The 57671-nt window shown below is 51.3% G+C and carries 50 protein-coding genes, 1 pseudogene and 1 other annotated feature; of the genes and pseudogenes, 22 read left to right on the plus strand and 29 right to left on the minus strand.

What is annotated here, in order from left to right; genetic code table 11:
- From ACMHLI_RS13095 to thrS, 6 genes and pseudogenes are all read right to left on the minus strand, one after another.
- Window positions 1–369: pseudogene (locus tag ACMHLI_RS13095) on the minus strand (phenylalanine--tRNA ligase subunit alpha); the annotation flags it as partial.
- A 99-nt stretch (window positions 370–468) separates the two neighbouring features.
- Window positions 469–593: a sequence feature (Phe leader region), on the minus strand.
- A complete protein-coding gene (gene pheM / locus ACMHLI_RS13100) occupies window positions 544–588 on the minus strand; it encodes a pheST operon leader peptide PheM (RefSeq protein ID WP_106120997.1) in 45 nt (14 codons plus the stop codon). It overlaps the preceding feature by 45 nt.
- A gap of 124 nt (window positions 594–717) precedes the next feature.
- A complete protein-coding gene (rplT, locus tag ACMHLI_RS13105) occupies window positions 718–1074 on the minus strand; it encodes a 50S ribosomal protein L20 (RefSeq protein WP_056773451.1) in 357 nt (118 codons plus the stop codon).
- A 42-nt stretch (window positions 1075–1116) separates the two neighbouring features.
- Window positions 1117–1314: a 50S ribosomal protein L35 gene (rpmI, locus tag ACMHLI_RS13110; protein WP_056773448.1), complete on the minus strand. Its 198-nt coding sequence runs from the start codon at window positions 1312–1314 to the stop codon at window positions 1117–1119.
- 95 nt (window positions 1315–1409) lie between these two features.
- On the minus strand, window positions 1410–1961 hold the full coding sequence (gene infC, locus ACMHLI_RS13115) for a translation initiation factor IF-3 (RefSeq protein WP_013576136.1): 552 nt from the start codon (window positions 1959–1961) through the stop codon (window positions 1410–1412).
- 3 nt (window positions 1962–1964) lie between these two features.
- Window positions 1965–3893 carry a threonine--tRNA ligase gene (thrS, locus tag ACMHLI_RS13120; RefSeq protein WP_413529861.1) on the minus strand — a complete coding sequence of 643 codons (1929 nt, stop codon included), beginning with the start codon at window positions 3891–3893 and terminating at the stop codon, window positions 1965–1967.
- A 290-nt stretch (window positions 3894–4183) separates the two neighbouring features.
- Here thrS and ACMHLI_RS13125 point away from each other — a divergent pair, with 290 nt between their 5' ends.
- Window positions 4184–4867 carry a MarC family NAAT transporter gene (locus ACMHLI_RS13125; RefSeq protein ID WP_413529862.1) on the plus strand — a complete coding sequence of 228 codons (684 nt, stop codon included), beginning with the start codon at window positions 4184–4186 and terminating at the stop codon, window positions 4865–4867.
- Window positions 4868–4892: 25 nt separating this feature from the next.
- Here the strand turns inward: ACMHLI_RS13125 and ACMHLI_RS13130 are convergent, their stop codons facing one another.
- A complete protein-coding gene (locus ACMHLI_RS13130; protein ID WP_413529911.1) occupies window positions 4893–5528 on the minus strand; it encodes a transglycosylase SLT domain-containing protein in 636 nt (211 codons plus the stop codon).
- 322 nt (window positions 5529–5850) lie between these two features.
- Here ACMHLI_RS13130 and ACMHLI_RS13135 point away from each other — a divergent pair, with 322 nt between their 5' ends.
- The gene (locus ACMHLI_RS13135; protein ID WP_413529863.1) at window positions 5851–6720 is read left to right on the plus strand and encodes a fructosamine kinase family protein; all 870 of its coding nucleotides are present in this window, start codon (window positions 5851–5853) and stop codon (window positions 6718–6720) included.
- 106 nt (window positions 6721–6826) lie between these two features.
- On the opposite strand, the gene ACMHLI_RS13140 is transcribed toward ACMHLI_RS13135, so the two are convergent.
- The gene (locus ACMHLI_RS13140) at window positions 6827–7375 is read right to left on the minus strand and encodes a YniB family protein (protein ID WP_413529864.1); all 549 of its coding nucleotides are present in this window, start codon (window positions 7373–7375) and stop codon (window positions 6827–6829) included.
- A 192-nt stretch (window positions 7376–7567) separates the two neighbouring features.
- On the opposite strand from ACMHLI_RS13140, the gene hxpB reads away from it, so the two are divergent.
- From hxpB to ACMHLI_RS13165, 5 genes are all read left to right on the plus strand, one after another.
- Window positions 7568–8233 (plus strand): hexitol phosphatase HxpB, encoded by a 666-nt coding sequence (hxpB, locus tag ACMHLI_RS13145; RefSeq protein ID WP_413529865.1) that lies wholly within the window; start codon window positions 7568–7570, stop codon window positions 8231–8233.
- A 298-nt stretch (window positions 8234–8531) separates the two neighbouring features.
- On the plus strand, window positions 8532–9368 hold the full coding sequence (kduI, locus tag ACMHLI_RS13150; RefSeq protein WP_413529866.1) for a 5-dehydro-4-deoxy-D-glucuronate isomerase: 837 nt from the start codon (window positions 8532–8534) through the stop codon (window positions 9366–9368).
- 77 nt (window positions 9369–9445) lie between these two features.
- Window positions 9446–10207, plus strand: coding sequence for a 2-dehydro-3-deoxy-D-gluconate 5-dehydrogenase KduD (kduD, locus tag ACMHLI_RS13155; RefSeq protein ID WP_413529867.1), 762 nt, complete (start codon window positions 9446–9448; stop codon window positions 10205–10207).
- Between the two features lie 150 nt (window positions 10208–10357).
- The gene (locus ACMHLI_RS13160; RefSeq protein ID WP_413529868.1) at window positions 10358–10915 is read left to right on the plus strand and encodes a metal-dependent hydrolase; all 558 of its coding nucleotides are present in this window, start codon (window positions 10358–10360) and stop codon (window positions 10913–10915) included.
- A gap of 186 nt (window positions 10916–11101) precedes the next feature.
- Window positions 11102–12493: an L-cystine transporter gene (locus tag ACMHLI_RS13165; protein WP_413529869.1), complete on the plus strand. Its 1392-nt coding sequence runs from the start codon at window positions 11102–11104 to the stop codon at window positions 12491–12493.
- A gap of 82 nt (window positions 12494–12575) precedes the next feature.
- Here the strand turns inward: ACMHLI_RS13165 and kdgR are convergent, their stop codons facing one another.
- The gene (gene kdgR / locus ACMHLI_RS13170; RefSeq protein ID WP_413529870.1) at window positions 12576–13367 is read right to left on the minus strand and encodes a DNA-binding transcriptional regulator KdgR; all 792 of its coding nucleotides are present in this window, start codon (window positions 13365–13367) and stop codon (window positions 12576–12578) included.
- 237 nt (window positions 13368–13604) lie between these two features.
- Between kdgR and ACMHLI_RS13175 the strand changes: the two genes are divergently transcribed.
- Window positions 13605–15008, plus strand: coding sequence for an MFS transporter (locus ACMHLI_RS13175; protein WP_413529871.1), 1404 nt, complete (start codon window positions 13605–13607; stop codon window positions 15006–15008).
- 64 nt (window positions 15009–15072) lie between these two features.
- On the opposite strand, the gene htpX is transcribed toward ACMHLI_RS13175, so the two are convergent.
- The 4 genes from htpX to ACMHLI_RS13195 form a co-directional block, all read right to left on the minus strand.
- Window positions 15073–15954 carry a protease HtpX gene (htpX, locus tag ACMHLI_RS13180; RefSeq protein WP_413529872.1) on the minus strand — a complete coding sequence of 294 codons (882 nt, stop codon included), beginning with the start codon at window positions 15952–15954 and terminating at the stop codon, window positions 15073–15075.
- A 290-nt stretch (window positions 15955–16244) separates the two neighbouring features.
- Entirely contained in the window at window positions 16245–18323 is a 2079-nt protein-coding gene (gene prc, locus ACMHLI_RS13185; RefSeq protein WP_413529873.1) for a carboxy terminal-processing peptidase, read from the minus strand.
- A 19-nt stretch (window positions 18324–18342) separates the two neighbouring features.
- Entirely contained in the window at window positions 18343–19032 is a 690-nt protein-coding gene (gene proQ / locus ACMHLI_RS13190) for an RNA chaperone ProQ (protein WP_056773403.1), read from the minus strand.
- A 95-nt stretch (window positions 19033–19127) separates the two neighbouring features.
- Window positions 19128–19625, minus strand: coding sequence for a GAF domain-containing protein (locus tag ACMHLI_RS13195; RefSeq protein ID WP_413529874.1), 498 nt, complete (start codon window positions 19623–19625; stop codon window positions 19128–19130).
- Between the two features lie 257 nt (window positions 19626–19882).
- On the opposite strand from ACMHLI_RS13195, the gene yebS reads away from it, so the two are divergent.
- From yebS to ACMHLI_RS13220, 5 genes are all read left to right on the plus strand, one after another.
- Window positions 19883–21130: a membrane integrity lipid transport subunit YebS gene (yebS, locus tag ACMHLI_RS13200; protein ID WP_413529875.1), complete on the plus strand. Its 1248-nt coding sequence runs from the start codon at window positions 19883–19885 to the stop codon at window positions 21128–21130.
- On the plus strand, window positions 21099–23729 hold the full coding sequence (locus ACMHLI_RS13205; protein ID WP_413529876.1) for an MlaD family protein: 2631 nt from the start codon (window positions 21099–21101) through the stop codon (window positions 23727–23729). Before yebS ends, ACMHLI_RS13205 begins: the two co-directional genes overlap by 32 nt.
- A gap of 128 nt (window positions 23730–23857) precedes the next feature.
- Window positions 23858–25327: a 16S rRNA (cytosine(1407)-C(5))-methyltransferase RsmF gene (rsmF, locus tag ACMHLI_RS13210; protein ID WP_413529877.1), complete on the plus strand. Its 1470-nt coding sequence runs from the start codon at window positions 23858–23860 to the stop codon at window positions 25325–25327.
- 368 nt (window positions 25328–25695) lie between these two features.
- Entirely contained in the window at window positions 25696–27417 is a 1722-nt protein-coding gene (locus tag ACMHLI_RS13215) for a diguanylate cyclase (RefSeq protein ID WP_413529878.1), read from the plus strand.
- Between the two features lie 185 nt (window positions 27418–27602).
- Window positions 27603–27845 carry a DUF1480 family protein gene (locus ACMHLI_RS13220; protein ID WP_112168825.1) on the plus strand — a complete coding sequence of 81 codons (243 nt, stop codon included), beginning with the start codon at window positions 27603–27605 and terminating at the stop codon, window positions 27843–27845.
- Window positions 27846–27889: 44 nt separating this feature from the next.
- Here the strand turns inward: ACMHLI_RS13220 and ACMHLI_RS13225 are convergent, their stop codons facing one another.
- The 4 genes from ACMHLI_RS13225 to ACMHLI_RS13240 all read right to left on the minus strand — a co-directional run bounded on the left by ACMHLI_RS13225 (window position 27890) and on the right by ACMHLI_RS13240 (window position 34792).
- Complete coding sequence (locus tag ACMHLI_RS13225; RefSeq protein ID WP_413529879.1) at window positions 27890–28540, minus strand: hypothetical protein; 651 nt, start codon at window positions 28538–28540, stop codon at window positions 27890–27892.
- Between the two features lie 144 nt (window positions 28541–28684).
- On the minus strand, window positions 28685–29077 hold the full coding sequence (locus ACMHLI_RS13230; RefSeq protein ID WP_413529880.1) for an ASCH domain-containing protein: 393 nt from the start codon (window positions 29075–29077) through the stop codon (window positions 28685–28687).
- A gap of 97 nt (window positions 29078–29174) precedes the next feature.
- A complete protein-coding gene (locus ACMHLI_RS13235) occupies window positions 29175–32015 on the minus strand; it encodes a WG repeat-containing protein (RefSeq protein WP_413529881.1) in 2841 nt (946 codons plus the stop codon).
- The gene (locus tag ACMHLI_RS13240; RefSeq protein WP_413529882.1) at window positions 32015–34792 is read right to left on the minus strand and encodes a WG repeat-containing protein; all 2778 of its coding nucleotides are present in this window, start codon (window positions 34790–34792) and stop codon (window positions 32015–32017) included. The genes ACMHLI_RS13235 and ACMHLI_RS13240 overlap by 1 nt, the downstream gene beginning before the upstream one ends.
- 516 nt (window positions 34793–35308) lie before the next feature.
- Between ACMHLI_RS13240 and ACMHLI_RS13245 the strand changes: the two genes are divergently transcribed.
- Window positions 35309–35566 (plus strand): hypothetical protein, encoded by a 258-nt coding sequence (locus ACMHLI_RS13245; RefSeq protein ID WP_413529883.1) that lies wholly within the window; start codon window positions 35309–35311, stop codon window positions 35564–35566.
- Window positions 35567–35840: 274 nt separating this feature from the next.
- Window positions 35841–37019 (plus strand): M20 aminoacylase family protein, encoded by a 1179-nt coding sequence (locus tag ACMHLI_RS13250; protein WP_413529884.1) that lies wholly within the window; start codon window positions 35841–35843, stop codon window positions 37017–37019.
- A 4-nt stretch (window positions 37020–37023) separates the two neighbouring features.
- On the opposite strand, the gene ACMHLI_RS13255 is transcribed toward ACMHLI_RS13250, so the two are convergent.
- The 6 genes from ACMHLI_RS13255 to ftnA all read right to left on the minus strand — a co-directional run bounded on the left by ACMHLI_RS13255 (window position 37024) and on the right by ftnA (window position 40861).
- Complete coding sequence (locus ACMHLI_RS13255; RefSeq protein ID WP_413529885.1) at window positions 37024–37722, minus strand: extensin family protein; 699 nt, start codon at window positions 37720–37722, stop codon at window positions 37024–37026.
- A 318-nt stretch (window positions 37723–38040) separates the two neighbouring features.
- On the minus strand, window positions 38041–38259 hold the full coding sequence (locus tag ACMHLI_RS13260; protein ID WP_413529886.1) for a hypothetical protein: 219 nt from the start codon (window positions 38257–38259) through the stop codon (window positions 38041–38043).
- A gap of 299 nt (window positions 38260–38558) precedes the next feature.
- The gene (locus ACMHLI_RS13265) at window positions 38559–38894 is read right to left on the minus strand and encodes a YebY family protein (protein ID WP_112168779.1); all 336 of its coding nucleotides are present in this window, start codon (window positions 38892–38894) and stop codon (window positions 38559–38561) included.
- A 49-nt stretch (window positions 38895–38943) separates the two neighbouring features.
- On the minus strand, window positions 38944–39828 hold the full coding sequence (gene copD, locus ACMHLI_RS13270; RefSeq protein WP_413529887.1) for a copper homeostasis membrane protein CopD: 885 nt from the start codon (window positions 39826–39828) through the stop codon (window positions 38944–38946).
- Window positions 39829–39831: 3 nt separating this feature from the next.
- The gene (gene copC, locus ACMHLI_RS13275) at window positions 39832–40218 is read right to left on the minus strand and encodes a copper homeostasis periplasmic binding protein CopC (RefSeq protein ID WP_413529912.1); all 387 of its coding nucleotides are present in this window, start codon (window positions 40216–40218) and stop codon (window positions 39832–39834) included.
- A 136-nt stretch (window positions 40219–40354) separates the two neighbouring features.
- Window positions 40355–40861 carry a non-heme ferritin gene (gene ftnA / locus ACMHLI_RS13280; protein ID WP_413529888.1) on the minus strand — a complete coding sequence of 169 codons (507 nt, stop codon included), beginning with the start codon at window positions 40859–40861 and terminating at the stop codon, window positions 40355–40357.
- 406 nt (window positions 40862–41267) lie between these two features.
- Here ftnA and ACMHLI_RS13285 point away from each other — a divergent pair, with 406 nt between their 5' ends.
- A complete protein-coding gene (locus ACMHLI_RS13285) occupies window positions 41268–41498 on the plus strand; it encodes a DNA polymerase III subunit theta (RefSeq protein WP_112168775.1) in 231 nt (76 codons plus the stop codon).
- Between the two features lie 34 nt (window positions 41499–41532).
- Here ACMHLI_RS13285 and pip read toward each other — a convergent pair whose 3' ends face one another.
- The 4 genes from pip to dbpA form a co-directional block, all read right to left on the minus strand.
- Window positions 41533–42489, minus strand: coding sequence for a prolyl aminopeptidase (gene pip / locus ACMHLI_RS13290; RefSeq protein WP_413529889.1), 957 nt, complete (start codon window positions 42487–42489; stop codon window positions 41533–41535).
- 442 nt (window positions 42490–42931) lie between these two features.
- Entirely contained in the window at window positions 42932–44971 is a 2040-nt protein-coding gene (locus ACMHLI_RS13295) for a S9 family peptidase (RefSeq protein ID WP_413529890.1), read from the minus strand.
- Between the two features lie 119 nt (window positions 44972–45090).
- On the minus strand, window positions 45091–45456 hold the full coding sequence (yebF, locus tag ACMHLI_RS13300) for a protein YebF (protein ID WP_413529891.1): 366 nt from the start codon (window positions 45454–45456) through the stop codon (window positions 45091–45093).
- A 151-nt stretch (window positions 45457–45607) separates the two neighbouring features.
- The gene (dbpA, locus tag ACMHLI_RS13305) at window positions 45608–46996 is read right to left on the minus strand and encodes an ATP-dependent RNA helicase DbpA (RefSeq protein WP_413529913.1); all 1389 of its coding nucleotides are present in this window, start codon (window positions 46994–46996) and stop codon (window positions 45608–45610) included.
- Between the two features lie 254 nt (window positions 46997–47250).
- Between dbpA and purT the strand changes: the two genes are divergently transcribed.
- Window positions 47251–48429, plus strand: coding sequence for a formate-dependent phosphoribosylglycinamide formyltransferase (purT, locus tag ACMHLI_RS13310; protein ID WP_413529892.1), 1179 nt, complete (start codon window positions 47251–47253; stop codon window positions 48427–48429).
- 97 nt (window positions 48430–48526) lie between these two features.
- Here purT and ACMHLI_RS13315 read toward each other — a convergent pair whose 3' ends face one another.
- A complete protein-coding gene (locus tag ACMHLI_RS13315) occupies window positions 48527–48706 on the minus strand; it encodes a YoaH family protein (RefSeq protein WP_056778924.1) in 180 nt (59 codons plus the stop codon).
- Between the two features lie 179 nt (window positions 48707–48885).
- On the opposite strand from ACMHLI_RS13315, the gene pabB reads away from it, so the two are divergent.
- The 4 genes from pabB (at window position 48886) to ACMHLI_RS13335 (ending at window position 54408) form a co-directional block, all read left to right on the plus strand.
- Window positions 48886–50262 (plus strand): aminodeoxychorismate synthase component 1, encoded by a 1377-nt coding sequence (pabB, locus tag ACMHLI_RS13320; RefSeq protein WP_413529893.1) that lies wholly within the window; start codon window positions 48886–48888, stop codon window positions 50260–50262.
- The gene (locus ACMHLI_RS13325; RefSeq protein WP_413529894.1) at window positions 50259–50861 is read left to right on the plus strand and encodes a CoA pyrophosphatase; all 603 of its coding nucleotides are present in this window, start codon (window positions 50259–50261) and stop codon (window positions 50859–50861) included. Before pabB ends, ACMHLI_RS13325 begins: the two co-directional genes overlap by 4 nt.
- Window positions 50862–51028: 167 nt before the next feature.
- Entirely contained in the window at window positions 51029–52393 is a 1365-nt protein-coding gene (locus ACMHLI_RS13330) for an L-serine ammonia-lyase (RefSeq protein WP_413529895.1), read from the plus strand.
- Window positions 52394–52827: 434 nt separating this feature from the next.
- The gene (locus ACMHLI_RS13335; protein WP_413529896.1) at window positions 52828–54408 is read left to right on the plus strand and encodes an EAL domain-containing protein; all 1581 of its coding nucleotides are present in this window, start codon (window positions 52828–52830) and stop codon (window positions 54406–54408) included.
- Between the two features lie 67 nt (window positions 54409–54475).
- Here the strand turns inward: ACMHLI_RS13335 and ACMHLI_RS13340 are convergent, their stop codons facing one another.
- The gene (locus tag ACMHLI_RS13340; protein ID WP_413529897.1) at window positions 54476–56035 is read right to left on the minus strand and encodes a TerC family protein; all 1560 of its coding nucleotides are present in this window, start codon (window positions 56033–56035) and stop codon (window positions 54476–54478) included.
- 605 nt (window positions 56036–56640) lie between these two features.
- Here ACMHLI_RS13340 and manX point away from each other — a divergent pair.
- Window positions 56641–57603, plus strand: coding sequence for a PTS mannose transporter subunit IIAB (gene manX / locus ACMHLI_RS13345; RefSeq protein WP_413529898.1), 963 nt, complete (start codon window positions 56641–56643; stop codon window positions 57601–57603).
- Window positions 57604–57671: the final 68 nt, after the last annotated feature.

Genomic DNA, 57671 nt, shown 5'->3' on the forward strand with positions numbered 1-57671 from the left:
TAATTCACCGAAGAAGGTTTCAATGCGGTCGATAGTACGGGTCACCGGATGCAAACCACCGTTTTCTATACGGCGGCCTGGCAGGGAAACGTCAATCGTCTCTTCGGCCAGACGGGCATTCAGTACTGCGGACTCCAGCGTATTTTTACGCGCATTCAAAGCTTCCTGAACTTGCGTTTTCGCTTCGTTGATCACGGCGCCCGCTGCTGGGCGTTCATCCGCTGGTAAGTCACGGAGGGTCGTCATCTGGAGTGTCAGGTGGCCTTTCTTACCCAGATATTCGACACGCACGTTATCCAGCGTGGCGATATCCTGAGCACTCTCTACGGCTGCCTTGGCGTTGGCAACCAGCTCTGCGAGATGTGGCATTGCTTTCCTCTTCTTCTGGCCAATATGGCCCGATGTAAAATAACCGTGATTAATCAGGGGCGCGATTTTGACCCTGAACCTTAGTGTATAAAGCACAGATACAAAAAAGCCTCCACGAGGGAGGCTTAGGCGCTACTTTTCGTTTCTTCTCTTACGCGCGAAAGCCTTCCTGAATCAGGCGCTAAAGTAAAAAAAGAAACGGAAAATAGCAGCATTCATGCTTGCGTTACCTTGTTGATGAAACTCTTGAACCGGAATTTAAACAACGTTGTCGATAGTACACAACGAATTAGGTTGTTTTCAAACACAAAATATAAAAGAGGGAGCAAGCTCCCTCTTTCACCTGACTTACGCCAGTGCTGCTTTCGCTTTCTCAACCAGAGCGGCAAATACCACTTTGTCGAAGACTGCGATGTCAGCCAAAATCTTACGGTCAATTTCAATAGAAGCTTTTTTCAAGCCGTTAATGAATTTGCTGTAAGACATGTCGTTCTGACGAGCTGCTGCGTTGATACGCGCGATCCACAGCTGACGGAACTGACGTTTCTTTTGACGACGGTCACGGTAAGCGTATTGACCAGCTTTGATAACAGCCTGGAATGCAACACGATATACGCGCGAACGGGCACCGTAGTAACCTTTCGCCTGCTTTAAAATTTTCTTGTGACGTGCACGTGCAATCACACCACGTTTTACGCGAGCCATATGCTCTCCTGAGTTTTATATTCTAGATGAAAAAAAGTGTATTTATGCGTACGGCAGACATGCAGAGACAAGGCCCAAATCGTTCTTGGATACCATGCCTTTTGGACGCAAGTGACGTTTACGCTTAGTAGCTTTTTTGGTCAGAATATGACGCAGGTTAGCGTGCTTACGCTTAAAACCACCGTTGGCGGTTTTTTTGAAGCGTTTAGCGGCGCCGCGTACTGTTTTGATCTTTGGCATTTTACATTCCACTTCGCATTGTTATTAACATGAATCAGAAAGGCGAATCCAGCATACGCGGTGCGAACACCGCGCAGCAGGATTACTTGGAAGCCTTACTGTTTCTTCTTAGGTGCGAGCACCATGATCATCTGACGACCTTCGATCTTCGTAGGGAAGGATTCGACAACGGCCAGTTCAGAATCTTCACACAGGTCTTTACGGACGCGGTTAAGCACTTCCATACCGATCTGTTGGTGCGCCATTTCACGCCCACGGAACCGCAGGGTGATTTTGGCTTTATCGCCATCTTCCAGAAAGCGAATCAGGTTGCGTAGTTTGACCTGATAGTCGCCATCATCGGTACCAGGTCGGAATTTGATTTCCTTAACCTGAATAACTTTTTGTTTCTTCTTCTGCTCTTTAGTCGACTTGCTCTTCTCGTAGAGGAATTTGCCGTAATCCATGATTCGACAAACTGGCGGCTCGGCATTCGGACTGATTTCTACTAAATCGACGCCCGCTTCCTCAGCTTTTTCAAGAGCTTCATTCAGACTGACAATACCAATCTGCTCGCCATCGACGCCTGTGAGGCGAACTTCTTGCGCGCGAATCTCTTTGTTAATGCGATTAGGACGCGCCGGTTGAACTCGTTTTCCGCCTTTAATACTTTATTCCTCCAGTTGATGAAGACTTCTGCTGCGGATTTCCGCCAGCAGTTTGTCAACGACTTCGCTAACATCCATGCTTCCTAAGTCTTTGCCGCGGCGAGTACGAACAGCAACTTTGCCTGCTTCGACCTCTTTATCGCCACAAACTAACATGTAAGGAACACGGCGTAGCGTGTGTTCGCGAATTTTAAAGCCAATCTTCTCATTTCTCAAGTCGGCTTTAACGCGAATGCCTGCATCTTGCAGTTTTTTAGTTAATTCTTCGACATAGGTAGCTTGTGTATCAGTAATATTCATGATCACTACCTGAACCGGAGCCATCCATGTTGGGAAGAAGCCTGCATATTCTTCAGTCAGAATACCAATGAAGCGCTCCATTGAACCCAGGATAGCACGGTGAATCATTACTGGTACCTGACGGTCGTTGCTTTCGCCAATATACGACGCGTTCAAACGACCAGGTAATGAAAAGTCGAGCTGCACGGTACCACACTGCCACGCACGATCCAAACAATCGTACAAGGTAAATTCAATTTTTGGACCGTAGAACGCACCTTCACCCGGCTGATAATCGAACGGAATGTCGTTTTCAGTCAGTGCTGCCGCGAGATCATCCTCAGCACGAGTCCACATTTCGTCAGTACCGATGCGCTTCTCAGGACGGGTGGATAATTTCACCACAATCTTCTGGAAACCAAAAGTGCTGTACATGTCATAGACCATGCGGATACAGCTGTTCACTTCATCACGCACCTGCTCTTCGGTACAGAAGATATGGGCATCATCCTGAGTGAAACCACGAACGCGCATCAGGCCATGCAACGCACCTGATGGCTCGTTACGGTGGCAGCTGCCGAACTCAGCCATACGCAGCGGCAGGTCACGGTAAGATTTCAGACCTTGATTAAAAATCTGAACATGGCCCGGGCAGTTCATCGGTTTGATGCAATATTCACGGTTTTCAGAAGACGTGGTGAACATTGCTTCTTTGTAGTTTTCCCAGTGACCTGTTTTTTCCCATAGTACGCGGTCCATCATGAACGGACCTTTCACTTCCTGATAGTCGTAAGACTTCAGTTTCATGCGTACGAAGGCCTCCAGCTCACGGAAAATTGTCCAGCCGTCATTGTGCCAGAACACCATGCCAGGTGCTTCTTCCTGCATGTGGTACAGGTCAAGTTGCTTACCAATTTTACGGTGATCGCGCTTGCCAGCTTCTTCCAGACGTTGCAGGTAGGCATTCAGTTGTTTTTTCTCAGCCCATGCTGTGCCGTAAATACGTTGCAGCATTTTGTTGTCGCTGTTGCCACGCCAGTACGCACCGGACGTTTTCTGCAATTTGAAATGATGGCAGAAACGCATGTTCGGAACGTGAGGACCACGGCACATATCGACGTATTCTTCGTGGTGATACAAACCAGGACGATCATCATGGCTGATGTTCTCATCCAGAATCGCCACTTTGTATTCTTCGCCACGGCTTGCAAAGGTGTCACGTGCTTCCTGCCAGCTGACTTTCTTTTTGATAACGTCGTAATTCTTTTCAGCCAGTTCGTGCATGCGCTTTTCAAGCAGTTCGATGTCTTCCTGAGTCAACGTGCGATCTAAATCAACGTCGTAGTAGAAGCCATTATCGATAACCGGGCCGATAGCCATTTTGGTGTCTGGCCACAGTTGCTTGATGGCATGACCCAAAAGGTGCGCACAGGAGTGGCGCAGAATTTCAAGACCGGCTTCGTCTTTAGTGGTAATGATCGCCAGTTGTGCATCAGCCTCGATAAGGTCGGTAGCATCCACCAGTTCGCCATTTACGCGGCCAGCAATACAGGCTTTCGCCAGACCAGGACCGATATCAAGGGCAACATCAAGAGGAGAAACGGGACGATCAAAAACGCGCTGGCTTCCATCAGGAAGAGTAATAACAGGCATGTTAATTCCTTAATCTACAGTGGTGCCCCACACGACAGAGCACATCTAGAAAAATATTTGAGTTTGAATTCGTATAGTTATTCACGCTATTCAACTTTACCTTGCCGAATATAAGCACCCTGAATACATCACAGTGTCGTATCGGGATGCGACGTAAAAACAGACAGGGAGTTTACCACCCGTAAAGTGCGCATTTCCAGCAACCTGTGTTGCTTAGTGTGGATATTTTTCGTGTAATCACTCCCGGAGCAGCTAAGGTAAATGAAAGACGCACACAAAAAGGGAAATTTATGACAGAAGTCGGCCAGTTATTTAAGGCAATCGGACTAGGTCTGGTGGTAATTCTTCCACTCGCTAACCCGTTAACAACGGTAGCACTACTACTCGGCCTTTCAGGAAACATGACCGCGCAGGAGAGAAACCAGCAATCGCTGATGGCGTCGGTCTATGTCTTCATCATTATGATGGTGGCCTTTTATGCCGGACAGGTAGTGATGAATACCTTTGGTATCTCCATACCAGGCCTGCGTATCGCTGGCGGTCTTATCGTGACATTTATCGGTTTCCGGATGCTTTTCCCACAGCAACACGTGGAAGAAAAAGTGCTGATGGAAAACAAGACTGAGGAAATGAAAAGACAGGATTCACCTAACATTGCATTTGTACCGCTGGCAATGCCAAGCACTGCAGGACCGGGTACGATTGCGATGATTATCAGCAGCGCATCGACCATCAATGACGGCGTCGATTTCCCGCACTGGGTGATCCTGATAGCGCCGGTAATTATTTTCTTCCTGGTAAGCCTGATTTTATGGCTGACACTGCGCAGCTCTGGCGCGATCATGCGTCTGGTAGGAAAAAGTGGGATTGAAGCGATTTCGAGACTGATGGGTTTCTTACTGGTGTGCATGGGCGTGCAGTTCGTGATTAACGGTATCAGTGAGATTATCACTCACTTTCCGCCAGCGGCCTGAGCTGCTGGCAGAAGATGCGATACGCTTAGCGCATAGCCAGATAGGCGTTATTTACTTTCCACAAATAACGCGGAGCCTGTGGCGCCGGGTGTTTTTTCTGCACGTGCTGATAAAACTCGGTCGGCGACATCTGATTAATTTGAGCAATCGCGAAGGTCTTATCTTTCGCGAATGTTCTCAGCAACGCCCCTGCTCCATTTACGTACGCTACGGTCGTCGCATATCGACGCGTCTCAGGATTGTTTATCCCGGCCAGCTGTTGCTGCAAAATGCTCAGATAAGCCGTGCCTAAGTCGATATTTACCGCCGGATCTTTAAGATCACGCGGTGAAGGCTGACCATAACGTCCCTTCATCCGGTAGGCATCGCGTCCTGCCGTTGAGGCCTTTAGCTGCATTAACCCAATCGCATTCGATTTACTGACAACGGTTGGGTTATATCCAGATTCGACCTGAATGATGGCTTTTACCAATGTTTCATCTACGCCGTAAGTGCTTGCCGCCTGACGAATAACTTCGCCGTAAGGTCCCTGATGCATTAATGAAGTATCAGCCCGCGAAGGCGGTGTTGGTTTCAAAAAATGCGTCGTCTGAACCGGCGTTTCTTTAGCGCAACCCGCCAGTAATAGCGCGGCCATCAAATAAAGAATGTTTGGTTTCACATTATCTCTCTCGCGACTTGGACGAGATGTAGCATATACATCTTCTTCCCACACCTGAATATATTTTTAGTCTATTATTAATATTGTTTTGTTAAACAAGGGGGTTAGAGGCATGTCGATAAGACAATTCTGCTAATAAAACCTGTTTCACTTCACATATTCTTAAATTGTCTTTTTCATTACCTTAAAGCTCAATTTCGCCGACGCTTACATTGCGTAAATTAAAGTCTTATTCTGATTCAGCCGTGCGCAGGATCAGGTTTTTGAGGCAAAAAAAACGCTAACTTAATGAATTATCGGGCCAGTCAGAAGGGGTGATACCATGTGGCAAGCCGTCAATCGTTTGTTGAGTGAACATCTGGGCAGTGCAGAAATCCGCGAACGTGTTGAGCTTCCGGGAGGAGAAATTCATCCCGCCTGGCGGCTAAGTTATGGTGACAGGGATGTATTTGTGAAGTGCAACGCGCGTGAAATGTTACCGATTTTCGCCGCCGAAGCCGATCAGCTCGCGCTGCTCGCCCGCAGCCAGACCGTGCGCGTTCCTGAAGTGTATGGCGTCGGCAGCGATCGCGATTACAGTTTTCTGCTACTCGAATACATTCCGCAAAAGCCACTTGATGCTCACAACGCCTATTTATTAGGTCAGCAACTCGCAGCACTGCATGAGTGGAGTGAACAGTTACAGTTCGGGTTGGATTTCGATAATGAACTGGCAACGCTTCCGCAACCCAACAGCTGGCAACGCCGCTGGGCGACATTTTTCGCAGAGCAGCGTATCGGCTGGCAGTTACAGCTGGCGGCAGAAAAAGGCATGATCTTTGGCAATATCGAAGATATCACCGCCATGGTTCATGGCCGTCTGCAAAATCACCAGCCCCAACCCTCTCTGCTACACGGCGATTTATGGCCGCATAACTGTGGCCTTGCTGATAATGGCCCGGTGATTTTCGATCCCGCCTGTTATTGGGGCGACAGAGAATGCGATCTGGCGATGCTGCCGTTATATCCGAATGTGCCTCCCCAGCTTTATGATGGCTATCAGAGTAAGACACCGTTGCCCGATGACTTCATTTCGAGGCAGCCGATATACCAGTTATATTATTTGCTAAACCGTAGCAATTTATTCGGGGGACAGCATCAGGTAGTGGCCCAACGCGCCGTAGAAAGATTGTTACACGATGATATTAGTTAGCAGGGTAAATAAGTGAAAGCACAAACAAATAAGGCCTGAATATTTAAAGTATTCAGGCCTTATTTATGCAGCAAACCGTTTATTGGCTCGCCCAATTTGTAATCTGTCAGACCAGTAAACCCAGCAATTTCAAAATGAAATAGCCGATAATGGCAATGATAATTGGCAAAATGTACAGCGGGAAATATTGCACAAAAATCGTATGACGCGGGATTACAATCCGTTCTTCAATCTGAGGACGTGTGCGCCCTTCTGCGCCTTTGGCCTGTTCCAGAATTAGCTGATCCTGAATGCCTTCCCGAATATGTTTCACCTGACGAGACATTCTTGCGCCAGACGCCTGAAGCGCCAGACCGACAAAAATTAGCCAATAAATAATAAAGAACATAATGTTCGCGCTGGTCATCCCCTGGCCTAAAGACGGCACCGGTGAGTTGTACCAGAAAATATTAAGAAAAGTGGTGTTAAATCGCACCATATCCACCATGACGTGGACGAAATCCAGCATCACCGCATTGATGCCCTGCTGAGCTTTAGTATGCTCATTAATAAAAGTAAGCAATGAAATCAGTGTAGAAAGCAGCGCAGGGATGAAAATTACCCACCCTGCAATCCTTTTAAGGACTGCGACACGTCCGGCTTGTTGGTACGTCATGAATTCCCCTTGTTAGGACGTCTTTATCAACGGCTAAGTTTACTCACAGAAAGTCTGCTCTGCTCATCATTTTAATCAGTTAGCACCACACTTCGTCGAAAATAGGCCCTTTAGGAATTTGAGCAACGGATTTATCCGTTTCACCACCAGTGATAGAGTAGCATTTCATTCACTGATACGGAGTTCACCCGCATGGCTTATGCACGCCCTGTAAATGCCGCAATTTTCGATATGGATGGTCTGTTAATTGATTCTGAACCTTTATGGGTTCAGGCAGAACTCGATGTGTTCAGCAGTCTCGGTGTGGATATTTCACAACGGCATTTACTGCCAGATACACTTGGCCTGCGCATCGATCAGGTAGTGCGGATGTGGTATCAGGCGCTGCCGTGGCACGGGCCGAACCAGGAAGAAACCTCAGCAATGGTGATCGCCCGCACGATCGAGTTGGTTGAACAAACCCGCCCACTGCTGCCCGGTGTGACGCATGCGCTGGAAATGTGCCGCGATCAGGGGCTGAAAATCGGTCTCGCTTCCGCGTCGCCGCTGCACATGCTCGATAGCGTGCTGGAGATGTTCAACCTGCAGTCGTATTTTCAGGTGCGCGTGTCTGCCGAAAAACTGCCGTACAGCAAGCCCCATCCGGAAGTGTATCTGCTCGCTGCCGCCGAGTTGCAGGTCGATCCGCTAAACTGCGTCACGCTGGAAGACTCCTTTAACGGCATGATCGCCACCAAAGCGGCGCGTATGCGTTCGATAGTCGTTCCGGCACATGAATTCAGCGCCGACCCGCGCTGGGCGCTGGCAGATACCAAATTGTCCTCACTTGAAGAACTTGTTCCCGCACACATCCGCTGACTGTCAGGCGTAGCAGACTGAAATCCGCTGCCGCGCCGTTGATTTCCTCTTCGCTCTCTTTCGTATTCCCTTCCCTCCCCTCCTTGTCGGTTAATTTCGGAAATCTTGAGCTGCCTCATAAATAAATAAAACGTTATTTCATTTTTATTGAATTCGCATGCCAATGAACTTATGCTTTCTGTAATACGGACGAGCCGGGTGCTCTCCTGCTTCTGTACGCTGTTACTGCCACGCAACGGTCAGACTAGCCCGGCAAGTCCTCCTTAATATGCACATCACAACGCACGAGAGGCACGACATGCAAGTTCGTCAAAGCATCCACAGCGACCACGCTAAAACCCTTGATACCTCTGAGTTACGCCGCGAGTTTCTCATTGAAAAGATCTTCGAGAGAAATGCCTACACCATGACGTACAGTCATATCGACCGCATTATTGTGGGTGGCGTGATGCCAGCTGAAAAAACGGTCTCTGTCGGGGACGAAGTCGGTCAGCAGCTTGGCGTGAGCTATTTCCTTGAGCGCCGTGAGCTGGGTGTGATAAATGTCGGCGGGCCAGGCGTCATCGTCGTCGATGGCACAACTTATGAAATCGGTCATGAAGAAGCGCTGTACGTCGGTAAAGGCGCGAAACTGGTTGAATTCAGTAGTATAGATGCCACTAAACCGGCCAAGTTTTACTACAATAGTGCTCCGGCTCACACCACTTTTCCGAACAAAAAAATTACGCTTGCAGAGGCCTCTCCGCAAACTATCGGCGATGCCGCCACCAGCAACCGCCGCACCATCAACAAATTCATCGTGCCGGACGTTCTGGAAACCTGCCAGCTGACCATGGGGCTGACCAAACTGGAAGAAGGCAGCCTGTGGAATACCATGCCGTGCCACACCCATGAGCGCCGTATGGAAGTGTATTTCTACTTCAACATGGAAGAAGAGACCGCGGTCTTCCACATGATGGGGCAACCACAGGAAACGCGTCATCTGCTCGTTCACAATGAGCAGGCGGTAATTTCTCCGAGCTGGTCTATCCATGCGGGCGTGGGAACAAAAAACTATACCTTTATCTGGGGTATGGTCGGTGAAAATCAGGTATTCGACGACATGGATCATGTCAAAGTCAGCGAGATTCGCTAATCCAGTGGCTCCGCCACATTCCGGCGGAGCCTTCCAATCTTTCAGGCGAATGTGCCGTTGCAAAAGAGACTCTGATTATGATCCTCAATGCGTTTGAATTAACTGGCAAAGTTGCCATCGTGACCGGTTGCAATACCGGGCTTGGGCAAGGAATGGCGCTCGGACTGGCGCAGGCGGGCTGCGATATCGTCGGCATTAATGTGTCTGAGCCGGATGAAACAGCTGAAAAAATCGTCGCAACCGGCCGACGCTTCCTCGACCTGCGCGCCGATTTGAGCAGCATTCAGGGAATTCCTGAACTGATAGAAAAAGCGGTCAGCGAATTCGGCCATATTGATATTCTGGTTAATAACGCCGGGATTATCCGCCGTGAGGATGCTATCGAATTTAGTGAAAAGAACTGGGACGACGTCATGAACGTCAACAGCAAAACGCTGTTCTTTATGTCCCAAGCCGTCGCGAAACAGTTCATCAAACAAGGTAACGGTGGCAAGATCATTAACATCGCGTCGATGCTGTCCTATCAGGGCGGAATACGTGTACCCTCCTACACCGCGTCGAAAAGTGCGGTGATGGGTCTGACCCGGCTGATGGCCAATGAATGGGCGAAGCATAACGTTAACGTGAATGCGATTGCACCGGGGTACATGGCGACCAACAATACTGAGCAACTACGCTCGGACGGTGAGCGCAGTAAAGAGATCCTCGATCGTATCCCGGCGGGACGCTGGGGCTTGCCAGAAGACGTGATGGGGCCGGTGGTTTTCCTGTCCTCCAAAGCTTCGGATTATGTCAATGGCTACACCATCGCCGTCGACGGTGGCTGGCTGGCCCGCTAAAAATAATACGTGACAATTTAAAGGCGTATTTCTATACGCCTTTTCCCCTTTAATCAATCCATTGACAATTAGTTACAGGGTTCCGCTTCCACGATTGTGACAGTTTCACTTATACTGGATAAAATAACAGTTATCCAGTTCGGACGCGTCATGACGGCGGAAGGCCACCTCATTTTTTCTATCGCCTGTGCGGTATTTGCCAAGAAGGCGCAGCTCTCACCCGAGCTGGCGCACGGCGACTGGTGGCATATTATCCCAGGGTCGTTGCTGACGTGCCTGCTGCCGGACATTGATCACCCAAAATCACTGATCGGCCAGCGCCTGAAATGGATTTCCCATCCGATTGCCCGTGCCTTTGGCCATCGCGGTTTTACGCACAGCCTGCTGGCGGTCATCGGCGGTATTTTTCTTTTACGTACCCATTTCCCCCACGACTGGGTTATCCCGGCTGATGCCTTTCATGCCATGGTCATTGGCTATCTCAGCCATATTCTTGCCGATATGCTGACGCCGGCGGGTGTTCCTCTGCTCTGGCCGTGCCGCTGGCGTTTTCGCCTGCCAATTATTAACAGTCAGAAGGGCAACCAGCTGGAACGAACGCTCTGCCTGGTATTGGTCGGATTTACGCTGTTCTGGCCCGACTGGACGCCCATCATTGGTGCAATCAACCCCGATATATTTAATCATCTGCTGAAACTCTTTATCTGATTAGCATAAAATTTCGGCAATCCGGCGATAATTAATACGAATACCACCAAAAAGTTATAATGCATTCTTTTTGGATATAAATGATCGTGCACCCAAACTGATATTCTTCACTCCAACGCTATGGGATGGTGCAATCCTTTTTGGAACACCCGTTTAAAATATAAAACTATAAGTCTGGAGTTTGGTATGAATCTTCCGCTCGTTCTTAACGTAGTGGTTTTTGTTGCTTTGCTTATACTGCTGGCGCAAACCCGTCACAAGCAGTGGAGTCTGGCAAAGAAAGTCCTGGCAGGTCTGGGGCTCGGCGTAGTATTTGGTCTGGCACTGCAGCTTATTTACGGCTCTGATGACCCGGTTCTGAAAACGTCAATTACCTGGTTTAACATCGTCGGTAATGGTTATGTGCAGTTGCTGCAAATGATCGTGATGCCGCTGGTGTTCGTTTCTATTTTAAGTGCGGTCGCAAAATTACATAACGCGTCCTCATTGGGTAAAATCAGTTTCCTGACCATCGGCACTCTGCTGTTCACTACGCTTATCGCCTCACTGGTCGGTATCTTTGTGACAGGTCTGTTTGGCCTGACCGCGGAAGGTCTGGTGCAGGGTACGCAGGAAACCGCGCGTCTGACCGCTATTCAGTCCAACTATGTTGGCAAAGTGGCAGACCTGAGTGTGCCTCAGCTGATCCTTTCCTTTATACCTAAGAACCCGTTTGCCGATCTGACCGGTGCAAGCCCGACGTCAATCATCAGTGTCGTGATCTTCGCCGCGTTTGTGGGCGTTGCTGCCCTGCAGCTGGTGAAAGATGATGCGGAGAAAGGCCCTCGCGTTTTGGTCTTCATTGATACCCTGCAGGCGTGGGTGATGAAGCTGGTGCGTCTGGTGATGAAACTGACTCCTTACGGCGTGTTGGCTTTGATGACCAAAGTGGTGGCAGGTTCGAACGTTCAGGATATCGTCAAGCTGGGCAGCTTCGTGGTGGCTTCATATCTGGGTCTGGCGATTATGTTCGTCGTCCACGCTGTCCTGTTGTCCTTCACCGGCGTTAACCCGGCTAAATTTTTCCGTAAAGTCTGGCCAGTGCTGACCTTCGCTTTCACCAGCCGTTCAAGCGCAGCGACTATCCCGCTGAGCGTGGAAGCGCAAACCCGTCGTTTGGGTATTCCGGAATCTATCGCCAGCTTCGCAGCATCCTTTGGCGCCACTATTGGCCAGAATGGCTGTGCCGGTCTGTATCCGACCATGCTGGCCGTAATGGTTGCCCCGACAGTCGGCATCAACCCATTTGATCCTATGTGGATTGCCACACTGGTAGGTATCGTAACACTGAGTTCTGCGGGTGTTGCAGGCGTCGGGGGCGGTGCAACCTTTGCTGCGTTGATAGTGTTACCAGCAATGGGTCTGCCGGTCACGCTGGTCGCGCTGCTTATCTCCGTTGAACCACTGATCGATATGGGTCGTACTGCGCTGAACGTCAGTGGTTCCATGACCGCCGGTACCATCACCAGCCAAATCCTGAAGCAAACCGATAAGACGGTAATGGATTCAGAAGAAACGGCTGAGCTGGCTCACCGCTAAGTACCCGAAGTTTAAAAACAAAAAACCGAAGCTAAGCTTCGGTTTTTTTTCGTCTGAATCTGGCGCCTTTACGGCGTGTATCTCAGAAAGGATAGTCGTGGAAACCAATCTGCTCTGAAATATTGCGCGCCGCCGTGTGCAACATAGCAACGTAATCAGTTTTACTTTCTTCAGAGAAACGAATCGTCGGGAAGGAAATACTCAACCCCGCGATCACCACGCCAAAGCGGTCGAATACCGGCACAGCGATACAACGAAGCCCCTGCTCCTGCTCTTCATTATCTTCACCGTAACCTTGCACACGCACCTGATCCAGCGCCTTTTGTAAATCAGCAGCATTCATGATGGTATTTTCAGTACTGCGGGTGAATTCAATTTCCTGTAACAGCGCACCGACTTCGGCTTTATCGCCCCACGCCATCAGCACTTTACCGATAGCGGTGGTATGCAGCGGGTTACGGCGACCGATACGGGAATGCATACGCAGGTTATACATCGAATCGATTTTATGGATGTAAACAATGCCGTCTTCATCCAGCGCACCAAGGTGGATGGTTTCACGTGTCAGACGCGACAATTCACGCATCTGAATATCCGCACTGCGGATCAGATCGACGTTTTGCAACGCTTTCGCGCCCAGTTCAAACAATTTGAGGGTCAGCGAGTATTTCTCTGATTCCCCTTCCTGCGCGACATATCCCAAAGATTTCATCGTCTGCAAAAAACGATAGACAGTACTTTTGGACATCATGACGCGTTGAGAAAGTTCAGTGATACCAATCTCACGCTCTTCGCCCAGCGCCTGCAAAATACCAAAAACTTTCAGGACTGAGGAAACGGAATCGGGTTGCTTATCAAGATCTGCGATAGCCATAGAATGAATTACCTGCTCGCGTTGGTTTTGTTTCAAAAAAAATAGAACGTGGTTTTTATTATAGTGGCAAGCATCACGCGGAAGCAATCGGGGTATTGAACAGCAGTGTAAGAACTGTTAACTCCGTTTCATAATCTGCACCGTCAAAATAAATCGTCACAGACTGTGACTGTTGTCACTTTACGTTGATTAGCGTAGTAATATTACCCTCACTGATGACAATGCACTGCAGACTCTATGACGCCGACTTCAATACCCAACGACGGACTTCCCGTTCCCCAGCGATATGGGGCGATTATAGCAATCGCTCTGGGCATCACCGTTTCGGTCCTCGATGGTGCCATCGCCAACGTGGCACTCCCGACGATCGCCAATGATTTCCACGCCAGCCCTGCAGCGTCAATTTGGGTGGTGAACGCCTACCAGTTGGCGATTACCATCTCGCTACTTTCTCTCGCCTCGTTAGGGGATATTTTCGGCTACCGTCGTATCTATCAGACAGGCCTGCTGGTGTTTAGTATTACATCGCTGTTTTGTGCGCTCTCAGACTCACTGGCCACGCTGACTGTCGCCCGCGTTTTACAGGGCTTTGGGGCGGCGGCGATCATGAGCGTCAACACGGCGCTCATCCGGATTATTTATCCGCAACGCTTTCTGGGCCGAGGCGTGGGGATCAATGCGCTAATTGTCGCTGTCTCGTCTGCCGCCGGGCCAACTATCGCGGCCGGGATCTTGTCGGTGGCCTCGTGGCAATGGCTGTTTGCCATCAACGTCCCTATCGGGATCGCCGCCCTGCTGCTGGGTCTTAAATTCCTGCCACCTAATCCGACAAGAAGCCAGGGGCAACGCTTTGATTTTACCAGCAGCGTAATGAATGCGCTGACCTTTGGGTTGCTGATCATCGCCATCAGCGGTTTTGCTCAGGGCCAGAATCATTTACTGATTCTGGGAGAGGTGGTTGCATTGCTGATTATTGGCTGGTTCTTCGTACGCCGTCAGCTCTCGCAGCCTTTTCCTCTGCTGCCGGTGGATTTGCTGCGTATTCCCATTTTCAGTCTGTCACTCGGTACCTCGCTGTGTTCCTTCAGCGCGCAAATGCTGGCATTCGTCTCACTGCCCTTCTTCTTGCAAAATACGCTTGGTCTGAATTCGGTGGATACCGGTCTGCTGCTGACACCGTGGCCGCTGGCGACGATGGTGATGGCACCGATTGCAGGACGACTGGTCGAGCGTTATCACCCCGGAATGCTGGGTGGCATCGGGCTTATCGTCTTTTCATTCGGACTGTTTTCACTCTCCTTACTGCCACCGGAACCTTCACATCTGAATATTATCTGGCGCATGCTGCTGTGTGGCGCGGGATTTGGGTTATTCCAGTCGCCGAATAATCACACCATCATTACCTCTGCGCCGCGTAACCGCAGTGGGGGTGCCAGCGGCTTGCTGGGCACCGCGCGTCTGTTGGGCCAAACGACGGGCGCGGCAATGGTGGCGCTCATGTTCAACCTGTTCCCCGAGCACGGTACCCATGCGTCGCTGATCCTGGCAGGCACACTGGCTGGAACCGGGGCATTAGTCAGTCTGTTGCGTATGACACAAAAAACCAGCAGCCAAAAGGCCGCTGAAAATCTGAAATCCTGAGCAGGTCTCAGAATGCAAAATGCCCGGCAATTGCCGGGCATTTTTATTTAGCGCGTTATTATGCTTACTTCAGATATTCACCGCTGCGCAGCGCTTCAATACGTTTGTCCAGTGGCGGGTGAGACATAAACAGCTCACTGAAAGACTTGGATTTACCATTGATACAAAACGCCATCATGCTGCCTGCTTCCTGCGGTTCATGGCTGGTTTTCAGGCGCTGCAACGCTGCGATCATTTTCTCACGACCGACCAGTTTCGCGGAACCGGCATCTGCATGGAACTCACGGTAACGCGAGAACCACATCGTGATAATGCTGGCCAGAATCCCGAACACCAACTCCAGTACTGTAGCTACGGCGAAATAAATCATCGGATTACCGTTACCACTTTCTTCACCATCACGGTTGCCGGACAAGAAACCGGAAGCCACCTGCGCAATCAGACGTGAAATGAAGATCACGAAGGTGTTCACGACACCCTGAATCAGGGTCATGGTGACCATATCGCCGTTGGCAATGTGGCTGATTTCGTGGGCAATAACCGCTTCGGCTTCATCCTGACTCATGCTTTGCAATAAACCGGTACTCACGGCCACCAACGAGGCATCGCGGCGCGCACCGGTTGCGAACGCGTTGATATCCGGCGCATGATAAATCGCGACCTGCGGCATCCCGATACCGGCTTGCTGAGACTGACGGCGTACGGTTTCCACCAGCCAGCGCTCTGTTTCATTACGCGGCTGCTCGATAACTTCACCACCCACCGAGCGCAACGCCATCCATTTAGACATCAGCAGAGAGACGATAGAACCACCGAAACCAAATAGCCCGGCCATGATCATCAGCCCCGGCACGCTGCTGGACTGAATGCCCGTCAGGCTGAGCACCAGCCCGAAGACCAGCATAACTGCCAGGTTAGTCATCAGGAACAACGCTATACGCATCATAAAATTTTCATTTCCTCTTCGTTACTTCATTATTATTTATTGAGTCGAACAACCGGTGAATCTCACACCCGGCTGATACTGATCCTATGGGCTTCTTTTACGGATTCAAGAGTCTGCGCACTACAGCTACCCAAAATCACAATACTTTACATTTTGAAGTATTTTATTTTACATGTAACGTCAGTGTTTTGGACACGACTTTCCGGCAGCCGTTTTCCTTTTGTTTTTGTTCCATAAAAAAAGCGCACCGGAGTGCGCTTCTTCAAAGTAACAACCTGACTGCGAGAATATTATTTTGCCGCGGCCGGGGCCTTGTCACTCAATCCTTTTTCCAGCTTACCGAGGTCGACCGCGATATTGTCGGCTTCATCAAGATAAGGGTCCGGTGCCACATAATCTTTTGGCAGATCGTCTAAAGATTTCAGCGGTTTCTTACCTTCACGTTTGAAGCGTTCATTCAGACGGTTCAGACGCAGTGCATCATCCTCTTTATCTTCTTTATCACGCTGGGCGTAATTCAGGGAGGCGACATCACGTTTGTCTTTCAGCGCTTTATAGCGCGCGATATCTTGCTGGATGTACTGGAACTCAGGATCTTTCGCAATACGCGCATCGTGATTTTTCAGCAAATCAGGCAAGAACGGCTTCATGTCGCCAAGCGTGCTGTAAGTCGCTGCGTTGATGCTATCCCACGGAAGTGCGTTATCTTCGAACTTCTCGCCCGTTTCAATCGATTCAATACCGGTTGGCATCAGAATATCCGGGGTAACCCCTTTACGCTGAGTACTGCCACCGTTGATGCGATAGAACTTCTGGATAGTGTATTGCACGGAACCCAGCGCCGGCCACTCAGGGCGCAGCATCTGATCGTAAATACGGTTCAGCGAACGGTACTGCTGAACGGTACCTTTACCGAAAGTAGGCTCACCCACAATCAGCGCACGGCCATAATCCTGCATCGCTGCGGCGAAGATCTCAGATGCAGAAGCACTGAAACGATCGACCAGTACTACCAGCGGCCCTTTGTAGTAGACGACACCATCGGTATCGCTGTCCTGACGGATGCGGCCGTTGTTATCGCGAACCTGCACAACAGGGCCACTTGGGATAAACAGGCCAGACAGAGAAACCGCTTCAGTCAGTGCGCCACCGCCGTTAGTACGGAGATCGATAACCAGGCTGTTAACGTTCTGCTTCGCCATCTTCTGCAACTGGACTTTCACATCATCAGTCAGACCGACGTAGAAGCCAGGAATGTCCATCACGGCAACTTTTTCAGAGCCAACATTTTTGATGGTCATTTTGACTGCACGGTCTTCCAGACGGATTTTTTCGCGAGTCAGCGTGATAACGTGGTTTTTGGCATTTTTGCCCGCTGGCAGGATCTGCAGGCGAACTTTGCTGCCTTTTGGCCCTTTAATCAGCGCGACGACGTCATCAAGACGCCAGCCGATCACATCCACCATAGGTGAAGGTTTGCCAGCCTGAACCTGACCTACGCCGACAATACGATCGCCCACTGCAATGGCTTTGCTTTTGGCCGCCGGGCCGCCTGCAACCATCGAGTTTATAACTGTATAATCGTCGTCACCTTGCAGAACGGCACCAATACCTTCCAGAGACAAGCTCATTTCGGTATTAAACTGCTCGGTACTGCGCGGGGAAAGGTAGTTCGTGTGCGGGTCGATTTCATGCGCAAAGGCATTCATCACCAGCTGGAATACGTCTTCGCTGTTGCTTTGTGTCAGACGCTTCATCGCGAAATGATAGCGTTTGGACAGCACATCGCGAATCTCCTGATCGTTTTTGCCGGTCAGCTTGAGGTTCAGCTCGTCATATTTGACTTTCGCATCCCACAATTTGTCCAGCTCCGCGCGGTCTTTCGGCCACGGGGACTTGCTGCGATCAAGTTCAATCGTGTCATTGCCAGTGAAATCCATCGGGCGGGCAAGCACTTTCAACGCATAATCATAGCGTTCAAAGCGACGTTTTTGCGCCAGATTGAATAAAGCGTATGGCGTGGTTAACTGACCGGTTTTCAGTTCCTCACCTAAAGTAGCGCGCTTATTGGTAAATTGCGCCACGTCAGAAGCCATCAATACGTTATGGCCATAATCGAGCATGTTGAGGTAACGGTCGAAGATCTTCGCTGAGAAATCTGCATTAAGGTCAAATTGACGATAATGCGAACGGGTAAAGCGTGCCGTAACACGCTCGCTCACCGTGGCGTCCTGAGGATCCTGTGTCAGGTCAGGGAGTTGCGCGAGAGTGACCGGTGCACTCTCATTCGCTGCAAAGCTGGTATTCACCAGCCCCGCTCCTGCCATTAACAGACCCGCGATAACGCTTAATCTGACAAATTTGTTCATGCCTGAGTTGGCCTCCGTATCAGAACTGCAAGTGTTCTGCGCGCACGATCATCGCCAGACCCGAAGAGAGTTGAACGCGAACACCGTCTTTAGCAATTTCCAAAACGGTAGCATCCATTGCACTCTGTCCTGCTCTGACTTTGATTTCCTGGCCAATTTGCAGTTTTGAAATGTCTGTTACTGGCACATGACGCGGTTCACGTTTTTCCTCACGCGGTGGACGAGGTGTACGTGGTTTGCGATTTTCCTGACCAGCCACAGCAGCGGGCGCATTTTCACGACGCGGCGCAGGTTTTTTAGCGGCCGGACGTGGACGACGTGGCTCAGTAGTTTCACCGGCTTCACGACGCTTAGCCTGCTGTTCTGCACGTTGTGCCTGAACGCGGGCTTTTGCTTCTTCCAACTGTTTACGGGCATGTTCGACGTGCTGCTCTTCAAGAACGCCACATGAATTACCATCAAGGTCAACGCGTTCCGCGCCAACTTTAACGCCGTACAGATAGCGCCAGCTTGAGGTATACAGACGCAGAGCAGAGCGTAACTGAGTTTTGCTCAGATTCTCTTCACCTTGCACGCGCTCGACCAAATCCGCAAAGATACCGATCTTTAATGGGCGTGCTTCGCCTTCGGCGGTAAAACAGAGCGGGAACCGCTCAGCCAAAAAGGCGATGACTTCTTTACTACTGTTCAACTTAGGTTGATTTTCCATGAAATTTCCTGATTACAACGGGTTTGCCAACCGGCGCAGGCATGAACAGGCGCCATTATAATGACGCTATTATTAAATGCCACGTTATCCGACGATCAACTTACGATCAGATTGACATATTTTTCAGCATCGCAGTTTTCAAGATGCTGGCAAAGCCCGCTGACTAACGCTGTCAGCCCCTGTTCATCGGCTTCATCGAAGCGCTGATAAACGGTGCTATCAATGTCTAATACGCCGATAACTGTTCCTTTCACCGTAATGGGCAGAACAATTTCAGCATTACTCGCTGCGTCACACGCAATGTGGCCCGCAAAGGCATGGACATCGCCCACACGCTGAACGGTATTTTCCGCCACTGCGGTACCGCATACGCCTTTTCCTACCGGAATACGCACGCAGGCAATTTTACCCTGGAATGGACCAAGCACCAGTGAAGCGCCATCCATCAGATAAAAACCCACCCAGTTGACGCCTTCAAGACGTTCAAACAGTAAAGCACTGGTGTTCGACAGAGTGGCAATAAAATTGTTTTCTCCGGCGATCAACGCGTTCAAATCACGTTTTAATTCCGTGTAGAATGCTTCTTTATTCATGTAGTAACCAATAATAACCTAAGGGCACTGAGCCGTTCTGGTGGGCTTAACCCCTCTAAAATAAGCATTAAATGCCCATTTGAACAAGGTTAATCCTGTGTGACATCAAAAAGACTCGCCTACAATAACTGTTTGCCGACCGCATAATACGTTATTTTGTCAAAAAAACCTGGCTGATCTTGGCTTGATGGCCTCGCCTGACCCCCTTGAGGGGATGCGTAATTGTAACAACAGGTATTCTTACTACTCCAGGTACTATGAAAATAAACACAATATCAGCGCAGATCCCGCAAGTTCGCTACCAACGATGTAGCGAATGCGACCATCTGTTTTCGCTGCCGGCACTTAAACGGACACAGACGGCCCACTGCCCGCGCTGCAATGCGAAAGTCGAAAAGGGTCGGGTTTGTTCCCTGCCCCGCCTCATCACCATTGCTATCAGCATTTTACTGCTCATGCCGTTCGCTTATACCGAACCCCTGATCAGCATTCGGCTGCTGGGCACACGCATTGATGCGAGCCTGCTCGAAGGTATCTGGCAGATGTCGCGTCAGGGCGATCCCGTCACCGCAAGTATGGTCGCTTTTTGTACCATTGGCGCGCCGCTGACGCTTGCGCTCTCCATCCTGTATCTGCACTTTGGCAGCAAACTGGGCATGAATCTTAAACCCGTTCTGCTGATGCTCGACCGTTTGAAAGACTGGGTGATGCTCGATATTTATCTGGTGGGCATGGCCGTCGCCAGTATCAAAGTGAAAGAATATGCTGATATCGACGTCGGCCTGGCATTGGCAGCGTATCTGATGATGACAGTGATGGTCACATTGACCATGATTAATCTGAACATCGAGCAACTGTGGGAAGAGTTTTATCCGCAGCGCCAGCCGAAAGGCGTGGCCTCTTCACTGCGGCTGTGTTTATCCTGTAAATTCACCGGTCAGCCCGATGATCGCGGTCGCTGTCCGCGTTGCCACACGCCGATGCGGGTACGTTACAAACACAGTCTGCAAAAAACCTGGGCCGCCCTGATTGCGGCGATGGTTTTTTTGATCCCGGCGAACATGCTGCCGATTTCCATTATTTATGCCAACGGACAACAGTTGAAGGACACCATTTTTTCTGGCGTAGTATCGCTCGCCACGTCAGGAAATATACCGATCGCTGCGATTGTCTTTATCGCCAGCGTTCTGGTGCCCTTCACAAAAGTTATCGTGATGCTGACATTACTGCTCAGCATCCATTTCAAAGCGATTCAGGGACTGAAAACGCGCGTACGTTTATTACGGCTGGTAACCTGGATTGGACGCTGGTCTATGCTCGATTTGTTTGTAATTTCATTAATGATGTCGCTGGTAAATCGTGACCAGCTTTTGTCATTCACAATGGGACCGGCGGCCTTTTACTTTGGCTCCGCCGTGATCCTGACCATTCTTGCCGTTGAATGGCTTGATAGCCGCTTGATTTGGGATGCACATGCAACAGGAAACGCCGAATACACCGACTGAAGCACGGATAAAACACAGACGCCGGATTTCACCTTTCTGGCTGCTGCCGTTTATTGCTTTACTGATCGCCGGCTGGCTGATTTACAGCAACTATCAGGAGCGCGGCGCGACGGTGACGATCGATTTCCAGTCTGCAGCTGGGATCGTTGCAGGCCGGACGCCTGTCCGCTATCAGGGAGTCGAAGTCGGGACGGTGGAATCCATCAGCCTGACCAAAGACCTGCGCACCATTCAGGTGAAAGTCAGTATCAAAAGCGATTTGTCTGACGCCCTGCGCGAAGGCACGCAATTCTGGCTGGTCACGCCGAAAGCATCACTTGCCGGAGTTTCCGGGCTTGATGCGCTGGTCGGCGGTAACTACATCGGGATGATGCCAGGGCCCGGCAAAGAAAAAGATCACTTTGTTGCACTTGATACACAGCCTAAATTCCGGCTCAACACCGGCGAACTGATGATTCATCTTCACGCCAAAGATCTGGGCTCCCTGAGCACCGGTTCACTGGTGTATTACCGAAAAATCCCGGTGGGTAAAGTCTACGATTACGATATTGAAAGCGGCAATAATGGCGTTACCATTGACCTGCTGATCGACAAACGTTTTGCGAATCTGGTCAAGGACAATACCCGCTTCTGGAACGTCTCGGGTTTCAAAGGGGATTTCAGCCTGAGCGGCGCAAAAGTGCAGATGGAAAGTCTGGCAGCGCTGGTCAATGGCGCTATTTCAATGGATTCGCCTAATGATGGTAAACCGGCGAAAGCCGATCAGTCCTACGTGCTGTACCCTGATCTGGCGCAGAGCCAGCGCGGTGTGGAAATCGATCTGGACTTACCGAATGGCGACGGCCTCTCCGAAGGCCAGACGCCGCTGATGTATCAGGGATTGCAGGTCGGTACGCTGACTAAAATTACCCTGCAGGCAGACGGCAAAGTCACCGGTAAACTGACCGTCGACCCTTCTGTACTGGATATGATCCGAACCGGCACACGCATTGAAATGAACAGCCCCAAAATCAGCCTCAGCAATGCCAACCTCAGCCAATTGCTGACCGGCAATACGCTGGAACTGATCCCGGGCGAAGGCGAACCGCAGAAACATTTCGTGGTGCTCGACAGCAACAGCAAGCTGCTTCAGGATCCCGGCACCATCAAGCTCCAGCTGATTGCACCGCAAAGCTACGGCATTGATGCCGGTCAGCCGATCAAACTGTATGGCATCACCGTCGGGCAGGTAATGGATCGTAAACTGACTGACGAAGGTATCGTCTTCAATGCCGCAATCATGCCGGAATACAAAGATCTGCTGCATAAAGACAGTAAGTTTGTAGTCAACAGCCGGGTGGACGTGAAACTGGGTATTGACGGGATGGAGGTGCTCGGTGCCAGCGCTCAGGAATGGGTCGACGGCGGCGTGCGCATTATTCCCGGTACCAAAGGCGCACCGGGACAAAAATATCCTCTTTACAGCAATGCCGAAAAAGCGGCTGAAGGTATTCAGGGCGAACAACCCGGCGCAACATTGACGCTGACGGCGAAAAGCTTGCCAGACGTGCAAACCGGCTCCGTGGTGCTTTACCGCAAGTTCCAGGTTGGCGAAATTGTTAACGTCCGTCCGAAGGCAAATCTGTTCGAAGTGGATGTCTATATTCAGCCTCAGTACCGCAACCTGCTAAGCGATAAGAGTATCTTCTGGGCAGAAGGCGGTGCCAAAGTTCAGCTGAACGGCAGCGGTCTGACGGTTCAGGCCTCGCCGCTGGACCGCGCGTTAAAAGGCGCCATCAGCTTCGATAATCTTGAAGGCGTAACACTTACTAAAGGCGTTAAACGTATTCTGTATGATTCAGAAACGTCTGCACGCGCTGTCGGCAGCCAGATCATTCTCAATACCTACGATGCCAGTAAGCTCTCGCCGGGAATGCCGTTGCGCTATCTCGGCATTACTATCGGGCAGGTGGAGTCTTTGAAGCTGGATCCTCAGCTTAATCAGGTCGCAGCTAAAGCCGTACTCTATCCTGAATATGTAGATAATTTTGCCCGCCGCGGCTCGCGCTTCTCGATTGTTTCACCGGAGATTTCCGCCGGTGGCGTCAGTAATCTGGATACGCTGCTTCAGCCCTACATCAACGTTGAAGCCGGAAAAGGGGCGCCAACGCGTAACTTTGATCTGCAGGAATCGACCATTACCGATTCACGTTACACTGACGGTTTAGGCATTGTAGTTGATGCCGCCGAAGTGGGTTCGCTGCAAATTGGTACGCCAGTGCTGTTCCGCGGTATCGAAGTGGGTACGGTTTCAGGGTTCTATCTCGGCGCAATGGCCGATCGCGTCAACGTCACGTTGAGGATCAGTAAAAAGTATCAGTATCTGGTGCGCGCAAATACCGTCTTCTGGCTGGCTTCAGGGTATGACCTGCAATTCGGGCTGACCGGCGGGATGTTCAAAAGCGGAACGTTCCAGCAATTTATTCGTGGCGGTATCGCCTTCGCGACACCACCGACCACGCCGCTGGCACCGAAAGCGGCCAACGGGAATCACTTCCTGCTTAACCCGGAAGCGCCAAAAGACTGGCAAAACTGGGGCACTGCGATCCCAAGAAACTGATCGCAACACCGCACACAGGCCACCCACGGGTGGCCTGTTCATTTTGGGATGTGGCCGCTGCCGTGGTTCTTGCGTAAATATGTTAGACTCCGGCGCTGGAAAACTTATTCAGTTCTGGAACCGCACCTTTGTCAAAACTCACCACAGCCAGCGCCTTTGCGGAGAAGTTACCCGCCGCCTTTCTCGACGCGACCCGTGCCGTCATGCCTGTAAATCTCAGCATGGAAGATTTTATTGCTGCATGTCAGCGCCCTCTTCGCCCGAGCCTGCGAGTCAATACGCTAAAAATCAGCGTGCCCGCATTTCTCGAATTGGCCGCACGCTATCAGTGGGAATTAGAACCGATACCCTGGTGTGCGGAAGGTTTCTGGATTAACCGCCATGTACTGGATGAGTCACGGTTAGGTAACGCGCTCGCTCATCTGGCTGGGCTGTTTTACATTCAGGAAGCCAGTTCCATGCTGCCGGTGACCGCGCTGTTTGCCAGCGAAACGCAACCGGTTCTAGTCATGGATGTCGCCGCTGCGCCGGGTTCCAAAACCACACAAATCGCTGCGCTGATGAACAATCAGGGCGGCATCGTTGCCAACGAATACTCCGCCAGCCGGGTCAAAGTTTTGCATGCCAACGTCAGCCGCTGCGGCGTCAGCAATACGGCACTCACTCATTTTGATGGTCGGGTATTTGGTGCCGCCCTGCCGGAAACCTTTGATGCTGTCCTGCTCGATGCGCCGTGTTCTGGTGAAGGGGTTATCCGTAAAGACGCCGATGCGATGAGCAACTGGTCGCAAGAAAGCGTTGCGGACATTGCTTCCACCCAACGTGAACTGATCGACAGTGCCTTCCATGCGCTGAAACCGGGCGGCGTGCTGGTGTATTCGACCTGTACACTCAATGCGCAGGAAAACCAGCAGGTTTGCCAATGGTTGCTCGAGACCTATGCTGACGCCGTTGAAGTGGAAACGCTGGAAACCTTATTTGACGGCGCATCGAAAGCCGTCACGCCGGAAGGTTATCTGCATGTTTTCCCGCAGGTCTACGACAGCGAGGGATTCTTTGTCGCGCGTTTTCGTAAAACAGATTCAGTCACGCGTTTGCCTGCACCTGGTTATAAAGTCGGTCGCTTCCCGTTCTCTCCGATGTCTCGTCAGGATACTGCTGAAATCGTGAGTACTGCTGCACTCTCCGGCCTGCGCTGGCCTGAAAAGCAGTTCACCCTGTGGCAGCGCGATAAAGAAATCTGGCTCTTCCCGGCCGTGCTTGAACCGTTGTTTGGCAAAGTGCGCTTCTCCCGCATCGGTCTGCGTCTGGCAGAACGATTTCCGAAAGGATTCCGCTGGCAGCATGAAGCGGTAATCGCGTTCAGTGCCCCTGATGCAGAAAATCGTTTTGAGATAAGTGATGAACTCGCGCAAAGCTGGTTGCGTGGGGTTGATATCTACCCGGACGCCGCACCGCCAAAAGATGAATGTCTGGTGACGTGGCTCGGTCAACCGCTGGGTTTAGCGAAGCGAATTGGCAGCAGGATCAAAAATAGTTTGCCGCGTGAACTGGTGCGAGACGGCGCGACGCGGCACACAGATTTACCAGGCGAATAATTATTTTCATACTGCGTAAAACCCCTGCGCCAGAAGATCTCTCTGCTGGCGCAGAATAATCTCTTTATACTTTTCCAAAAACAGCAAAATACCCCGCCTGCCCACTTTAGTTAATACTCCCGACTGATACCTTAAGGTGAAGTGTTGAGAGCTAAAGTCAGGAATAAAATGCCTTCAAAAAATTATATGCTGCTTATCTTCGATATCGACCTATTTTATCCAGAAAGGTTTATTGAATTATAAGTAGGAATAATCCTAACCTGACATGTATTATTGCCCTCAAGATGACATTGCTAGTGATATATCATTTTTATAAATGAATCATAGTGCCTGATGTTGAGTAAAGACCTGCCAGTCGGAGAAGTATCATGTCGGATGAAATGAAACTCGAATCAGCAGATGGCCTGCTATTACAGGAAATGGCCAGTCTGCGGGATATCATCGATAACAATTCTGACTGGATTTGGGAAGTCGATGCACAAGGACGTTACGTATTTTCCTCGAATAAATGCATCGAGTTTCTGGGAGTCCCGCCTGAAGAAGTCATTGGTAAAACCCCGTTTGATTTTATGCCGCCGGACGAAGCTAAGCGCGTTGGCGAGCAGTTTGCAGCGATTGTAGAACGTCGTGCGCCCTTTGGCGGATTACTCAACCGTAACATTCGCCCGGATGGAACGGAGGTTATTCTCGAAACCAGCGGCGTTCCATTATTTGACCCCGACGGTAATTTTCGCGGTTATCGCGGCATCGACCGTAATCTGACCAATCTGGATCAGGCTCCCGGACAACGTCTCTTCCAGCTGGAATCCATCTATTCAAACGCACCGGTTGGCCTGTGTTTCATCGATCTGCACATGCGCTATGTGACGGTAAATGACGCTATGGCGAACATTATTGGTCTGCAACCCTTTGAAGCGATTGGTCGTAAAGTCGGTGTTTTCCTGCCCGGCCTCTCGCCGCTGCTCAATAATGCGCTGGAACTGGCGCAGCGTAACGAACACACACCTGACCGCGAATTCCCGGTACCTGGTAAAAATCAGGTGTTCTTTGTACGCATCAAAGCGGCTTACGACGCGCAAACTCAGCTGAGCGGTCTATCTGTAGCCATGACGGATATCACCAGCCTGAAGCGAATGGAGAAGGCGCTGCGGGAAAGCCAGGAGCATTACCGCAATATGGTCGAGCTGAACCCGCAAATTCCGTGGACAGCGGATTCACGCGGTATGCTCAGCGACGTCAGTTCGCGTTTTCAGCGCATCACGGGTATGACCCGACAAGATATTCTGGCCGATAAGTGGATCCAGAGTATGCACGTGGAAGACCGCCGTGCCGCCGTGCAGACGTGGGAGCAATGTCTGAAAACCGGTGCACCGCTGGATATCGAAGTGCGTTTTTGCCACGTTGACCGTGGCTGGAACTGGATGCGCATTCGCGCTGCGGCGAGCTATGCGCCGGATGGTTCAATCCAACGTTGGTATGGCACGGCAGAAGATGTTCATGAGCGAAAATTGCTTGAACTGAAACTGGTAAAAGCCAATCGTCGTCTCGAAATTCAGGCACGCACGGACTCGTTGACCAAGTTACCTAACCGTCGTGAATTCAAAAAAGTGCTGAGCCACGAATACATGCGTGCGAAGCGTAACCGCACGCCGCTGACCGTGGTGATGATCGATATCGATTATTTCAAACATTTCAATGATCACTACGGCCATTTATCGGGCGATGCCTGTCTGCGTCTGGTCGCCCGTACTCTGCGCAGATCGCTCAAACGCAGCACGGACGTGGTCACACGATTTGGCGGTGAAGAGTTCGCCGCTATTCTGCCGGATACCGATTTGAAAGGTGCCTGGATTGTCGCCCAGCACATCATGGAATCCATTGAAACGCTGGGTATCAAGCACAGTTTCAGCGAATTTAACCGGGTAACCATCAGCCAGGGCATCGCCACCTATATGCCCGATCAGGATCCTGGCCTCGACGATCAGTCAGATATCGTCAGTGCAGCCGATGAGGCGCTGTATTTGTCCAAAAACAACGGTAGAAATCAGATTAATGCCATGCCGGTTTCAGTCAGATTCAATCCGCTTTAAAGCTCACCGCAAAGCCGGAACGTCTGCGCGACGCCCCGGCTGTTCCTCAGATTGATCCCACTTTCCTCACGCTCATAAAAATCTTATGGCACTTTTTGTGCTGTCGACTATTCTCAAATAAGGCCAGCAAACTGGTCGTACCTGATGTTTTCCAATTTTCTGGTTTATCTGGCAAGGAGTAACCGATGGCAAAATCGAATATTAGAATTGGCAGTTACGAAATTGATGACGCGCAGTTATCCACACCCGAGGCGAAAGGCGGTGATATGGTGCACATTCCGTGCAAATCAGATCCTGATTTATGTATGCAGCTCGATGCATGGGATGACAACACCAGCGTGCCGGCAATTCTGGATGGCCGCCATTCGGTGTTGTACAAGGAGAAGTATGACAAACAGAATGATGAGTGGATCATGAGACTGGAGTGACACAGCATGGCGAACGGGACGTTGTTCGCCATGCCGCTTTGCGGTCATTCCCCGGCGGCGACCAGTGAAATACCCCGACCGGCAAAAAAACGCGAAAATTCTTTCACTGATAATGTCACGTCCCTCTGCGATGCAACGTCATGGCCGGAAGGATTATGAAAGGTTACGGACAGCGCATCAGCGCGGGTGACCAGCACCAGATGTCCGCCCTTGTGCGGTGGTGAAGAATTTGGCATGCGGATGGACGGATGTACCGACGCAATGAAAAAGCGATGCTCCTCCAACTCTGCCCCAATCTGTTCAGCACCCATATCCACTCTGACTTGCGCACTCAGCCCTAGCTCCTCCTGAACATACTCGACAAAAGGCGCATAAATCAGGCCTTTGATATTTTCACCCTCGCGAACATACGCGCCATACGGCAGGCTTCTCTGCGTGAGATTTAATATCGGCACGACTTTACCTGAGGTTGCTGCCAGTACCATCTTCAGGCAGCACATTCCGCAGACATGATTCGCCCACTCAATGAACTCTTCCTGGGTGGAAGCACCTGACTCTGGCCAAAGCGCAATATCCCTGAGGGTAATGTCTCCGGAAATGATCGCGGCCGCGGAGGCGGGATCCTCCCACTGACTAAAATAAGGGACGCCGGAATGGGCGGAGAACCCGGTTAGATGAGCAGAATGGGCAGACATAACGGTTTCCTGAACGGGAGGTGGCGACATCAGGTGTTTATACGAATACGTAAATACAAAATATCAGCGAACAGCAAGGCGGAAAAATTATCCCAATGACAAAGGTTCAGACCCGGGATTGAGCACGGGCCTGAACTGAAACTTTTAGAATTTATCCACTAGCTTAAACTTCATCAATAACAGTGGCATAGTTGGTTCAAACATTTCGTACTCTTCGAAGAAACGCTGATGTTCTTTGCGCCAGTAAGCCAGAGTCCGGTCACCCTCGCCTTCTTCGAATGCGTGTTGCTCAGTCACCTGATCAAAAGGTACCTGCTTCACTTCCGTCAGCTGCACGGCGCACACCGGGTTGTTGCGGCCATCAACAACGACAAAGATCTCGCCGGCCTCGGGTTCAGGATCGTCGTCGAGGTTAGAACAGGTTGCTGTCTTAGTACCGTCGATAACACGCTTGGCAAGTTCATCCGCTGATGACTCAGTATCACCAAAAGACCAACGTTCTGCGTCCCTGTATTTTAGTGGGATCTGCGGGATCATAATTTATCCTTTCAATTGAGATAGTTCACAGCCATTACCTGTAAACATTAGCACAAAAAAACCCGCCGAAGCGGGTTTCAGACAGAGAAGACACGCACTATTTTGTGCAGTTTTCTGGCATAGAAGGCGGCCACTGTCGTGAACTCCCTGCACCGTACAACACGGAAATACCGCATTCTTTATCGACGCGTGCCAACGGTTTCCCGGTTTTATCGATCATCATAGACATTGCCTGCGTAGAGACTACGGCAACGCCGCTGTCAAAGGGCGACACCGCACTGAAGACCGGTGGAATGATGAAGTTACCCTGCGCATCGACAAAACCATAGTTCTGGTCAGTGCGGGCAAACGCCAAACCGTCGACCGGCAAGCCGAGATCGGTATAGACCACACCTTCAACCGGTTTACCCTGCGCATCAATCCAGGTTTTCCGGCCGTCTTCATGGCTCAGTACCGCGTGGCCATCCGTCATGCGGCTGGCATGCCCCTGAACGGTCAGAACCAATTTCCCAGTGTTATCCACGTAGCGCGTCGAAGGCACACCCTCGAGTGCGTCATACGATACAGACCATGCGCTGGCAACAGGAAGGGCCCACTGCCCCTCAGGCATTGCAGCAACACGTACACCTTTATCATCAATTAACTCTGCACCCGCCGTGGTTGAACGCAACGCACGGCCCTGTTCGAAGGCCGAACCCTCAGTCTCTGCGACGGGCTGAATCTGCCATTCGCCCTGCGCGTTGAGATAACCTTCCTGCGGTTGGCGTGAAAGTTTCACCCAGTCGCCAAGTGCACTGATGTGGGTCTGCTGTTCGTGCAGCTGAATGTTACCTGCGGCATCCAGCAGCCAGGACTGGCCTGCGGCCGACGTTGCTAAAATCCGGCCATCAGTGAACTGTGTGACAGATAACCCCGCCGTCGGTGAAATGCGTGTTTTGGCATCATTACCGATAATTTCAGCGAGGACGCCGGATTGAGGTTGTTCGGCTACGGCTGGCTGAGTCAGCAACCACAGCGCGGCGTTAATACGCTGCACTTTGGCAAATTTCGCTTCGACCAGCATTTTACCCTGATCATCTACAATGCCCCACAAGCCATTGGGCATCTGAACTTCAGCCTGATTATTAGCGTAATCTCCGACGGTTTTATACGCAGGCTGGGAAACTGACTTCTGAGCGTTAGCATCAAAAATCCCCCACAGCGCGCCCTCTGCAGCCGTTTCATGGTAGCGGAACCAGCCGTTACCCGCAGATTGAATTTCAAACACGTTTGGCAGATCATAATGTTTGCCAGCGTGACCCATCGCAGTCAGCTTGCCATCGAGATAATCCAGCGCATAACCTTGAACGAAAGGAGAAATATTATCTTCGGTGAGCGGGATCAGCGTCTTACCCTGCGCATCGACAACGCCCGTTCCATCAGCAGTGACCACAATGAACTGTCCGACATTTTGACTGCTGTCAGCGGATTGAATATCCAGCCATTTTGCTTCCAGCTGAAGCGAACCATCAGGGCGCAGGAAACCGGCTCCGGTCTTACCTTTATCGGAATTCGGGCGGATTAACGCCAAAGGTAATTGCGCAGAGACGGGCTCAGCACCTGCGTTCAGAGGTTCAATATGGCTGTCGCCCAGGGTAGTGATGCTTTTCTGGCTCAGTAACGCTTTACCCGCGGCATCAACCACATTCAATACTTCGCCCTGATCATTGCGCAGCCACAAATGATGATTAATCACATCCGCACTGGCAATTTGCGCCAGCCATCCGACATTTTGTGTGCCGCCAATCATCCCGCCAGACGGCGCCACAATCGCGTTTACTTTTTTCTGGTCGCCCTTAGTCGTGACCAAAAAATCACCGGTATTCTGCCCCAGAGGTTCGCTGCCCGCAGGCAATGTCAGTGGCTGTTTTCGGCCCGGTACATAAAGCGTAATGGCGTCTTTAACCGATGGATTCAGCACATAATCGCCGGCCACGCGCAATGCGGAAACCTCGACGTCGCTGAACGTCGCGATTACAGCCGCAGAGTTATCAAGCAATTTGATGCCGTCGGTGGTTTTCGCCAGCCAAAATGCGCCGGTCTCTTCGCTGACCGTCAGATACTTTTGCTTATCCTGGGCGCCATCGGCACCGATCAGCGTAATGCCGTCGGCATTTTTCGCCAATGCCATGGCTGGATTGCGGGGATCAAGTGTAATAGCGGAATATTGCGGCGGAATGCGCCAGGTGAGATTTTCGTCAGCAATGCCGTAGCCTTTGGTCGCATCAAATGCGATAAACAACCCTTCGGACCCAAAAGGCTCAATGACTTCCATTTTGTCGGTCGCCACGTGGCGGACACCATCCGGCGAGAGTAATACGCTTTTGAATGTAAGCCGCAGACGTGCAGGTATCCCATCGGTGAGCAGCGCTTCATCAACCAGCTCCTCAAAAGGTTTACCCGCTTGTTCGCCCTTGATGTTGACGAGTTGCGGCTTTCCGGCCAGCACAACAGCCGCCAGACCTGACTGCGTAAAAGGCTGAACGCTGTCAAAGGTCGGTTTTATCAGCCAGTTACCCGTCGTATCAATAAAGCCCCATTTACCTTGCTGCTTAGCGGCAGCGGCACCGTTGTGATAATCCCCGACGTCATCGAAGACCGGTTTGATCACCAGTTGCCCCTGATTATCTAAAAATCCCCAGCGGTCATCGTTTCCAGCCTCAGAAGGCAGGAGCACGGCAGCGCGCCCTTCATGCACATCACGCAGGCACAGGTTTTGAACCAAAGGCAGCGCATTTCGCGCCTGAGTCTCCGTCTGCGATGATGGCAGCATTGTGGAACAACTGGTCGCGTCAGCCGCCAGCACAGGTGTTGTTAGCGTCAATAAGGCCAGCGCGCTGGTGGTATTCAACGCACCAAATAGTGCGCGTTGCAGCCTTGAAGGTTTACTAACAATCATTAATTGCCTCCGTTACTGCAAGCAGGCGCTTTTGCGGGCCACAGATAAGCACCTTTGGCATCAACAATGACCCGCTGATTACAGCGAACCTGAATTTTTGCCTGCACGGCACCTTCAGCGTTGAGCAGACTGACAACACCCTTTCCACCAGCCCATGCGTGTTTCTCGCTAAAGTCACCTGCCCAGTCAAACTTAGGCAGCACAGCGAAACGGCCTGTCGGATTGATGTAACCGAATAAGTTGCCATAGGTCGATTTCTTCATGGCGGCGGCGAAATTATTATTCATAGCACCGACCTGATCGAAATAGGCGCCAATCAGTTTTTTGCCTTGCTGATCAACAAAGCCAAACAGACCTTTATCGTTTCGCATTGGGACCACACCCGAACTGGCTTTGTCGGCCAGCAAGCTGCCCAGCCCGGCAAAGCGCTGGACTTCGTTACCGTCGTTATCGTAGAGCACTGTTTCACCGGTAGCATCGTCATTCATGGTCAGACGCGTAAGGGAATTTAGCGGCTGCGCCTGTTCAAAACCATCCAGCGGTTCACCGCCGTGATCGTTAATTAGCTTTGTTTGACCGTCGCTGGTTGCCCGGCTCCAGTTAAGCGGCGCAATAAAATTAAACGCTGCGGTGTACAACGGCTCAATCTGCCAGTCGCCCTGACTGTTGATCGCGCCAAAGTGCGGGGAGAAATCGAGCATCACCCAGTCCCCTGCAACTGAGCTTGAGGATGACGCAATGCCTTTACTCATTGGCGCACGCCCCGCATCATCGAGCAACGCGACCCCACCTTTAGCAGGCTTAACCAGCCAGTGGTTCTCTCCCACCCTTAACGGACTGGCGAGTAAGTCAGTGGCCAGAGCCTGACCACTCACAGCGCTGTAAAGCCCGTAATGGCTGGCAACCGCGCCCCGCTCTCCGGGCTGATCGTTATCAGCGAGGGTAAACATACCGTCGCCAACGTACTGAGGTTTGCCACTGCGGTCAGCAGAGGGTGTAATGGCCCAGGAACCGTCACGGTTAATCACGCCCCATCCTGCATCAGCTTTCGCTAACGCATAACCGTCGGTGAAGGATTCGATTTGTACAAACTGAGGCGCTGCTTTAATTCCTTTACTGGCGATATCCCATAAGCCCCAGCGCCGCGCGTCATTATCGCCTTCCGTGTAATACAGTAAACCGGCAGACAGACGCTGAGCGTTTTGCTCAATATTTGCAGGCACTTCCACTGCATTGCCGTTGCGATCGATTAAACGGCGCGTCTCGGTATTGTTACTGCTATCAACGGCCCAGGTGTAATCGCCGCTGAACGGAGTAATGTCTGAATAGGTAGGCTGGATAACCCATTTACCTGCCGAATCCACCGCGCCCACTTTTTTGTTTTGAGTACGAATAATGAGCGGAGCCTGAGCGCTCTCACTTTCAACAGATGCACTTTCAATCAAGGCCCACTGAGGGTCTGAGAGCACAGTTCCCTGCGAGGTGAGAATGGCGGGTGGTTTGTTGGTATCGGAAGGTTTCAGTAATGCCCAAGGCAAATTGCGCGATACATCACTGTTATCGGTGGGTAATGCAGGCGCGTCATCAATCATCGCGCTCGCCGCCAGCGGTTGCAGCTGGTAATCCTTCAAGGCTGCAAGCGTAGGATCATTGAGCAACGCTACGCCGTTGTTGTCATAAACCTGTACCACCTGAAGCGTTTTACCTTCGTTTTGCGTCACCCAAAGGCGGTTACCTTGTTGCAGTAATTGCGGCTTGTTGGCTTTAACGGTCACAACCTGATTATCGGCACCGATAATCACCACACCTTTACTGCCCTGCCCGATAACAGCCTTACGCCAGACCAGAATGTTCTCAGACTGATCGGCAGGAATATCTTGCACTTTTTCGAGCTTGCTGTTCAGCAACTGTTTAGAGTTGTCGTTCGTTGTCACCAGCCAACTTCCCGAGGCCAGCGTACGGACAGATTTGTACTGCTCTTTACTCAGAGAAACACCCTGATGATCAACAAAAGCCCAGTCATTCTTGTTTTTCACCGCAACAACATCACCGTTAAGCAGTGGTTCGTCGCGGGTCTTGAGAATCATCGGGTCAATGGCCCATTCACCATTTTCGTTGAGATAACCCCAGAATCCGTCGTTGGCAGTATCGCGTTTTTTTGCCGGAATCAGCCCGGACTGCGGTAAATCGAGCGCCATCACATCATCGGGTAATAACACAGAACGATCGGTGGCGGCATTCCACAACGCAGGGGAAACCTGAATCTGCACGCTTGCAAGCGCCTGACCCTGCATAAAACCGTTGGTATCTGGAGAAGCTGCAAATGGCAGAGTTTTGATGACTTGCCCTTTGCGGTTGATCATCGCCAGACGGTTGTCCGTGACCACCAACGCGGTACCCTGTGCATTAAAATCGGTGGCGCGGGTGAAACTCGGCTCAATCGCCCAGTTACCTTTTTTATCGATATAACCGAACTTGTCGCCCTTTTTGACAGCGGCTACGTCATTCACGAATCCGCGCGCTTCACTGAAAGCGGGTTTAATGACCATATGTCCCGTGGTATCGACAAATCCCCACAACGGTTCACGGGTTAACCCTACCTGAACAGGTGAAAGACCCTGCTGGAAGGGTAACTGGCAGTCTTTTGCCGTTTTTGCATTGCCACATGCCCGTAACAGCGCATCATCCGCATGTACCGGCAGGCTAAAAGTCGCATTCAGAATCAACGCTAATGCACTGAAATTTCTGAAGTGTTTGAATGTTTCGGAGCAAATCATCCGATGCCCTTATGACTGAATAAGATTAGAAAGTGTAGCGCACACTCTTTTCATGACCCGCTCAATCAGCGAGTTTGACGGCAAAAAATCCGATAATAATCAATTTCAAGCGTGCACACATGCCAGACCCCATAGGTTGTCAGCTTGCGAAAGAAAAAGCAGCTATTTTATTACTCTGTAACGAATGAATATCCTTAATCACTGGCTTTCACGATATCCCATGAATGTTACCTTCCGGATTAATTTTCTTACCCACCGTTAACAGCCCCTCCACAACACGCTCTGGTGATAAAAATTTAATCATTTTCGTTAACAAGCAAGCGACGACTTATTCACGAATCTTTGAAGGAATCTTATAACTATTGATTAAGGTCATTATTTCGCCACCTTTAGTCTGCTTTTATAAGTTAAAGCACGTTATGTGACTCACATCACTCCCAGCCTCTGCGGCTTCAATCCTGGCAGTGTCCGGTTACAGCGTATTTCAGCTACTTCACTTATCATTGAGGGAAAGTCATGCCAATTGTTCGAGCCAGGTTAAGTCTGTTTGGAGGCGACACTGTCGTCATACGTTGTTCAGAAAAATGTCATATCCATCTGATGTGTGAAAATGATGCTGAGCTAAAGGGGCGTCACACCGGTTTCGGCGACGTCCTCACAGTGAATAATCAAAACACGGCTTATGTCGGCATCCCTTATAAAGGGATCTGGAGTGTCCTCATTGATTCTCAATGTGACTCCCTCGAGCATTCGATTACCTATCTTCCTGCCTGATCTTCTCCTCCCTCTTTAAAAAATGCCTTATCTGGCAGGCCACTTTTCGCCTGCCAGATATTCCCAAAACGCGGTCCAGTCTGTCTACAGCACAAATCATTTTTTGGACGACATCGTGGAAAATACTTTAGCCTGTTACATCAGTTACATAGCGGTATTGAATTGAACATTCCAGAAGTTAAATAAACCTTCTCTTACAGGTTAATTAGTGATTGCCAGCCCTCATTGCACATTGCATTCTGTCTGAACTCACTTGCACAGACAGATACTCATAATGACTGATAAAACACTTTGCACTCTCGATGACGTGGTCGATCTCGCGCCGGGGCTGCGTGAAATTCGCCAGCACCTGCATCAACATCCAGAACTTTCCAATGAAGAATCCGCTACTGCAGCATTAGTCGCGGATAAACTGCGTGCTCTGGGTTATCAGGTCACCACCGGCGTGGGCGGACACGGCGTCGTGGGCACGATGAAATCGGGCCCGGGCAGGCGCAGTATTGGCATTCGCGCAGACATGGACGCTCTGCCTATCACTGAACAAACCGGAGTCAGTTATGCAAGCCAGACGCCAGGCAAAATGCATGCCTGCGGTCATGATGGCCACACCTCTATGCTGCTTGGCGCGGCAGAACAACTGGCACGTAGCAAAAACTTTTCTGGCACTGTTCATCTCATTTTTCAGCCCGCAGAGGAAATCGGTTTCAACAGTGGCGCCGAACGTATGCTGGCTGAGAAATTGTTCGATCGCTTCCCCTGCGACGCCGTATACGGCCTGCACAATCATCCGGGGTATCCGGTTGGGAAAATGATGTTCCGCTCTGGGCCATTTATGGCCGCCTGCGATACGGTAAATATCACTATTTATGGCAAAGGCGGGCACGCCGCTCGTCCGCATATGGCCGTAGATCCTATTCTGGTCGCCGGAAGTTTAGTGGTCGCCTTGCAATCGATCGTTTCACGCAGCATTGACCCGAATGAGACGGCGGTCGTTACCATCGGCTCATTGCATGCAGGACATGCCTCGAACGTTATTCCTGAGACTGCACTACTGGAGATGAGCGTTCGGTCCTTTGATGCGGGGGTGAGAAAAATCCTTGAAGAACGCATTCGCACATTGGTTGAAAATCATGCTGCGGGTTATGGGGCGCGTGCGGAGATCGAATATGTGCCGGGATATCCGGTTCTGGTCAATCACGACAGGGAAACTGCCTTTGCGTGCGAAGTGGCAAAAGAGCTGCTGGGTGAAGAGAACGTTGTGGAGAACTTGCCGCCAATTTCAGGCAGTGAAGACTTCGCCTATTTCCTGCAACAAAAGCCAGGCTGCTTCCTGCGACTGGGGAACGGCGACAGTGCAGCCCTGCACAATCCGGCTTACAACTTTAACGATGAAAGCCTGACATTTGGCGCTGCATACTGGACACGTCTGGTCGAGCGGTATTTAGAGGATTGACCTCCTAACGACAAAATCCAAACCAGCGCAGGCCAAGGTGAAAATGATTGGCGTGCGCTGCGTTGTAATCAGGACCGATCGAATTTCCGAAGTACGGGCAACTCTTTGAAAACAGTGAATGAATGTACTGCCCTTCATCACCAGTTTGCGGCCATTGCTTCAGGACCGTCAACTGTCGCCCGTCCTTTAACCGGAAACCGGCGATATCCAGCGCTTCAGCCGTAGCATGCTCACTCAGTCGGGCATTAGGTTTGTGATAAATGTTGCGGCAGGCGTAACTGCCAAGGTGGTCGATGCGCACCAGCGGTGAACCCAGCGCTTCATTTGACAGTGGCTTCGCCACCTGCGAAACAAACATTGCGCTGCTTAACGCGAGACGACAACTCGCCAGATAACTCGAACTCAATGATACATCTCCAAATCCCCGGACCCGAACGGGATCCTTCAGCGGACAGGTCCCGCCCATATTCCGAACAGTTGTAAACTGAATTGCACCCGCCGCTTGCGCGCGTTCGAGCGCCTCAAGGCAGGCTTGCGGATTATTATCAAGACGGCGGAGTTTATAACGAGTAATGAAATTCGGAGAATCACTGACAGCTACTGGCGCAAAAGGGTTGTAGGCCGGAGGGACACGCTTAGAAATCCACGGCCCACACAATATAAGAACAATCAAAAGAGCCATCAGGCCAATCAAATATCGCATAACGCTCCTTTTTGAAGCCAATACAACCCATCTTGATTTCTGCTGAATACACCAGAGTTTATCGGTAAAAAGATAGCGGTTATCCGCACAGTGTAAACCCGCCATCGGCAAAGTTACATCTCAGGAACCAAACTTACTCAGCTTTGACATAACCCTACATTGTGTTTGGTATCTTAGATTCCGAAGACGAAGTTTCTTCTCCTGTGTCCACTGTGAACTGTCCTTCATAGTGCGTAAGACCCTCGCTTTACCCCTTTCAGCCCGCCCCCGAGCGGGCTTTTTTTTGTCCTGCAATCCAGGGGCAATTGCATGTAGTTATCATTCGACACGTGTAACGTCCGGATGCTTTTCGCTTGCTGATTCATGAAAAATATCACCAAGCCAGCCAGATATTTCATCCTCTGTCAGGTCATCAGGAATGATAATGTCATGCAACCTCGAAAATTTTCTCTCCGACATATCAGCGCGAAACACCTGCCAACCTTCTGGCGTTTGTTTAACTCCAAGGTATCTTCCGAAAACGTTGTAAATCAGCATCGATGCCTCTTGCATGGAACGGGTAATGTATTTGGTTTTGAAGGGTATAAGACGAAAAAAAGACCGAATACGATTCCTATATTCGGTCTAGGGAAATGGCTCTTGGGAGAGAGCCGTGCGCTAAAAGTTGGCATTAATGCAGGCGGTTAAGCCGTACAAAATAAAGAATAGCTGACAGCTGATTATTTTCCACCCAACTCGCAACATAGTGATAATAACAATGCTGTATTATTTTCATTATGTGACAACATTCGCAAAGTATGAGTTTAACAACAATGGCTTATTCGCTGCAATGCCACTTAGCAGAGCGATTCCGCTTTTGTAATAAATGGCGCAAGGCTCATTTTTTGTCCCGGATTTTGCGGATCGTCCAGCCAGATTTTCTCCAGTGGAACCGCCTGTACCTGGCGATTTTTAACCTGCTCTTTCGCCACGTCGTTCAGAGGATATTGCGCCAGCGTGCTGTCGTTGATCACATACAGCGCATGACCCGGGCGGCATTGCAGCATGACTTCTTCACGGGTGAATGCCCACGCCTTTCCGTATTGTAAGCGGCTGACCGTTTCCAGCTGTGGCGCTGCCAGACTGCTGGCGGATAAGGTCAGCAGCACGCAGGCAAGCAGTGTTTTCCTCATGTTTTTTCCTCGGTAATGATTAAATTCTTAATACGTTTTTAACGCCGCTTCAGCGCGGCGCCAGCGTGGCAAACAGGCTCACCAGCAGCAGAACAAAAAGCGCCAGCCCCCATTCAACCCATGTCATCAACACAAAACGGCGTTCGGCATGACCGGAGTCATTGCCCATCAGCGGCACGAGACGATAACGGTTGTAGACGGCGATAGTGGCCATAATGCCGACCAGCAGAATTTTGATAACCAGTAGACACTGGTAAAGCGACGTCAGCTCCGTCGGCCAGCGCTGCAAAATGATGGCGGTATTCATGATGCCCGTGAGTATGACCAGCGCGACAGCGGCATGACCCCATGTCGAAAAATGGATCAGCGTGGCGATGGCAAAAGGCCGCAGTTCAGGTTTACGGGTGTAGTACATGCACGCCAGCAGCGGGAGTAAGCATCCAAACCAGTAGGCGGCACTCAACAGATGCACCATATGATTGAGACGCTGAACGAGCCCTAATATGCCGTTATGCATGGCCGCATGACCGATCAGCGCCTGACTCAGCAATAAACCCAGCGAGCACAGGAACACCAGCAGATTGCGCACCGACAGCCAGTCCATCAACAACACCAGCATCAGCGCGGCGGTCAGCAATAAGTGCCAGCGCCAGACTTCGCCAAACGTGGTAGTCAGCACCAGCAACCAGACGTTCAGGTTCAGGCCATCACTCCAGCCATTACCCATCAGCATGGCCTGAATTGATAGCATCCCGACAGACGTTATCGCCGCAACCGCGCCAGACCACATCATCAGCGTCTGGTTTTTTCGCAGTAACATCGCCGTAAAGCCTGCCGGTGCCAGTAGGGAGCAAAATACGCTCAGCCCGAATATTTGCATCAGGGAGGCAAAATGGGCGAACCGGCACAGGACAAACAGCGCAGTCAGGCTCATGACTTACTTAACGGTGAAGCTGTACTGACCATTGGTTTTATGACCGTCGACCGAGACCACGCTCCACGTTACCCAATATTTACCCGGGCTCAGCGCATCGGGTAACGTGACTACCGTCTGGGTGTTGTCATTAGCAGCGAGCGTTAACGCGCCAGTTTTAACCGCTTTTTTATCTGCACCGGTCAGGGTAATTTTGCTGAAATTCGGTTCGATACCTTCACTGAATCCGAGAGAGAGTTCAGTCGGGCTGGCGGCAAGAACGGTGTCCGCTGCTGGCGTCTGAGTTTTAAGATGTGCATGCGCAAAGGCTTGCGATGAGATAAATCCGCTCAGCAATACGGCTGAGACTGCCATGGCACGGCAAAGAGAGGTGGTTTTTTTCAACACGATGATTCCTTGGCTTGCGTAACGATGAATTTATAACGCCGTCACTTTATCGCAAACCAACCCAAAACGTTTGTCATAAATGCATAAAAAAACGCAGAAGCCGGAGCATTCTGCGTTTTATGTGCATCACAAACGGGGTTTACACCGCCGGGGCTTGCGCTGCCATATTTTTGAGATCTTTATCAACGAAGAACAATCCGTTGCCGGTATTGCTGACCAGTGACAGTTTGTCGAGAACGGATTTGAACAAGGTCTCTTCTTCATGTTGCTCTGCGACGTACCATTGCAGGAAGTTGAAGGAAGAATAATCTTTCAGAGTCATCGCCAGATCGGCCAGTTCGTTGATTTTCTGTGTGATCAGTTGCTCATGCTCGTAAGTCTGCATGAAGAGATCAGAAAGAGATTCAAATGTTACCGGCGGTGCAGCAATCGCGCCCAGCAACGGCAGTGCGCCGGTATCGCTGACATATTTGAACAGGCGATGCATGTGGTCCATCTCTTCCATGGAATGCTTCTTCAGAAACGCAGCCGCACCTTCGTAGCCTTTATCGCTGCACCATGCACTCATCTGCAAATATAAATTGGCAGAATAAAACTCGAGGTTCAGCTGTTCATTAAGCTGATCGATCATTTCTTTTTTTAGCATGATGCGGCTCCACAAATAAATTAAGGCAGGGGAATGGGTTTATTTATCCGCATTATGCCCGCATCAACACTAAATAAAAACAGATGATTCACATTAATATCATCACAAGTAACATTTAATTTTAATACCATGATTTTTAAGAGATTAATTTCAATTGAAATATACAATAATGATAACCATTAACATGCGCGCATATATTAAAAAGAATCATTCTTATTTGATAAAATAAATATTCCAGCCTAATTGCTGCTAATTATCAATTCCACAACGTGAATGGTTCTTATTTAGCTATATGACATCGTAATCATTTAGCTTAGTGGCAGTTTATAAAAATAAGATATCAGCGTTCACCCCGGCGGTGGCCTCGGGTACAATGCCGGTCAAAACAGATTCACGGGATGTCGCAATGAGTATCAATCTGGCGGAAATCAGTAAAGAAGAAATGGATCGCATCAACATCGATCTGGCGGCCTCGGCGGTCGCTTTCAAAGAGCGTTACAACATGCCGGTTGTCGCTGAAATGGTGGAACGCCAGCAGCCTGAGCACCTGCGCACGTACTTTCGCGAGCGCGTGATGCATTACCGTGGAGAATCACATAAATTTTCCCGCTTACCTTATGAACCGAAGCAAAAGTAACGTTGCTGGCGCAGGTCAACGGGAGGAGAGAAGATTATCGACGGGTAGCAAATTGCTGGTTGGTGCGGATCAGTTGATCGAGAATGCCCGGCTCATCAAATGAGTGCCCTGCTCCTTCGATAATGTGCAGCTCGGCTTCCGGCCAGGCTTTCGCCAGATCCCAGGCGTTTTGCACCTGACAGGCCATGTCGTAGCGGCCATGCACAATCACCGCAGGAATATGCCGGATGCGGTCGACGTTTTGCAGCAGCTGATCATCGGTGTCTAAAAAACCCAGATGTGTGAAGTAGTGGTTTTCGATACGGGCAAATGCCAGCGCAAAGTTATCTTCACCAAACGACGCCGAACCCTCCGCAGGCAGAAGCGTGACTGTCTCCCCTTCCCACAGGCTCCATATTTTAGCCGCCTCCAGTTGCACCGCACGGTCGTTTGACGTCAGTCGCTTGTGATAAGCAGCGATCACATCTTTACGTTCTTCCTCTGATAAAATTGACAAAATTCGCTGCCATTTTTCCGGGAAGAATCGCGATGCCCCGTCCTGGTAGTACCAGGTCAGTTCCTGCTTACGCATGGTGAAGATACCACGCAGCACCATTTCGCTGACGTGCTCGGGATGCGTCTGGGCATAGGCCAGCGCCAGCGTGGACCCCCACGAACCGCCGAACACCAGCCATTTCTCTACGCCTGCCATTTTGCGCAGACGCTCGATATCTTCTACCAGATGCCACGTCGTGTTGTTGTCGAGGCTCGCATGAGGCTTTGAACGCCCGCAGCCACGCTGATCAAACAGCATGACGTCATAATCATTCGGATCAAACAACTGACGGTGGACGGAGGAACATCCGCCGCCCGGCCCGCCGTGAATAAAGACCGCCGGCTTGCCTTGTGGGTTGCCACTACGCTCCCAGTAAACCTGATGGCCGTCGCCGGTATCAAGCATGCCGCTGGCATAAGCCTCACGCGGTGGATACAACCCTTTTAATTTTGGCATGACATTTCCTGTTCTAGTTGGCCAGAGTATTGATGGATACATTTACAACTCAATAACAGCGCATCAGCCAGCCAACAACAAGTTGTAATCCACGAAAATCGGCTTTTTGTATGCTGTTCGCATACTTATCGCGCAATTTCTTTTTTTCACGATAAGCGGTGGCGGGTTCCATAACTGTAAAGAACGGTTGGAAACACAAAGGAGCTTGCAACAGGAACGAATTTGGCTCTAAATAGGTGAGCAACCCAATCCACCAGCTTTAAAGAGAGGCAATGATGAGTAAAGGAATGGATAGCAAAAAGAATGCGAAGAAAAAGCCATTGAAAACCCCTGCCGAAAAAAAGGCTGATAAAAAAGCCAAGAAAGCATCTGCTTAACAATGTACTTCGTAGAATAAACCCGCCGAGCGCGGGTTTTTTTATTTAGGGGAAATTTTTTAGACTCAACTTTTCGCTGCCAGCGCCACCAGGAAGGCGTACTCCAGCGCGATATCCTCATACGCTTTAAAGCGTCCGGATTTGCCACCGTGACCAGAATCCATATCCGTGTGCATCAGCAGCTGATTGCTGTCGGTTTTCACATCGCGCAGTCTGGCCACCCATTTTGCCGGTTCCCAGTATTGCACCTGAGAGTCATGCAGGCCGGTGGTGACCAGCATGTGCGGATACGCCTGCGCACGCACCTGATCGTACGGGCTGTATTGCAACATGTAGTCGTAATAAGGCTTTTCGTTCGGATTGCCCCACTCGTCGTATTCGCCGGTAGTCAGCGGGATAGACTCATCAAGCATCGTGGTGACGACGTCGACAAACGGAACCTGCGCAACAATGCCGTGATACAACTCTGGCGCCTGATTGATGATTGCCCCCATCAGCAAACCGCCCGCGCTACCGCCCATTGCATAGACCTGCTTCGCGTCGCCATAACCTTCGGCTACCAGTTCTTTGGTAACGTCGATGAAATCGTGGAAAGTGTTCAGTTTATTGAACAGTTTCCCGTCGTCATACCATTGCTGACCGAGCTCAGCACCGCCGCGGATGTGTGCCAGCGCGAATACAAAACCGCGATCTAACAGGCTGAGACGGCTGCCGCTGAAAGCAGGATCCATACTGCTACCGTAGGAGCCGTAGCCGTAAAGCATCAGCGGATTCTGGTGGGGTTTGAAAAGTTCATGGCGATAGACCAGCGACACCGGCACTTTCACTCCGTCGCGGGCGGTGACCCAGACGCGTTCGCTGCGGTAATTCGCCGCATCAAAATCTTTCACTTCCTGCTGCTTTAGCAAAGTACGTTCGTGCGTATCCAGATCCAGTTCAAACAAGGTGCTCGGCGTGGTCATGGAAGAATAGCCGTAGCGAAGCAGCGCGGTATCCGGTTCCGGGTTGTACGCCAGCCAGGTGGTGTAGGTGGGATCGTCAAACGCCAGCGATTTTTCCTCGCCGGTTTGCCAGTGGATTTGGCGCAGATGCGTCAGCCCCTGTTCGCGCTCTTCAACGACCAGCCAGTCACGGAACAGACTAAAGCCTTCCAGCATCACTTCCACGCGCGCTGCGATCAGCGCATGCCAGCCAGACTCTTCGCCGTTATCACTTTTATACAGGCCGAAATTTTTGCCGTCTTTGTTCGAGCGGATATAGAACTTGCCGAGGTAATGGTCGAGCGCGTACTCGTGATCTTTACGGCGCGACAGGAAAACCTGAGGTTTTGCCTGCGGATCGTCAGCATCGAGCAGCAAAATCTCGGAGGTCGTGGTGCTGTCGAGATGGATCAGGATGTATTTTTCTGACGTGGTTTTATCCAGCCCGACATAAAAGGTGTCGTCTTTCTCTTCATACACCAGTTTGTCGGTTTTCGGGTCGGTGCCGACAACGTGGCGATAGACCTGATACGGCAGGAGGGTTTTCTTGTGTTTGCGCACATAATACAAAGTCTGGGAGTCGTTCGCCCATTCGCTGCTGCCGGAGGTATTTTTCAGCAGATCGTCAGCCCAGGTTTCGTCATCCAGATTTTTGATGCGGATGTCGTACTGGCGGCGCGACAGAAAATCTTCAGCGACAGCCATCCGTTTGTTATCACGGCTGATATCGAGCCCGCCCAGCGTATAAAACTCACTGTCTTTGGCGCGCTCGTTACCGTCGATAAGCGTCGCCCACTGTTCGTGTTCGTCAGCGGGTTGGCGCAGATAAATGGCATATTCATTGCCCGGCTCATAGCGGGTCTGGTAGCGGAAACCGTGCTTAATATAAGGAACAGAATGATCCTGCTGGGCAATGCGCGCCACCATCTCGCCATACAGTGTTTCGCGCAGCGCCTGATGGGGCTTCATGGCCTCATCGGTATATTCATTTTCGGCTGCGAGATAAGCCAGGACCTGAGGATCGGTGCGGTCATCGTCACGCAGCCAGTAATAGTTATCGACGCGTTCAGTGCCGTGCGCGCTCAGGATTTTAGGGCGTTTTTCAGCCTTTGGAGGTGTCATCATCGCGGGATCTCTTTGTCCTCTTAGTGGTATGACAAGAGTGACAGGTTTAGCCGGGGAAACCAAGAGACGGAAATGAAAGGAATAATGCGTCCGCCGGAGGAAACGGACGCGGATATCACTCAGACTGGCGTGCTGTAGCTGATTTCACCGAGCTGGCAATTGAGCGTAACCTGATAGGTTTTGTCGGTGTGATCGCCGCGAACTTTCAGCGGGATTGTCCACTTCGCGTTATCGCCGCTGATACTGTCCGGCGCTACCCACGCCACCGGCGTAGACGTACCGAGCGTTTTCTTGTCCGCATCCCAACGCGGAATACGGTTTTGCAGGAAATCACGCTTCACCAGCGCCGCAATTTCGTCTTTGCTGGCGGTTGAGCAAGGCGCGACCGTTGCCGTTCTCACTTCCGGCTCCGCCGCCTGCGCCACCTGAATCATTCCGCTCATTCCTGCGACAGCGATCACCGCGCCTGAGATCATCTTTTTCATTGTTCGTCTTCCCGCTTTTTGTCGATCATTACCAGTGACCTTGCAGGATTTATATCCCTACAACTGACAAGGTCATCGCTTGCGTTAGATAATATAATCCTCAACAAGGTAATAACACAACATTAACAACATGACGAACAACGCATAATGCTTAGCGTAAGATGATGGCCTTACAGTTTTTGCCTTTGATCTTGCCTTCCTGCAAACGTTGCAACGCCTTTTTGGCGCTCTTCTGACGAATCGCTACGTACGCGTGGATCGGGAACATGTCAATTTTACCGACTTCGGCAGCGGTCAGGCCAGCTTCACCGGTCAGCGCGCCGAGAATGTCACCGGGGCGGATTTTGGCTTTACGGCCACCGTCGATGCACAGGGTCGCCATGACAGGATCCAGCGCTACCGGCGTAGCGGCCAACGCCTGTGCAGCCGGCTGCCAGACAAAGGTCTGACGAGTGTAATCTTCCAGTGCGTGAACACGGCCCATTTCCTGCGGCGTGACTAAACTGACGGCCAGACCGCTGGTGCCTGCGCGGCCGGTGCGGCCTACACGATGGATATGCACTTCAGGATCGAACGACAGTTCGTAATTGATCACCAGACCGAGATCTTTGATGTCCAGACCGCGCGCCGCCACGTCGGTGGCCACCAACACGCGGCAACTGCCGTTGGAGAAACGCACCAGCACACGGTCACGGTCACGCTGTTCAAGATCGCCGTTCAGCGCCAGCGCGCTGATACCTTTGGCGGACAGTGCATCGCAGACGTCCTGACAATCGCGCTTGGTGTTACAGAACACCACACATGACGTAGGCTGATGCTGATAAAGCACCGCCGCAAGCAGTGACAAACGTTGATGTTTATCGGCTTCGATAAAGACCTGCTTGATATCCGCAACGTCTTCTTCACCTTCAATTTCGACTTTCAGCGGCTGGCGCTGGAATTTAGAACTAATACGCTCGATGCCGTCAGGATAAGTTGCGGAGAACAGCAGCGTCTGACGGGCGGGCGGTGTGTAGCTGACCACGTCTTCAATGTCTTCGCTAAAGCCCATGTCCAGCATGCGGTCGGCTTCATCCAGCACCAGCACTTTCAGCTGATCCAGCTTCAGAGTGCCTTTACGCAAATGTTCCTGAATACGCCCCGGCGTACCGACCACGATGTGCGGCTGACGCACCAGTGATTCCAGCTGCGGGCCGATTGACTGGCCGCCGCAGAGGGTCAGAATTTTGATGTTCTGGGTAAAGCGAGCCAGACGACGTAACTCTTTACTGACCTGATCAGCCAGTTCGCGGGTCGGGCACAGCACCAGCGCCTGAGCGTAGAACTGCGCCACGGTGATACTGTTCAGCAAACCGATTCCGAACGCAGCTGTTTTGCCGCTACCGGTTTTAGCTTTGGCCAGGACGTCCTGCCCCTGCAAAATGGCAGGCAGTGAAGCGGCCTGAATCGGGGTCATTTCGGTATAACCCAGTTCGGTCAGGTTAGAAAGTTGCTCAGCGGGCAGTGTCAGGGCTGAAAAGGAATGCGTGCTCAAGGCGATAACTCTTTATGTGAGGCAAAAATCGAAGCAGCGGCAGAGGGTCTGACGCCATGGTTTGGTTAAATGATAACAGAGACGCCCGCTGACTGCCTTAAACGGCAGAAAACTGGCTGAAAAAATCCCTTACACGCCCCACTTTGCTCCGCGACGAATTCGGCGATCATACTGCGCAATCGTTTTCGTTGATCATTAATTCAGATATACTGCGCGCCGAAATTCTCATTTTTATTCATCACAGATCTGGGTACGAAGCTATGTTAACCATTGGTACTGCACTGCGCACCGGCGCCACACGCGTCATGTTGTTAGGCTCTGGCGAACTCGGGAAAGAAGTGGCGATTGAATGTCAGCGTCTTGGCCTGGAAGTGATCGCCGTGGATCGTTACTCCGATGCACCGGCAATGCAGGTTGCTCATCGCAGCCATGTCATTAATATGCTGGACGGCGACGCGCTCAAACAGGTTATCGAAAGCGAACGTCCCGATTTCATCGTGCCGGAAATCGAAGCTATCGCCACCAGTATGCTGGTCGAGCTGGAAAAACAGGGTCACAACGTGGTGCCTTGCGCCGAAGCCACGCGCCTGACCATGAACCGCGAGGGCATCCGCCGCCTGGCTGCAGAAACGCTGCAACTGCCGACGTCCACCTACCAGTTTGCGGATGATGAAGCCTCTTTTCGTCAGGCTGTCGACGCAATCGGTTACCCGTGCATTATCAAGCCGGTCATGAGTTCATCGGGTAAAGGCCAGAGCCTGATCCGAAGCGCAGAACAACTGCAAACCGCATGGGATTACGCGCAGCAAGGCGGTCGTGCCGGTGGCGGTCGCGTCATTGTGGAAGGCCTGGTGAAATTTGATTTCGAGATAACCTTGCTGACCATCTGCGCCGTGGATGGCATCCACTTTTGCGCGCCAATTGGCCATCGTCAGGAAGACGGGGATTACCGGGAATCCTGGCAGCCACAGCAGATGACCGAACTGGCCCTGCAACGTGCGAAAGAGATTGCCGAAAAAGTCGTAAAAGCCCTTGGCGGCAAAGGTCTGTTTGGCGTCGAGCTGTTTGTGTGCGGCGACGATGTGATCTTCAGCGAAGTCTCACCACGTCCGCACGATACCGGCATGGTGACGCTGATTTCTCAGGATCTCTCGGAGTTTGCTCTGCACGTTCGCGCCTTTCTTGGCCTGCCGGTGGGCAATATCCGCCAGTTCGGCCCTTCCGCCTCTGCCGTTATTCTGCCTGAGCTGACCAGCAACGACGTCACCTTCAGCGGTCTGGAAAATGCGCTGACCGGTTACAATCAAATTCGCCTGTTCGGCAAGCCGGAAATCAGTGGGAAACGCCGTCTGGGCGTTGCGCTGGCGATTGCCGATAACGTCGAAGATGCGGTGGAACAGGCCAAACAGGCCGCCGCTGCGGTGGTCGTGAAAGGCTAATCTCTGCGGATTCCACATAAAAAAACCGGACGCCTGCAAAGGCTCCGGTTTTTTTCATCACAATTTGCCTGAAAGAAAACACCTTCAGGACAGGGTGTTATTCGTCTTCGTCATCAAAAATCACGGTCACGCGATCGCCTTTGTGCGTTTCACGGATTTCTGCCGCCACGGTAGCAATGGCTTCGCCGCTGCTCATGCCATTTTCCATTAACTGGCGGATACGATCGGCGGCCTGTTCTTGTTCGTTATGTGATAGTGAAGGCATACCTGTCAGCATGGGAGATTCCTGTTGTACGTGGTGACTGTTGCAAGATAAATAACGCCCGCAGGCTGCGGGGTTGCACAGTATACGCCTTATTCCTGCAAATCGCCTGTGCTGGTTTCCGGGGGCGGAATCTATGTTAGGATCGCAGGCCTGTAACGTCATTCATCGCGCCAGAGAAACTGAAACCCGTCATGCAACCCGCTCACTCCGTTGTTTTCTATCCCTTGCCTTATCGGCCAGACGCTCTGCTGACGCAGTTCGGGCCACTTTCCGCTTTGCCGTGGGCGATGCTGCTGCACTCAGGCGCAGCGCAGCACCAGCACAACCGCTTCGATATTCTGGTCGCCGACCCGCTGGTCACGCTGACCACCCGCGGGGCGATTACGCAGATTGCGCGAGAGGGTGCCGTGTGGACAAGGGAAGAAGATCCGTTTGTGTTGCTGGAAGAACAGCTTTGCGCCTCGGGATTTCGGGCAGAAACCTCTGACGACTTTCCTTTTCAGGGCGGTGCACTCGGCCTGTTTGGCTACGATTTGGGCCGCCGCGTTGAGACGCTGCCGGACATCGCGCAGCGCGACATCACGCTTCCGGACATGGCCGTCGGTATTTATGACTGGGCGCTGATCGCCGATCACCATTTACAGCGTCTGACTCTGGTGTCTCATGGTGATATTCAGGCGCGTATACGCTGGCTGGAACAGCATGCGCAGCCGGTGAACACGGCCCCTTTCCACCTGGATGCACCGTGGCAGGCGAATATGAGTCGCGAAGAATACGGTGTGAAATTCCGCCAGATTCAGGAATACATTCACAGCGGTGATTGCTATCAAATCAATCTGGCGCAACGGTTCGCCACCGCCTATCAGGGTGATGAGTGGCAGGCGTTTCTGCGGCTAAATCAGGCCAACCGTGCGCCCTTCTCGGCCTTTCTGCGATTGCCGGAAAACGCCGTGCTCAGCCTCTCTCCCGAACGCTTTATCTGGCTGAAAAACCAGCAGATCCAGACGCGACCTATCAAAGGCACGCTGCCGCGCTGTGAAGATCCGGCCGAAGATGCCCGCCAGGCGGAGCGTCTGGCAGCGTCAGAAAAAGATCGCGCCGAAAACCTGATGATCGTCGATTTGCTGCGAAATGACTTTGGCCGGGTGGCGACGCCCGGCAGCGTAAGGGTGCCTGAACTGTTTGTGGTCGAGCCCTTCCCGGCCGTCCATCATCTGGTCAGCACCATCACCGCTGAATTACCCGCTGACTGCCACGCCAGCGCCCTGCTGCGTGCCTGTTTCCCCGGTGGCTCTATCACCGGTGCGCCAAAAGTGCGCGCGATGGAAATAATCGAAGAACTCGAACCCCAGCGCCGCAACGGCTACTGCGGCAGTATTGCTTACATCAGCTGCTGCGGCACGATGGACAGCAATATCACCATCCGCACTCTGCTGACCGAACAGGGTAAAATCTATTGCTGGGCGGGCGGCGGGATTGTTGCGGACAGCCAGGAACAGGCAGAATATCAGGAGACGTTCGATAAAATCGCCCGCATTTTGCCCCAGTTAGGAGACGCTCAGCCGTGAGTTTGCTGGAACAACACCCGCCGGTGCAGGCGTTTTCGCCCGCCGTGGAAGATTTCATTCTGCGCTTTCAGTTACAGCAGCCGCGCATGCCCGCGCCGCTGTTGCGCGGCACCCGCCACGCGGCGGTGTTGATCCCGATTATTTGCCGCGAAGAGCCGACAATTTTACTCACCCGACGTTCAGACAGCCTGCGCAAGCACGCCGGTCAGGTCGCGTTTCCAGGCGGTGCGGCCGATGCCACGGATGCATCGATTATCGCCACTGCGCTGCGCGAGACGCAGGAAGAGGTCGCGATCCCTCCTGAGCAGGTACACATATTGGGCACGCTAGCCCCGCAGGACAGCAGCAGCGGTTTTCAGGTCACGCCGGTGATCGGCCTGTTACCCGTTGATGTGACGTTCCATCCGGCGGAAGATGAAGTGGCGGAGATATTCGAGATGCCGTTACAGGAAGCTTTCGATCTGGCCCGTTACCATTCTCTGGATATTCACCGCAGAGGCACACATCACCGGGTGTATTTATCCTGGTATCAGCAGCAATTTGTCTGGGGATTAACCGCGTCGATCATTCGTCAGCTGGCCCGGCAGGTTAAAGACTGACCTCACTGGTTACACATCGATCACACTTTCGCATCAAATAAGTTTATTTCATGCGAAAATAGAATCTATTGCCCTAAACCCCTTTTACACTATAGATCTAGCCACAAATTCGTTTGTGGCTGTCAGGGTCCCGTTCCCTGCCGTTTTCAATTACAGGAGTATTCGACGTGATTAGCGTTTTCGACATGTTCAAGGTCGGGATTGGCCCTTCCAGTTCCCATACTTTGGGCCCGATGAAAGCCGGTAAACAGTTCGCTGATGACCTGCTCGAACAGGGCATGATGCCTGCCGTTACGCGTGTCGCCGTGGACGTTTTTGGCTCCCTGTCGCTGACAGGTAAAGGCCACCACACAGATATCGCCATTATTTTAGGTCTGGCCGGTAATCAGCCCGACACCGTTGACATCGACGGGATTCCGCACTTTATCCGCGACGTTGAGCAACGTCAGCGTTTGCCGCTTGGCACCACCCAGCACGAAGTCGATTTCCCGCGCGACACCGGCATGGTATTTCGCAGCGAAAACCTGCCACGCCATGAAAATGCCATGCAGATCCACGCGTTTGCCGGTGACAAACTGGTGTACAGCAAAACGTATTATTCCGTCGGCGGCGGTTTTATCGTCGATGATGAGCATTTCGGCCAGCCGGTTCTGGACGAAGTGTCCGTGCCGTTCAGCTTTAATTCGGCCAGTGAAATGCTGGCAAAGTGCAAAGAGAATGGCCTTTCTCTCTCCGGCTTAATGATGCAGAACGAGCTCGCGCAGCATAGTAAGCAAGAGATCGAGCAATATTTCGAGAAAATCTGGCACACGATGCAAGCGTGTATCGATCGCGGTTTAAACACAGAAGGCGTGCTTCCCGGCCCGCTGCGTGTTCCGCGCCGTGCATCGGCACTGCGCCGAATGCTGGTCTCCAACGATCAGCTGTCTAAAGACCCGATGAACGTGATCGACTGGGTAAATATGTTTGCGCTGGCGGTTAACGAAGAAAATGCCGCCGGTGGCCGCGTGGTCACTGCACCGACTAACGGTGCCTGCGGGATTGTTCCGGCGGTACTGGCGTATTATGACAAGTACATCCAATCCGTCAGCCCGGATATTTATCTGCGCTATTTCCTCACCTGCGGCGCTATCGGCATTCTTTATAAGATGAACGCGTCGATTTCAGGTGCAGAAGTGGGCTGTCAGGGTGAAGTCGGCGTGGCCTGTTCCATGGCCGCCGCCGGTCTGACTGAATTACTGGGCGGCAGCCCCGAGCAGGTTTGCGTGGCGGCTGAAATCGGCATGGAGCACAATCTGGGTTTGACCTGTGATCCGGTGGCCGGTCAGGTTCAGGTGCCATGCATCGAGCGTAATGCTATCGCGTCGGTGAAAGCCATTAACTCGGCACGCATGGCGTTGCGCCGCACCAGTGAGCCCCGGGTCTCTCTCGATAAAGTGATTGAAACCATGTACGAAACGGGCAAAGACATGAACGCCAAATACCGTGAAACGTCACGTGGTGGTCTGGCGATCAAGGTGCAGTGCGACTGATATTACTGCGTTTTTCTCATGGCTGCGTCACATTGCCAGATGTTTTGGACGTGTGACGCACAAAATACCGCACCGGTACTATCAAGTAGCCATTAAATCTTCGCTAAGAACAACCCGTTGTATTATCAATACATATTGGACATGACACTTGCTTTATACCCCGCGCGTACGGCATGCTGATTTCCGCGTGTTTTGCCGCTCAGGCTGCTTCAATAAGTTCTACCGCTCGAATGTTCAGGAATGGCAGGCGCAAAATGAGTGACAACGTCACAGACAGGGATTTTATTTCATTTTGACACTTAATAAAGTGAAAGAGCCTCCTTCGATTTACAGCTACTATCAATAATAACAAAACGGCTGTTACGCTCAGGTAAACCCTTTATAAATGACTATTTGTGAGCCTGCACATTACACGGGATACAAGGATTAGAACGATGCTGTTCTCCCAGACCGGACTTGCGAAGTATCGCTACTATCGCCTTGCGTTGGCCAGCGCTATGGGGTTATTTACCCTTATTCTTACGCTCGGTATTCGTATTTACGAACAAAGTCAGGTTATCTCTGCGGATCAAGAACGCGTGGCGATGCACACCGTTGAAAAACTCGAAAAATTACTTGAACCCGCTTCACAGGCCGCCCGAAAAGCACCCGTTGACCCGGCGCTGACCTGTCGTGAATTACAACCTGTCATGCAGCAAACCGTGGCGCGCATGCAAACCTTGCGATCTATCACTCTTGTTACCAATGGCACCATTACCTGTTCAAGCCTTATTGGCGCGCTGGATCTGAATTTCAGCAACACCCTGCCGGACATCGCTCAGGGCCGAACGCGGCTTGAGCTTCGTGCAGCAAAATTAACCAGATTAGATATTCCTACTTTGCTGCTCTGGCAGCCTGCCACGGCTGATAATCTTAACGGTGAACTGTTCGTCTATAACATCGGGATCCTGTCGAATTTCCTGCTCGAACCACAGCCTCCGTACGCCCGCCATATTGTCCTGAACGTGATGAAGCAAAGCCTCGAGTATGGTAAAAATGAAATCATTCAAAGCGTGAATTTGTCGCAGCGGCCGTTGCTGACTGTGAAATCACCAAACTATGATTTTTCCGTGTCGATTTATGGTGAGGAACCTTCCGCGCTGGCCTGGTCAGAACTGGCTTCCCATCTTCCTCTTTCGGTGCTGATCAGTTTACTGACCGCAACGGCGGTCTATTTGTTATCCGGCAGCCGGATTAGTCTCGCGTATCCGATAAGCCACGGGATTTCGCACCGCGAATTTAAAGTCTATTGTCAGCCGATTATCAACAGTGTCGATGGCCGCTGTATTGGTGTCGAAACGCTGATGCGCTGGAAAAATCGCCGACAGGAATGGGTTTCGCCAGATGTGTTTATTCCGTTGGCTGAGCAACACGGGCTCATTATCGCGCTTACCCGCTACCTGATTAAAACGGTGGCCGATAATCTTTCGGTCTTCCCCGCCACTTCCGGTTTTTACGTCAGTATTAACGTCGCCGCTCAGCATTTTAATAATATGGAAATTGTGGATGACATCCGCAAAATCTGGCTCCCCGCACAGCCTTCCGTCTCGCTAATGCTGGAACTGACTGAGCGCACGCGCTTGCAGGAATTACGAGCCGCCGAGATCTCACAGTTGAAAGAGATGGGGATATTACTGGCGATCGATGATTTCGGTACCGGCCACAGTTCATTGAGTTATCTGAAGACGCTCAATCCTGACGTGCTGAAAATCGATCAGGCGTTTACTGCCTCCATCGGTACTGACGCGATTAACGCAACGGTCACCGATACCATCATCACGCTGGCGCAACGGCTGAATCTGAAGCTGATTGCCGAAGGCGTCGAAACTCGTGAACAGGTCGATTATCTGCGTAAACGCAAAGTCGATTCTTTGCAGGGATACTATTTTGCCAGGCCGATGCCGATTGAGGTATTCCCGATCTGGCTGGCGCGTTATGAGAAATCCACGCAGGTCATGCAACCGGTTGATGAATAATCACGGTGAATGACAAGCATAAAAAACGGCGACCGGAGTCGCCGTTTTAAACAGAAGTGAACCGCTATTACTGGTCTTCTTCCCAATGGTCTTCAGACTGGATTTTGGTGATCCGCACGCGCTCGATCCGATAATCTGTCACTTCAAGAATTTCAAAGTGCAGCGAGGCCATTTCAATCACTTCACCTGCTACCGGCATCTGGCCAGATTTCGATAACAACAAACCCGCCAGTGACGCAAAATCATCGTCCGGGCTGACCAGCGTGTTGATGTCCAGGATCTGCTGTAACAGATGTAAATCCGTGCCACCCTTGGCTATCCAGGAATCACCGTCGGCAATCACGTCCGGCGTTTCGTCCTCGTCCGGGAATTCACCGGCAATGGCTTCCAGCACGTCCAGCGGCGTGACCAGCCCCTGAATCACACCAAACTCATTGCTGACTACCACCAGACGGCCTTTCGCTTTACGCAGCACGGCCAGCAGATTGATAACATCCATCGTTTCCGGCACCACGATCGGTGGCGTTTTCTCGGCAAAGGCCACGATGCTTTCACCCTTTTCCAGCGCCACCAGCAGATCTTTCGCCCGCACCACGCCGATCACATCGTCCAGAGAGTGACGGCAAATCGGGAACAGGCTGTGCGGCGTGTCCAGCAACTGGCTGCGGATTTCAGCCGGTGAGCGTTCACAGTCCACCCAGGAAATCTCAGTGCGCGGCGTCATGATGCTGCGCAGCGAACGCGAGGCCAGCGTCAGTACGCCGGTTATCATGTGACGTTCTTCTTCCGCAAAAGTCTCATGGGCAGGTACGGCATCACCTGAAGGTTCATCTTCATTCTGATGCTGGCGTTTCCCGCCCATCAGACGCTGAATCGCCTCGGCCGTACGTTCACGCATCGGTCGCGTGGACTGGCTTTTCAGGAAGTTACGACGTGCAATCTGGTTGAATAATTCAATCAGAATGGAGAAACCGATCGCGGCGTACAGATAACCTTTCGGAATGTGGAAACCAAAACCTTCAGCAATCAGGCTCAAGCCGATCATCAGCAGGAAGCTGAGACACAGCACCACCACCGTCGGATGATTGTTCACAAAGCGGGTCAGCGACTTCGACGCCAGCAGCATGACACCCATGGCAATCACCACCGCCGTCATCATGACGTACAGGTTGTTGACCATCCCAACTGCGGTGATCACCGCATCGAGTGAGAACACGGCGTCCAGCACCACAATCTGCGCCACAACGGACCAGAAACTGGCGTAGCCGCGGTTTTGCGAACCGTGCTCTTCATGCCCCTCCAGCCGTTCGTGCAACTCCGTCGTCGCTTTGAACAGCAGGAATACCCCGCCGAGCAACAGGATCAAATCGCGTCCGGAGAAACTGAACTGCGCAATACTAAACAGCGGCGTGGTGAGTTTGACCATCCACGAGATCAGCGACAGCAGGCCTAAACGCATAATCAGAGCTAAGGATAAGCCGATGATACGTGCTTTATCACGCTGTTTTGGTGGCAGTTTGTCCGCAAGAATGGCGATAAACACCAGGTTGTCGATACCCAGAACAATTTCCAGAACGACAAGTGTCAGCAAACCGACCCATATTGAAGGGTCCATCAAAAATTCCATGTCAGACTCCGCAATGAGTTAAAGAAAAAAGACGCAAAGAAACGCGATTCGCTGAGCAATCAGGGGCCCGGCAAAGTGTTTTAGCTGTATGACTTACAGATGAAAGCGGTTTCAGTGCGGCAAAAATCAGGCCCATTGGGGCGGATTTGCCGGTAATGATGAGATGAAAAAGCGAAGAATAGTGACGTCGGTGACAGTCCATAGGGAGGGCTGAGGCCCGGTACTCCTGTTCAATTATTTGGAAAATCACTTTATCAGGAATGATTATCTGACGAAAGTGCGATCTTTTACCTCCTGCATCATTCTGAAACATCTATGCTGTTTTATTAGGCACGTGGAAGCGTATTCACAATACGTCGTTGAATAACGGACAGTCGTCACAAAATTTATTTTTTCACACACTAAAATAAATCACGTCGCACGACCTGTTGAGGTTCTGCAGTTTTACTGTTTATCAGTGTTATCAGAAATTAACGGACATTAGTGGGTTAATTCTCACGCAGGGAACGCTCTGTCCGCCTCAGGAACAAAAACGGGCGGATATCATCATCAGCACCATTACTTATGTGCATAACTCTTAACCGAGTTAACAGAGGAGGTAGCGAGTGAGTATTGCTATTATCATCGGCACGCACGGGTCAGCAGCTGAACAGTTGCTGAAAACAGCGGAAATGATTTTAGGTGAACAGGATAATGTCGCCTATATCGATTTCGTACCCGGCGAGAATGCCGAAACCCTGATCGAAAAGTACACGGCAAAGTTGGGTGGTTTAGATACCAGCAGCGGCGTCCTTTTCCTGGTCGACACCTGGGGTGGCAGCCCGTTTAACGCCGCCAGCCGCATTGTTGTCGATAAGGAAAATTACGAAGTTGTCACCGGTGTTAACATCCCTATGCTGGCAGAAACTTTCATGGCCCGTGATGACAACCCGTCCTTCGCAGAACTGGTTGCCATTGCAGTGGAAACCGGACGTATCGGCGTAAAAGCGCTGAAAACCCCGGAACCTGCCACAGAAGCCCCTGTCGCCGCACCTGTACCGAAAAAAGCCGCCCCGGTTCAACCTTCCGGTCCGAATGATTACATGAAAATCGGTCTTGCCCGTATTGATGACCGTTTAATCCATGGACAAGTCGCGACCCGCTGGACCAAAGAAACCAACGTTAACCGCATTATTGTCATCAGCGATGAAGTGGCTGCCGACACCGTGCGTAAAACGTTGCTGACTCAGGTTGCTCCTCCTGGTGTAACTGCACACGTTGTCGACGTGGAGAAAGCTATCCGTGTTTACAACAACCCGAAATACGCTGGCGACCGCGTGATGTTGTTGTTCACCAACCCAACCGACGTGCTGCGTGTGGTTGAAGGTGGCGTGAAGATTACAACGGTCAACATTGGTGGTATGGCATTCCGTCAGGGTAAAACCCAGGTGAATAACGCCGTGTCCGTCGACGAGAAAGATATCGAAGCATTCAAAAAACTGAATGAAAAAGGTATCGAACTTGAAGTGCGTAAAGTGTCCTCGGATTCACGTCTCAAGATGATGGATCTTATTAATAAGATGAATTAATAAGCACAGGCGTCAAACGCAGATTGCCTCAACGTTATCTGCATCTGATGTGCTTGTTTTTACTCAGC

It is taken from the genome of Rahnella inusitata, assembly GCF_965118895.1.
Classification (GTDB): Bacteria; Pseudomonadota; Gammaproteobacteria; order Enterobacterales; family Enterobacteriaceae; genus Rahnella; species Rahnella inusitata_A.

Excerpts from the sequence above, each read along its gene's own strand:
- rplT (WP_056773451.1), bottom strand. The coding sequence starts at position 1,074 with ATGGCTCGCGTAAAACGTGGTGTGATTGCACGTGCACGTCACAAGAAA.
- rpmI (WP_056773448.1), bottom strand. The coding sequence starts at position 1,314 with ATGCCAAAGATCAAAACAGTACGCGGCGCCGCTAAACGCTTCAAAAAA.
- thrS (WP_413529861.1), bottom strand. The coding sequence starts at position 3,893 with ATGCCTGTTATTACTCTTCCTGATGGAAGCCAGCGCGTTTTTGATCGT.
- ACMHLI_RS13125 (WP_413529862.1), top strand. The coding sequence starts at position 4,184 with ATGACAGAAGTCGGCCAGTTATTTAAGGCAATCGGACTAGGTCTGGTG.
- ACMHLI_RS13135 (WP_413529863.1), top strand. The coding sequence starts at position 5,851 with ATGTGGCAAGCCGTCAATCGTTTGTTGAGTGAACATCTGGGCAGTGCA.
- ACMHLI_RS13140 (WP_413529864.1), bottom strand. The coding sequence starts at position 7,375 with ATGACGTACCAACAAGCCGGACGTGTCGCAGTCCTTAAAAGGATTGCA.
- hxpB (WP_413529865.1), top strand. The coding sequence starts at position 7,568 with ATGGCTTATGCACGCCCTGTAAATGCCGCAATTTTCGATATGGATGGT.
- kduI (WP_413529866.1), top strand. The coding sequence starts at position 8,532 with ATGCAAGTTCGTCAAAGCATCCACAGCGACCACGCTAAAACCCTTGAT.
- kduD (WP_413529867.1), top strand. The coding sequence starts at position 9,446 with ATGATCCTCAATGCGTTTGAATTAACTGGCAAAGTTGCCATCGTGACC.
- ACMHLI_RS13160 (WP_413529868.1), top strand. The coding sequence starts at position 10,358 with ATGACGGCGGAAGGCCACCTCATTTTTTCTATCGCCTGTGCGGTATTT.
- ACMHLI_RS13165 (WP_413529869.1), top strand. The coding sequence starts at position 11,102 with ATGAATCTTCCGCTCGTTCTTAACGTAGTGGTTTTTGTTGCTTTGCTT.
- kdgR (WP_413529870.1), bottom strand. The coding sequence starts at position 13,367 with ATGGCTATCGCAGATCTTGATAAGCAACCCGATTCCGTTTCCTCAGTC.
- ACMHLI_RS13175 (WP_413529871.1), top strand. The coding sequence starts at position 13,605 with ATGACGCCGACTTCAATACCCAACGACGGACTTCCCGTTCCCCAGCGA.
- htpX (WP_413529872.1), bottom strand. The coding sequence starts at position 15,954 with ATGATGCGTATAGCGTTGTTCCTGATGACTAACCTGGCAGTTATGCTG.
- prc (WP_413529873.1), bottom strand. The coding sequence starts at position 18,323 with ATGAACAAATTTGTCAGATTAAGCGTTATCGCGGGTCTGTTAATGGCA.
- proQ (WP_056773403.1), bottom strand. The coding sequence starts at position 19,032 with ATGGAAAATCAACCTAAGTTGAACAGTAGTAAAGAAGTCATCGCCTTT.
- ACMHLI_RS13195 (WP_413529874.1), bottom strand. The coding sequence starts at position 19,625 with ATGAATAAAGAAGCATTCTACACGGAATTAAAACGTGATTTGAACGCG.
- yebS (WP_413529875.1), top strand. The coding sequence starts at position 19,883 with ATGAAAATAAACACAATATCAGCGCAGATCCCGCAAGTTCGCTACCAA.
- ACMHLI_RS13205 (WP_413529876.1), top strand. The coding sequence starts at position 21,099 with ATGCAACAGGAAACGCCGAATACACCGACTGAAGCACGGATAAAACAC.
- ACMHLI_RS13215 (WP_413529878.1), top strand. The coding sequence starts at position 25,696 with ATGTCGGATGAAATGAAACTCGAATCAGCAGATGGCCTGCTATTACAG.
- ACMHLI_RS13220 (WP_112168825.1), top strand. The coding sequence starts at position 27,603 with ATGGCAAAATCGAATATTAGAATTGGCAGTTACGAAATTGATGACGCG.
- ACMHLI_RS13225 (WP_413529879.1), bottom strand. The coding sequence starts at position 28,540 with ATGTCTGCCCATTCTGCTCATCTAACCGGGTTCTCCGCCCATTCCGGC.
- ACMHLI_RS13230 (WP_413529880.1), bottom strand. The coding sequence starts at position 29,077 with ATGATCCCGCAGATCCCACTAAAATACAGGGACGCAGAACGTTGGTCT.
- ACMHLI_RS13235 (WP_413529881.1), bottom strand. The coding sequence starts at position 32,015 with ATGATTGTTAGTAAACCTTCAAGGCTGCAACGCGCACTATTTGGTGCG.
- ACMHLI_RS13240 (WP_413529882.1), bottom strand. The coding sequence starts at position 34,792 with ATGATTTGCTCCGAAACATTCAAACACTTCAGAAATTTCAGTGCATTA.
- ACMHLI_RS13245 (WP_413529883.1), top strand. The coding sequence starts at position 35,309 with ATGCCAATTGTTCGAGCCAGGTTAAGTCTGTTTGGAGGCGACACTGTC.
- ACMHLI_RS13250 (WP_413529884.1), top strand. The coding sequence starts at position 35,841 with ATGACTGATAAAACACTTTGCACTCTCGATGACGTGGTCGATCTCGCG.
- ACMHLI_RS13255 (WP_413529885.1), bottom strand. The coding sequence starts at position 37,722 with ATGCGATATTTGATTGGCCTGATGGCTCTTTTGATTGTTCTTATATTG.
- ACMHLI_RS13260 (WP_413529886.1), bottom strand. The coding sequence starts at position 38,259 with ATGCTGATTTACAACGTTTTCGGAAGATACCTTGGAGTTAAACAAACG.
- ACMHLI_RS13265 (WP_112168779.1), bottom strand. The coding sequence starts at position 38,894 with ATGAGGAAAACACTGCTTGCCTGCGTGCTGCTGACCTTATCCGCCAGC.
- copD (WP_413529887.1), bottom strand. The coding sequence starts at position 39,828 with ATGAGCCTGACTGCGCTGTTTGTCCTGTGCCGGTTCGCCCATTTTGCC.
- ftnA (WP_413529888.1), bottom strand. The coding sequence starts at position 40,861 with ATGCTAAAAAAAGAAATGATCGATCAGCTTAATGAACAGCTGAACCTC.
- ACMHLI_RS13285 (WP_112168775.1), top strand. The coding sequence starts at position 41,268 with ATGAGTATCAATCTGGCGGAAATCAGTAAAGAAGAAATGGATCGCATC.
- pip (WP_413529889.1), bottom strand. The coding sequence starts at position 42,489 with ATGCCAAAATTAAAAGGGTTGTATCCACCGCGTGAGGCTTATGCCAGC.
- ACMHLI_RS13295 (WP_413529890.1), bottom strand. The coding sequence starts at position 44,971 with ATGATGACACCTCCAAAGGCTGAAAAACGCCCTAAAATCCTGAGCGCG.
- yebF (WP_413529891.1), bottom strand. The coding sequence starts at position 45,456 with ATGAAAAAGATGATCTCAGGCGCGGTGATCGCTGTCGCAGGAATGAGC.
- purT (WP_413529892.1), top strand. The coding sequence starts at position 47,251 with ATGTTAACCATTGGTACTGCACTGCGCACCGGCGCCACACGCGTCATG.
- ACMHLI_RS13315 (WP_056778924.1), bottom strand. The coding sequence starts at position 48,706 with ATGCTGACAGGTATGCCTTCACTATCACATAACGAACAAGAACAGGCC.
- pabB (WP_413529893.1), top strand. The coding sequence starts at position 48,886 with ATGCAACCCGCTCACTCCGTTGTTTTCTATCCCTTGCCTTATCGGCCA.
- ACMHLI_RS13335 (WP_413529896.1), top strand. The coding sequence starts at position 52,828 with ATGCTGTTCTCCCAGACCGGACTTGCGAAGTATCGCTACTATCGCCTT.
- ACMHLI_RS13340 (WP_413529897.1), bottom strand. The coding sequence starts at position 56,035 with ATGGAATTTTTGATGGACCCTTCAATATGGGTCGGTTTGCTGACACTT.